Origin of the sequence: Filifactor villosus, from assembly GCF_042652965.1 — a bacterium.
GTDB classification, from domain to species: domain Bacteria; phylum Bacillota; class Clostridia; order Peptostreptococcales; family Filifactoraceae; genus Filifactor; species Filifactor villosus.
This window is the reverse complement of the sequence record NZ_JBHSHL010000033.1, coordinates 1-57,671: the sequence shown is the minus strand read 5'-3', so window position 1 is coordinate 57,671 and position 57,671 is coordinate 1. Positions and strand designations below refer to the sequence as shown.

Annotated in this window: 53 protein-coding genes; 25 read left to right on the top strand and 28 right to left on the bottom strand. The window is 45.2% G+C overall.

All coding sequences use genetic code 11. The features are described 5' to 3' along the window. Positions 1 to 135: 135 nt before the first annotated feature. Entirely contained in the window at positions 136 to 2,097 is a 1,962-nt protein-coding gene (locus ACFO4R_RS08365; RefSeq protein WP_379788633.1) for a phosphodiester glycosidase family protein, read from the bottom strand. 416 nt (positions 2,098 to 2,513) lie between these two features. On the opposite strand from ACFO4R_RS08365, the gene ACFO4R_RS08360 reads away from it, so the two are divergent. After that, positions 2,514 to 2,969: a COG2426 family protein gene (locus ACFO4R_RS08360; RefSeq protein WP_379788632.1), complete on the top strand. Its 456-nt coding sequence runs from the start codon at positions 2,514 to 2,516 to the stop codon at positions 2,967 to 2,969. 472 nt (positions 2,970 to 3,441) lie between these two features. Further along, complete coding sequence (locus ACFO4R_RS08355) at positions 3,442 to 4,257, top strand: EFR1 family ferrodoxin (RefSeq protein WP_379788631.1); 816 nt, start codon at positions 3,442 to 3,444, stop codon at positions 4,255 to 4,257. Positions 4,258 to 4,672: 415 nt separating this feature from the next. Here the strand turns inward: ACFO4R_RS08355 and ACFO4R_RS08350 are convergent, their stop codons facing one another. Beyond that, the gene (locus ACFO4R_RS08350) at positions 4,673 to 6,463 is read right to left on the bottom strand and encodes a CocE/NonD family hydrolase (RefSeq protein ID WP_379788630.1); all 1,791 of its coding nucleotides are present in this window, start codon (positions 6,461 to 6,463) and stop codon (positions 4,673 to 4,675) included. Continuing rightward, the gene (locus ACFO4R_RS08345; protein WP_379788629.1) at positions 6,454 to 7,311 is read right to left on the bottom strand and encodes a DegV family protein; all 858 of its coding nucleotides are present in this window, start codon (positions 7,309 to 7,311) and stop codon (positions 6,454 to 6,456) included. The genes ACFO4R_RS08350 and ACFO4R_RS08345 overlap by 10 nt, the downstream gene beginning before the upstream one ends. A gap of 471 nt (positions 7,312 to 7,782) precedes the next feature. Between ACFO4R_RS08345 and ACFO4R_RS08340 the strand changes: the two genes are divergently transcribed. The 5 genes from ACFO4R_RS08340 to ACFO4R_RS08320 all read left to right on the top strand — a co-directional run bounded on the left by ACFO4R_RS08340 (position 7,783) and on the right by ACFO4R_RS08320 (position 14,558). Then, positions 7,783 to 9,072 carry a DUF3798 domain-containing protein gene (locus ACFO4R_RS08340; protein ID WP_379788628.1) on the top strand — a complete coding sequence of 430 codons (1,290 nt, stop codon included), beginning with the start codon at positions 7,783 to 7,785 and terminating at the stop codon, positions 9,070 to 9,072. Between the two features lie 173 nt (positions 9,073 to 9,245). After that, the gene (locus ACFO4R_RS08335; RefSeq protein ID WP_379788627.1) at positions 9,246 to 10,853 is read left to right on the top strand and encodes a sugar ABC transporter ATP-binding protein; all 1,608 of its coding nucleotides are present in this window, start codon (positions 9,246 to 9,248) and stop codon (positions 10,851 to 10,853) included. Then, a complete protein-coding gene (locus ACFO4R_RS08330; protein WP_379788626.1) occupies positions 10,843 to 11,916 on the top strand; it encodes an ABC transporter permease subunit in 1,074 nt (357 codons plus the stop codon). Before ACFO4R_RS08335 ends, ACFO4R_RS08330 begins: the two co-directional genes overlap by 11 nt. Then, the gene (locus ACFO4R_RS08325; RefSeq protein ID WP_379788625.1) at positions 11,913 to 13,040 is read left to right on the top strand and encodes an ABC transporter permease subunit; all 1,128 of its coding nucleotides are present in this window, start codon (positions 11,913 to 11,915) and stop codon (positions 13,038 to 13,040) included. Before ACFO4R_RS08330 ends, ACFO4R_RS08325 begins: the two co-directional genes overlap by 4 nt. Positions 13,041 to 13,529: 489 nt before the next feature. Further along, a complete protein-coding gene (locus tag ACFO4R_RS08320; RefSeq protein ID WP_379788624.1) occupies positions 13,530 to 14,558 on the top strand; it encodes a PIN domain-containing protein in 1,029 nt (342 codons plus the stop codon). A gap of 36 nt (positions 14,559 to 14,594) precedes the next feature. Here ACFO4R_RS08320 and ACFO4R_RS08315 read toward each other — a convergent pair whose 3' ends face one another. The 24 genes from ACFO4R_RS08315 to ACFO4R_RS08200 all read right to left on the bottom strand — a co-directional run bounded on the left by ACFO4R_RS08315 (position 14,595) and on the right by ACFO4R_RS08200 (position 47,266). Beyond that, the gene (locus ACFO4R_RS08315) at positions 14,595 to 15,032 is read right to left on the bottom strand and encodes a Dps family protein (RefSeq protein ID WP_379788623.1); all 438 of its coding nucleotides are present in this window, start codon (positions 15,030 to 15,032) and stop codon (positions 14,595 to 14,597) included. 593 nt (positions 15,033 to 15,625) lie between these two features. After that, complete coding sequence (gene addA, locus ACFO4R_RS08310) at positions 15,626 to 19,294, bottom strand: helicase-exonuclease AddAB subunit AddA (protein WP_379788622.1); 3,669 nt, start codon at positions 19,292 to 19,294, stop codon at positions 15,626 to 15,628. Continuing rightward, positions 19,287 to 22,619, bottom strand: a complete 3,333-nt coding sequence (locus ACFO4R_RS08305) for a PD-(D/E)XK nuclease family protein (RefSeq protein ID WP_379788621.1) — start codon at positions 22,617 to 22,619, stop codon at positions 19,287 to 19,289. The genes addA and ACFO4R_RS08305 overlap by 8 nt, the downstream gene beginning before the upstream one ends. 496 nt (positions 22,620 to 23,115) lie before the next feature. Next, positions 23,116 to 23,541: a metal-dependent transcriptional regulator gene (locus ACFO4R_RS08300; RefSeq protein WP_379788620.1), complete on the bottom strand. Its 426-nt coding sequence runs from the start codon at positions 23,539 to 23,541 to the stop codon at positions 23,116 to 23,118. Between the two features lie 142 nt (positions 23,542 to 23,683). Next, complete coding sequence (locus tag ACFO4R_RS08295) at positions 23,684 to 24,229, bottom strand: rhomboid family intramembrane serine protease (RefSeq protein ID WP_379788619.1); 546 nt, start codon at positions 24,227 to 24,229, stop codon at positions 23,684 to 23,686. Between the two features lie 140 nt (positions 24,230 to 24,369). Beyond that, complete coding sequence (locus ACFO4R_RS08290; RefSeq protein WP_379788618.1) at positions 24,370 to 25,515, bottom strand: metal ABC transporter permease; 1,146 nt, start codon at positions 25,513 to 25,515, stop codon at positions 24,370 to 24,372. Beyond that, positions 25,512 to 26,393, bottom strand: coding sequence for a metal ABC transporter permease (locus ACFO4R_RS08285; protein ID WP_379788617.1), 882 nt, complete (start codon positions 26,391 to 26,393; stop codon positions 25,512 to 25,514). The genes ACFO4R_RS08290 and ACFO4R_RS08285 overlap by 4 nt, the downstream gene beginning before the upstream one ends. After that, positions 26,386 to 27,111 carry a metal ABC transporter ATP-binding protein gene (locus ACFO4R_RS08280; RefSeq protein WP_379788616.1) on the bottom strand — a complete coding sequence of 242 codons (726 nt, stop codon included), beginning with the start codon at positions 27,109 to 27,111 and terminating at the stop codon, positions 26,386 to 26,388. Before ACFO4R_RS08280 ends, ACFO4R_RS08285 begins: the two co-directional genes overlap by 8 nt. A gap of 57 nt (positions 27,112 to 27,168) precedes the next feature. Further along, complete coding sequence (locus ACFO4R_RS08275) at positions 27,169 to 28,122, bottom strand: metal ABC transporter substrate-binding protein (protein WP_379788615.1); 954 nt, start codon at positions 28,120 to 28,122, stop codon at positions 27,169 to 27,171. 359 nt (positions 28,123 to 28,481) lie between these two features. Continuing rightward, a complete protein-coding gene (locus tag ACFO4R_RS08270; RefSeq protein WP_379788614.1) occupies positions 28,482 to 28,886 on the bottom strand; it encodes a VOC family protein in 405 nt (134 codons plus the stop codon). 702 nt (positions 28,887 to 29,588) lie between these two features. Next, positions 29,589 to 30,287, bottom strand: coding sequence for a hypothetical protein (locus ACFO4R_RS08265; RefSeq protein ID WP_379788613.1), 699 nt, complete (start codon positions 30,285 to 30,287; stop codon positions 29,589 to 29,591). 456 nt (positions 30,288 to 30,743) lie between these two features. Then, positions 30,744 to 35,777, bottom strand: coding sequence for a DUF4132 domain-containing protein (locus tag ACFO4R_RS08260; RefSeq protein WP_379788612.1), 5,034 nt, complete (start codon positions 35,775 to 35,777; stop codon positions 30,744 to 30,746). A 114-nt stretch (positions 35,778 to 35,891) separates the two neighbouring features. Continuing rightward, positions 35,892 to 36,311 (bottom strand): hypothetical protein, encoded by a 420-nt coding sequence (locus ACFO4R_RS08255; protein WP_379788611.1) that lies wholly within the window; start codon positions 36,309 to 36,311, stop codon positions 35,892 to 35,894. A 39-nt stretch (positions 36,312 to 36,350) separates the two neighbouring features. After that, entirely contained in the window at positions 36,351 to 36,896 is a 546-nt protein-coding gene (locus ACFO4R_RS08250; protein WP_379788610.1) for a hypothetical protein, read from the bottom strand. A 12-nt stretch (positions 36,897 to 36,908) separates the two neighbouring features. Then, entirely contained in the window at positions 36,909 to 37,868 is a 960-nt protein-coding gene (locus ACFO4R_RS08245) for a hypothetical protein (protein ID WP_379788609.1), read from the bottom strand. Positions 37,869 to 38,171: 303 nt separating this feature from the next. After that, on the bottom strand, positions 38,172 to 38,798 hold the full coding sequence (locus ACFO4R_RS08240) for an SMI1/KNR4 family protein (protein WP_379788608.1): 627 nt from the start codon (positions 38,796 to 38,798) through the stop codon (positions 38,172 to 38,174). A 908-nt stretch (positions 38,799 to 39,706) separates the two neighbouring features. Continuing rightward, a complete protein-coding gene (locus ACFO4R_RS08235; protein WP_379788607.1) occupies positions 39,707 to 40,498 on the bottom strand; it encodes a GIDE domain-containing protein in 792 nt (263 codons plus the stop codon). A 3-nt stretch (positions 40,499 to 40,501) separates the two neighbouring features. Then, the gene (locus tag ACFO4R_RS08230) at positions 40,502 to 41,167 is read right to left on the bottom strand and encodes a PspA/IM30 family protein (RefSeq protein ID WP_379788606.1); all 666 of its coding nucleotides are present in this window, start codon (positions 41,165 to 41,167) and stop codon (positions 40,502 to 40,504) included. A gap of 12 nt (positions 41,168 to 41,179) precedes the next feature. Then, a complete protein-coding gene (locus ACFO4R_RS08225) occupies positions 41,180 to 41,560 on the bottom strand; it encodes a hypothetical protein (protein WP_379788605.1) in 381 nt (126 codons plus the stop codon). A 395-nt stretch (positions 41,561 to 41,955) separates the two neighbouring features. After that, complete coding sequence (gene nadE / locus ACFO4R_RS08220) at positions 41,956 to 42,708, bottom strand: NAD(+) synthase (protein WP_379788604.1); 753 nt, start codon at positions 42,706 to 42,708, stop codon at positions 41,956 to 41,958. Between the two features lie 14 nt (positions 42,709 to 42,722). Continuing rightward, positions 42,723 to 44,246: a nicotinate phosphoribosyltransferase gene (locus ACFO4R_RS08215; protein ID WP_379788603.1), complete on the bottom strand. Its 1,524-nt coding sequence runs from the start codon at positions 44,244 to 44,246 to the stop codon at positions 42,723 to 42,725. 234 nt (positions 44,247 to 44,480) lie between these two features. Further along, positions 44,481 to 45,287 (bottom strand): phosphoribosyltransferase family protein, encoded by an 807-nt coding sequence (locus tag ACFO4R_RS08210; RefSeq protein ID WP_379788602.1) that lies wholly within the window; start codon positions 45,285 to 45,287, stop codon positions 44,481 to 44,483. Positions 45,288 to 45,293: 6 nt separating this feature from the next. After that, complete coding sequence (locus ACFO4R_RS08205) at positions 45,294 to 45,845, bottom strand: cysteine hydrolase family protein (protein WP_379788601.1); 552 nt, start codon at positions 45,843 to 45,845, stop codon at positions 45,294 to 45,296. Between the two features lie 323 nt (positions 45,846 to 46,168). Beyond that, a complete protein-coding gene (locus ACFO4R_RS08200) occupies positions 46,169 to 47,266 on the bottom strand; it encodes an NUDIX hydrolase (RefSeq protein WP_379788600.1) in 1,098 nt (365 codons plus the stop codon). Positions 47,267 to 47,557: 291 nt separating this feature from the next. Here ACFO4R_RS08200 and ACFO4R_RS08195 point away from each other — a divergent pair, with 291 nt between their 5' ends. Then, positions 47,558 to 47,893, top strand: coding sequence for a hypothetical protein (locus tag ACFO4R_RS08195; protein ID WP_379788599.1), 336 nt, complete (start codon positions 47,558 to 47,560; stop codon positions 47,891 to 47,893). Between the two features lie 264 nt (positions 47,894 to 48,157). Further along, entirely contained in the window at positions 48,158 to 48,457 is a 300-nt protein-coding gene (locus ACFO4R_RS08190) for a DUF2089 family protein (protein WP_379788598.1), read from the top strand. A gap of 1,028 nt (positions 48,458 to 49,485) precedes the next feature. On the opposite strand, the gene ACFO4R_RS08185 is transcribed toward ACFO4R_RS08190, so the two are convergent. After that, positions 49,486 to 50,283 (bottom strand): helix-turn-helix domain-containing protein, encoded by a 798-nt coding sequence (locus tag ACFO4R_RS08185; protein ID WP_379788597.1) that lies wholly within the window; start codon positions 50,281 to 50,283, stop codon positions 49,486 to 49,488. A gap of 244 nt (positions 50,284 to 50,527) precedes the next feature. Here ACFO4R_RS08185 and ACFO4R_RS08180 point away from each other — a divergent pair, with 244 nt between their 5' ends. From ACFO4R_RS08180 to ACFO4R_RS08105, 16 genes are all read left to right on the top strand, one after another. After that, positions 50,528 to 50,692, top strand: a complete 165-nt coding sequence (locus tag ACFO4R_RS08180; protein ID WP_379788596.1) for a hypothetical protein — start codon at positions 50,528 to 50,530, stop codon at positions 50,690 to 50,692. Positions 50,693 to 50,714: 22 nt separating this feature from the next. Next, positions 50,715 to 50,879: a hypothetical protein gene (locus tag ACFO4R_RS08175; protein ID WP_379788595.1), complete on the top strand. Its 165-nt coding sequence runs from the start codon at positions 50,715 to 50,717 to the stop codon at positions 50,877 to 50,879. Beyond that, a complete protein-coding gene (locus ACFO4R_RS08170) occupies positions 50,880 to 51,113 on the top strand; it encodes a hypothetical protein (protein ID WP_379788594.1) in 234 nt (77 codons plus the stop codon). 43 nt (positions 51,114 to 51,156) lie between these two features. Further along, entirely contained in the window at positions 51,157 to 51,381 is a 225-nt protein-coding gene (locus ACFO4R_RS08165; RefSeq protein WP_379788593.1) for a hypothetical protein, read from the top strand. Positions 51,382 to 51,393: 12 nt separating this feature from the next. Further along, a complete protein-coding gene (locus ACFO4R_RS08160; RefSeq protein ID WP_379788592.1) occupies positions 51,394 to 53,310 on the top strand; it encodes a transposase domain-containing protein in 1,917 nt (638 codons plus the stop codon). Further along, positions 53,311 to 54,204: an AAA family ATPase gene (locus tag ACFO4R_RS08155; protein WP_379788591.1), complete on the top strand. Its 894-nt coding sequence runs from the start codon at positions 53,311 to 53,313 to the stop codon at positions 54,202 to 54,204. A 122-nt stretch (positions 54,205 to 54,326) separates the two neighbouring features. After that, a complete protein-coding gene (locus ACFO4R_RS08150) occupies positions 54,327 to 54,485 on the top strand; it encodes a hypothetical protein (protein ID WP_379788498.1) in 159 nt (52 codons plus the stop codon). Between the two features lie 3 nt (positions 54,486 to 54,488). After that, entirely contained in the window at positions 54,489 to 54,641 is a 153-nt protein-coding gene (locus ACFO4R_RS08145; protein WP_379788590.1) for a DUF6906 family protein, read from the top strand. After that, complete coding sequence (locus ACFO4R_RS08140; RefSeq protein ID WP_379788589.1) at positions 54,638 to 54,904, top strand: hypothetical protein; 267 nt, start codon at positions 54,638 to 54,640, stop codon at positions 54,902 to 54,904. The genes ACFO4R_RS08145 and ACFO4R_RS08140 overlap by 4 nt, the downstream gene beginning before the upstream one ends. 12 nt (positions 54,905 to 54,916) lie before the next feature. Continuing rightward, entirely contained in the window at positions 54,917 to 55,426 is a 510-nt protein-coding gene (locus ACFO4R_RS08135) for a hypothetical protein (RefSeq protein ID WP_379788588.1), read from the top strand. Between the two features lies 1 nt (position 55,427). Further along, entirely contained in the window at positions 55,428 to 56,006 is a 579-nt protein-coding gene (locus tag ACFO4R_RS08130; RefSeq protein ID WP_379788493.1) for a YddF family protein, read from the top strand. Next, complete coding sequence (locus ACFO4R_RS08125; protein WP_379788492.1) at positions 56,003 to 56,269, top strand: hypothetical protein; 267 nt, start codon at positions 56,003 to 56,005, stop codon at positions 56,267 to 56,269. The genes ACFO4R_RS08130 and ACFO4R_RS08125 overlap by 4 nt, the downstream gene beginning before the upstream one ends. After that, the gene (locus ACFO4R_RS08120) at positions 56,266 to 56,502 is read left to right on the top strand and encodes a hypothetical protein (protein ID WP_379788587.1); all 237 of its coding nucleotides are present in this window, start codon (positions 56,266 to 56,268) and stop codon (positions 56,500 to 56,502) included. Before ACFO4R_RS08125 ends, ACFO4R_RS08120 begins: the two co-directional genes overlap by 4 nt. Positions 56,503 to 56,626: 124 nt before the next feature. Beyond that, a complete protein-coding gene (locus ACFO4R_RS08115; RefSeq protein ID WP_379788586.1) occupies positions 56,627 to 56,944 on the top strand; it encodes a hypothetical protein in 318 nt (105 codons plus the stop codon). Continuing rightward, entirely contained in the window at positions 56,945 to 57,259 is a 315-nt protein-coding gene (locus tag ACFO4R_RS08110) for a hypothetical protein (protein WP_379788585.1), read from the top strand. Continuing rightward, the gene (locus ACFO4R_RS08105; protein ID WP_379788584.1) at positions 57,253 to 57,507 is read left to right on the top strand and encodes an AbrB/MazE/SpoVT family DNA-binding domain-containing protein; all 255 of its coding nucleotides are present in this window, start codon (positions 57,253 to 57,255) and stop codon (positions 57,505 to 57,507) included. The genes ACFO4R_RS08110 and ACFO4R_RS08105 overlap by 7 nt, the downstream gene beginning before the upstream one ends. The last annotated feature ends 164 nt before the right edge of the window (positions 57,508 to 57,671 follow it).

Here is a 57,671-nt window from a genome sequence, read left to right as displayed (position 1 = left end):
CAGAAGTTTTCCCTCTGTGCGGCGTTTGATTAACACTGTTATCTATTAAAAAGGACCGGTTGAACTCTTTGAGGCATACCGTCATAACTTGTTTCTCAGTAATGAGCTGTTCTGGATACCCGGAATTTCAAACCCCTAATTTGCCAAACTTTTGAAGCTGTAATACAAGACTCCGTTATCTTCCTGAAACGCCAAATACTTGATATCCGAAAGACTCCCGTCGGAGAGATTTTTGATGTCACGAACGGAGATCCTGCTTATAGAACCTTCCTGATAGGAACTGTTACTTCCTCTTTTTTCGACAATATAAATGTTCTTTGTCTTAGCAGCCTCATGTACAATCTTTTGGAATACCTCCAAAGACTTACCTGACAAATTGATTTTGGAGTTTGTCATAATAACGAGGTTGTTAAGGTTGGAAGATGCTGCATTTCGCAAGGCATCCCATTGATATTTCAAACTGTCTCCCGATGTGTCAAGCAGAAGAAAACCCGTACTTCCCACCGTTTTTAAATTTGCTTTGGACAGTGATACGGCATTTCCCGCTCCCACTTCTTTTCCCGAGTTGCCAAGTAGGATGACATTGGGAACCTGCTTGAGTTCCTTCTCCAGTTTCTCCGCCATTGCACGAATCATCACATCGTCGCTTCCCGCCGAAGTGTCGGTCGCAACGGCAAAGCTTGTGGAAGTTAATGTGCTTCGATGCTTCGGATCGGTGTCGTTTCTTCCTACCACTTCGACATCCAAACTCCCGCTTGCCCCACCGTAACTCGCTACGAGAGTCCCCTGACCTCCGTTTGCAAAGGTGTAGTTCTTGCCGTCAAAGCTGCCTCCGAGAGAACCCGCACTGACACTGACACCCTTGCCCGACAGGAGGTTGTCGTTTGAATCAAAGACCTTTACCGACAGAGGAATCTTCTGCCCTTGAACAAGGATGGAACGCAGAGGTGTAATCTCTATTCTGGAAGGACTTCCCTTCTGTGCGATATTCTTGGCCGCAACGGCATTGATGATCGGACGCTCCGAGTTTATCCTGTTTTCCACCTTGGAATCGACGATCATCTCGGTGGACCCCCCTCCGTCAAAAACAATGGCTTCTTTGACGTTTTGAGCCATCAGAAAACTCTGCACATCCTTTTCACTCATACCGATCGCACCGCCCATTCCTCTTCCGTCCACGGTCATAAAAATTACCTTGTTGTCATGGGTGGTCGCCAAGGCGGAACGCTGACTCTTTCCACTGACCGTCTTGGTAATGGAGGTCGGTTTTCCGTCCTTGATCAGGAGGCTTCCCCCGCCCACCGCCATTCGGGTGTTGGGAAAATTCTTGGTAATTTCGGTTTGAAGGCTGACGTTGTCACCCACACTGAATCTCTGTGCCAAATCTCTTCCCGATGCGGGATCGGAGATGATGGCATAACCATCGGACGGAATCACGGTTGCAGGCTGTGCGACCCGAACATCCGTAACCACTCCGTTTTGAACGATGACCTCAACCAAGTTGGGTCTGGTCGGTTTGACCCCGAAAGTCGTCGAACGATATTCCGCGGTGTAGATGATCACTCCCTTGGTCACTCCGTTGGGTTTGTTGATCGAGTTGGCGACGGTGGTCATTCCCTTATTGATATTGTAAATGGTCACTCCCGACTTGATATACTCAATGCTCGCCTTCTGTGCATCGTCCACGAGAACCGTTGCAAATTGATTGGGTTGATAGTGCGGCGTTGAGATCTGCTTTCCATCCTTGACCATTGTGCCGATTGAAAAACTCGGATTTGCCATCGAAAAAAAGTCCGCATTTACAGCAGCGACCACATTAGGCTCGCTCTTGAGCATATCGCTGAGCTTCGCCCTCTTCGAAATCTCATTCGGGTTGAAGATCAGATCCAGCTTCACATTGGGATTATTGAGGTCAACGGTCACAAGATTGATGTTTTGAACCCCCGACTCGTAGACCTGACTTATCTTTTTGAGTTGCATCCCCTGTCCCAGCGAGATCTCGTAGCTGTCCTGATGGATGATTGCATAAGAGCTCTTGAGAGCGGTCATCGAGAGAATCACCCCTGCCAGAAAGCCCACAAACGCTTTCCTCTTCATATTTATCTTCCTCCTTCGTATATTCTGATGCAAGACTATTGAGCGGTGCTCTGACATACCGCTTTCTCCGCCGTGAATAGACGACAGGTCTTTCTCTGTTGCATCGGCAAAGATTTTCTTTTGCCCATTGTATCCAGTCTATGTGATATTTCTCCAAAAATCAATTACAGCGACATTACAGTTTTTCCACTAAAACACTTTATTTAAATTTACCCTTCTTTGTGGTAAAATAGAGAAAATGAAACTTCGTTTTATCTCCATCGTTAAAATGTAAGAAGCATTTTTGCAATGTCGAGGACAGACACGCCCGTTAGGAAGTCTCTATCCGCTTCAGCGTTTCTCCCTTGCAACAAAATCTCTGAGAAAGGAAAATGTATCGGCAAATACATTGCGTAACAATTATGTTGGAGTTTCTCTTGAAAAACACATTTTTATCAAAGGAAATCCTGGTCCTTCTGCTATCAGCGGTCCCGCTGATCGAGCTCCGAGGGGCGATCCCCTTGGGTTATGCTCTCGGCCTTCCGCCTTGGCATGTATATGCTTTGGCCGTGATTGGCTCAAGCCTGCCCGCACCTTTTTTGATCGCCTTCTTCCAAAGGGTATTGAACCTCCTGAAAAATGGGGGGTATGTTCCGGGATTTACCTCTTTTTTGGAAAATCACATTCAAAAACGAAGTAAAAAACTTCGATCCGCGACCCTTCTCGGTCTCTACCTCTTCGTTGCGGTTCCATTGCCGACGACAGGGGCCTATACCGGATCAATCCTGGCTTCCATCTTCAACATAAGGCTCAAATACTCTCTTCCCGCCATCATCCTTGGAAATATGACGGCCGGGATTATTATTATGGCTTTATCACACACGCTGTTTTAAGAAAACGCGGTCTCATACAAGAAGGACGACAGGGGGCACACCTTCACAAAAGAGAGCGCATCTTCTTCATCAACAGCAGTCGTCTCCCGGATGTTCCATCAAGACGTCGTTATACAAGGAGCAATATAACCACGGTCTCACAATGTCGATAAAACTCTTAACTACGCTTCCTTCACAAACCTGCCTTATTTATATCCCGTAGTAACAAAGAAGGGCGTATCTCCATACAACCTCTTTGCCTGTCTGTGAGAAAGCAGTTGCCGGGAAACTACGGACAATGCCGCATACTCCAAACATCCGCATAAAAGCAAGTTTCTATGAAGGACGAGATTCTTAAACACATTTGCGTGACAAGCTTTTTTATTTTGTAAGCTCACGCAAGAACAGGAGTTCGACGCTGTACGATGTTTCGTATCGGCTTCTTCGCCCGAGGGGGGAAGTTTCATTAGTTCTATAAAAGGGGGATTTATTTATGATCAAACGAGTTTGTACTTTTTATTTCAGTGCGACAGGGACGACACAGAAGGTCATCAAACGTCTTTCTCACTGCGTTGCCTACCACCTACATATCCCGAAGGTAACGGAATTTAACTTTACACTTCCGTCAAGTCGCAAAGAAATGCCGATCTTCCAAGAAGGCGATCTGGTGATCGCAGGGGTGCCTGTGGTAGCAGGAAGGGTTCCGAACCTTCTCCTGAAGTTTTTGGACACCGTTCAAGGTGAGGGAGCCCTCGTTGTTCCCGTTGTCCTCTATGGCAACCGAAACTACGACGATGCTCTGATCGAGTTCGGGCAGATTTTCGAAAAGGCGGGAATGAAGATCGTAGGTGGAGGAGCCTTCATCGGAGAACATTCCTTCTCCAAGATCCTGGCTCACGGAAGACCCGATGAGGAAGATATGAAAATCGTCGATGAATTCGGTGAAAAACTGGCAAAGAAATGTCTTTCCGAGCCGATACATTCGATAAAACTTCCCGGAGAAGATCCGATCCGATTTTACTATCAGCCTCGCGATCGACATGGGAATGCCATCGATATTCGAAAAGTCAAGCCCAAGACCAACGAAAAGTGTATCAACTGCAAGCTCTGTGCAAAGGTTTGTCCGATGGGAGCCATCGATTTTGAAGATGTATCTCAGGTCACGGGAATCTGCATCAAGTGCTGTGCCTGCGAAAAACGCTGTCCCGTCGGTGCAAAATACTTTGATGATGAAAACTACCTATATCACAAAACCGAGCTTGAGGAGCAGTACGCCGGCACCAGACGACCCGCCGAATACTATTTGTAAGAATTCTCTATTAGAATTGATCTGTTGAATACTTTGATACTATTTGTCATTTAAATTATGGATATCACGGATTTGTACTCCGTGAAAGAGAAAACGAATGTTTGCGGTTTCAAAACGGATATAACCACACTTCTATCGAAAAATAGTATAAGTCGCATATCGCTTTCAGGTTCAAAAAAAGAGAAGTCCCTCGGAACTTCTCTTTTTTTGAATACAGACCCTTCCTTATCAGATCACCCGTTCGATCAAATCATATACTACATCTTCATTTACTTGCATCACACTGCCTTTTGTCTGGAATCCTCAATATGATCGAGTCCCCGTAATCGAAAAACAATGCGACCGAGATATGTTTCAAAGTGTTCGACCTGTTTTGCAATATCCAGTCATATGAACAGTATGAGCGATGATCCTCTTAATCCTCCCCTCTTGTTACAATGGGAAGCTCCACCCTTGTCGGATACTTCCCTCCAAAATAAAGGAGCTGGTTTGCGATCCTCCATCGTGTTTCTTCATGCCAAGGAGTCTTCGTATTCTTATGGTTGATATAGGCGGGAAAATTCGAAGAACTGATGTCAACTCGAAGTTTTGATCCCGCCTTCCACTTCCAACAAATATCCCAAAGCTCCAAGATAAGCTCCACAACTTCACCCGCTCGATACTCCAGAGCCCTGTCGCTTTCATTGCGATAACGGATGGACGTAATCCCGTCACAGACGTGATAGGCTGCTCCGTCCTCGGTGATTTCGACCACCTTGGCGGTAAATGCCGTATCTTCCGCATCGGTTGCTGCAAAAAGATGAACTCGAACACTTCCTGAAACCTCAAGGTCCCGATTCAGAGTCTGTGAACAGAAACTGATAACATCACTCCTCTCTTCATAGGAGGGCAGCTGTACCGGACCGTGTCTTGCACCTTCGAACCCCTTGAACATCCATGCCATCATACTGTTCCCGCCCAAAGTTTCGACCGGATCACAAGGGTCATAGACATAGCTGACCTTCGCTTCCTCCTCAGACAGATGCAGATCCAACCTTCCCCCTTTCAGGAAAGGCTTCTCCCTGCCGGGACAAAGATAGAAGACCTTCTTTGTGTCGGTACGAGGAAGATCGCGGCTGTGTTCCCACAAATGGCTTCCGCAACGATAGAGGTGGGTACCCAAATAATCTTCGGGGACTTTCCCTCCCTTGAGTTGGTAGTCAAACCATTCCAGCCCCGCCTTGATCGACATACTCCCCATGATCATGCCGTTCTCAAGAGGATAATCTCCCGGGACCATTCCCAAGTGATCCCAAGGGCCTATAACAAAGCGACTCTTTTTCTTGACATCTTCTCTCATTCCTTCATAAGAATGAAGCATTCCCTTGATCTGATGATCAAACCATCCCGCACACATCAGTACGGGTACGGAAAGTTTGCCCGCCATGCGTTGCAGACCGTTCCATATAGTGTCCTGCCAAAACTCCGAACTCTTATCGACATTGGAGATTACCGCCTGATAATGGCCTACCTTCCTGCCGAACAGTTCCTCATCCACCCGCTTGTGTGGAAGGATTTCCAAGGCCCTGCGATACATCCCGCTGCGATCGAGTCGCCTGTCCATATCCGTGACCGCTATCATCCATGCCGTGTAGAACTCCGGTCGAAACATTCCGTTCATATACATCTGTGCATAACGGTTGACTCCCAGCTTGTCCAAAAACATTGTTTTTACCTGTTCGGGCAGACAGTCCGCAAGGATGTACTGACAAAAGGAAAGATAAGAGAAGCCGAAGAGGACGATTTCTCCGTTTTGCCAGGGTTGCTCGGAAATATATTCGATCGTCTTAAGTCCGTCGTTTTTTTCGTAGATAAAAGGAACAAACCTTCCATCGGACTTTCCGCTTCCTCTACAACTTTGTAACACCACATTGTATCCGAAGTAGACAAAGTGACTTACCGATGCAAGCAACCTCGGAATGTCGTATTCGTAAGGATTGCGAATGAGGACGGTAGGCGAAGGAGAGCCTTCGGACGGGAAGAGAATAATCGTATGCAGGAACACTCCCTCCTCCACTTCTATCATCTCCTCACAGCTTCCTCCTATCTTGTTCCGCCTCGGCGGCAACTCCTTCGTAATCCTGTCATGGAGATAACGATAACTCTCGGGTACTTCAAAGGGTTGGATCCCCCGGCTTCTTTTTGTATCACATCGAACTACTCCCAAAAGATGACCGCCCCTATCGTTCCCGGACCTGTATGACAGGTAAGCAAAGCACTGAGCTCATGAACTTGCACCTCCACACCGGGGTATTGCTCTTCCAGAAGATCCTTGAGATAAGCGGCGTCCTCCGCCCTCTGCCCATGTACGACAAAAATATTCTCGACCTTTGCGGCCCGTGCATCCTGTGCAAACATCTCCGCAACCTTCTTGATAGAACGTTTTCTCCCCCTTACCTTAGCTACATTATGAAGAGTTCCATCATCGGTCACACCGATGATGGGCTTGATGTCGAGCATCTCTCCCAGAGTGCCCTCCACCTTGGGAATCCTCCCCCCTCGAATCAAATACTTCAGGCTCTCGACTGCAAAATATACGCTTGTCCGATCGAGCATATCCTGTCCCAGTTGAACGAGTTCTTCAAAAGGCATACCTTCCAGAGCCTTTTTCGAAAGAACCCTGACGGTATGCCCCATTACCATCGACACTCCTTTGGAGTTCAAGACCCTGGTCTCTATGCCCTTATCCGCAAAGAATTCCGCATAGGAGATGGCACTCTTATAGGTACCGCTGATCCCGCCGGACAGAAAGACCCCTATCACATGGGTATATCCCTCCTCCAAAAGCTTGTTATAAGTAAGGACAAAGTCTTCGCCCAAAGGGGAGGAGGTCTTGGGCCTGAACTCGTCCAAGTCCCTCGTAAGCTCTACGGCATCCTTATCCACTCCGTCACGAAACTGCCTTTCATCGTTGTAAGTGATCAACATCGGAACGACAAAGAGGTTGGGGCAAGCCCCCCGTTCGTTCGCATACAAATCATTGGTAGAGTCGGTTATAATTGCAATTTTGTTCATAGTTTTACTCCGTTTTCAAGTCGTTTTATCAAATGCTTAGAATACACTCCCTATCATACCATTTTTTTGCCTTCGTCACAACGAAATTAAACGCAATGAAAGAGCACTATCTTCCTCACTGTTTATCTATCGATAACAACCGGAAAAGAGAAGCGGATACAACAAGGTCACAGATTTTATACGATATTTTCTGCAAATTCGTTTTGACAAAAAATCCGAAACCATACTTCCCTCTGTTCAAACTCCCTCTGATAAAAGGATGTATGCCGCTAAAACATCTGTCGCATCACAAAATATAACTATATAAGACAAGGGTTCAAAAAAGGTTCTGTAAAAAAATTTTTTTACGATTGAAATACAATTGTAATTGTGTTACAATTATTTAAACATTTTGATAATTAAGGGCGTAGCGAACTTCTATCCTGCCTTTTGTGGAAATTATCAAAAAAAATATTATAGTGAGGTGGAGACATGAAACATTACAAAAAGCTATTATCTTTTATGCTTGTACTTGCCATGTTGATCGGATTGACAGCTTGTGGCGGCGGAAATGCTCCCGCGGAAAATCCTCCGGCTGAAGAGGGTGCTGCGGAAGGTGGAGAACAACCGGTCGAAGAAGCACAATACCACATCGGTATCGTTACCGGTACGGTAGCTCAAGGAGAAGACGAACTCAGAGGTGCGGAAGCTGCCATTGCAAAATACGGCGATGCGGCTAACGGCGGTATGATCGTCCACGATACTTATCCCGACAACTTCATGCAGGAACAGGAAACGACCATTTCCAAGATCGTTGCCATGGCGGATGACCCGCTTATGAAAGCGATTATCGTAAATCAATCCGTTCCCGGAACGAGTGCAGCCTTTGATCAGATCAGAGCAAAGAATCCCGACATTCTTCTGATCGCTTTGACCCCGCAGGAAGACACCGTGATGGTGGAAGAAGCTGCCGACTTGGCGGTGGATGCGGACAACGTATCCAGAGGATATCGTATCATCGCCGCTGCAAAAGAAATGGGAGCTACAAAATTCGTTCACGTTTCTTTCCCGAGACATATGAGTATCGAACTGCTGGCACTCAGACGTGCAATCATGGAAGAAGCTTGTAAGGACCTCGGACTTGAGTTTATTACAGAAACCGCTCCGGACCCAATGAGTGACGTGGGTATCCCGGGAGCACAACAGTTTATCGCCGAGAACATCCCCAACTGGATCGAAAAATACGGCAAGGATACCGCTTTCTTCTGTACGAATGACGCACACACCGAGCCTTTGCTCAGAGGAATCGCAGCGGGCGGAGCCTTCTTCGTGGAGCAAGATCTTCCCTCTCCCATCATGGGATATCCGGGAGCATTCTCCATCGACTTGAAAGATGTTGCGGGAGATTGGCCGGCAATCAACGCTAAGGTTGAAGAAGCAGTTGTTGCGGCAGGCGGAAAAGAAAGAATGGGAACTTGGGCATATTCTTTGGGATATTCCACCACTTTGGGTGCCGTTGACTTGGCAATGGGTGCTATCGAAGGTACAAAAGACCTTACGAGTATTGATGATCTGAAAGCATCCATCGAAACTTATACCGAAGGTGCAAACTGGATGGGTACCTACTACGTAGACCGTGCAAGCGGAGAAGAGAAGACAAACCACATCCTCGTTGCTCAGGATACCTATGTTTACGGTAAGGGTTACCTTGGAATCGATAAAGTTGAAGTGCCTGAAAAATATATGAATCTAAATGTAGATCTTGAGGCGCTGAAGGAATAGAAACTGTCATCAACCAACGGTCTTCTCAGACCGTTGGTTCTTTTTAATTCAAAACCCTTCCCCAACGCCTGATCCTTCCTTCATCGGAAATAAAAATCCGCAGAAGTTCGGGAAGGTCCTCTCAAAAGAACAGAAAAAACAAAACTACACTTAAGTAAAGGGGTGATTCTATTTTGGGAGAAGTACTACTGCAAGCCAAAAATGTCGGAAAGCACTTTGACGGAAATGTCGTGCTCAAAGATGTAAACTTTGATATAAAACCCGGAGAGATCCTCGGACTGGTCGGAGAAAACGGTGCCGGAAAATCAACTCTTATGAATATCATCTTCGGTATGAGTGTCATAGCCGATACGGGAGGCTTCGATGGAGAGATCCTCTTCGACAACAAGAAGATCAACTTCAAAAGCCCCATCGACGCTTTGAATGCGGGAATCGGGATGGTTCACCAGGAATTTAATCTAATTCCGGGCTTTACCGTTTCGGAAAATATTACACTTAATATGGAAAAAACCAACCCTTCGGTCATCTCCAAGGTCTTCGGTAAGAAGTATGAGAGTATCGATACCAAGGCCAACCTTGTGATCTCAGGAGAATCCTTGGACACCTTGGGTGTTGAGATTAACCCCAACTCGCTGACCAGCGAGATGCCGGTAGGTCATAAACAGTTTATCGAGATCGCAAGAGAAATGACCAGAAAGGATGTCAAGCTTCTTATCATGGACGAACCTACCGCCGTACTGACAGAAACCGAGGCGGATATACTTATTCATTCTCTAAAAAAAGTATCTTCTATGGGTATTTCCATCATCTTTATCTCCCACAGACTGCGTGAGATTCTCACCCTGTGCGATAAGGTCGTCATCCTTCGTGACGGTATCGTTGTCGAGAACAAACCTTCCTCTGAAATGACGGTGGAAGAGATTGCACAGAAAATGGTCGGGCGTGAAGAAGGAGAAAAGAAGAAGAAATCCTCTTCCGAGCGTGCGCAGATCTCGGATGAAGATCATATCATGGAAATCGAACATCTGTGGGTGGACATGCCCGGAGAGCAGGTCAGCGATGTCAACCTCAAGGTCAAACGCGGAGAGATCCTTGGAATCGCAGGTCTTGCCGGACAAGGAAAACTCGGTATCCCCAATGGAATCCTGGGTACCTATCCCGTCGGCGGGAAGGTGGTCTTCAACAACAGCGAACTGAAACTCGGAGATACCTTCGATATCTTGAAGCGAAAGATAGCCTTTGTATCGGAGGACAGACGAGGGGTAGGCCTTCTGCTTGAAGAGCCGATCTATTGGAATATCGCATTCAACGCCATGCAGATTCAAGATAAGTTTATCAAAAAAATCGTCGGTCTGAAATTCCGCGATGAAGTGGCAATGAAGAGTTTGGCAAAGGACTATATAGATAAACTCGCCATCAAAACAACGGGACCGGGACAAAAGGCACAGAACCTTTCAGGAGGAAACCAACAGAAGGTCTGTCTGGCGAAGGCCTTTGCCATGGAACCCGAACTTCTCTTCGTTTCGGAACCTACAAGGGGAATCGACATCGGAGCAAAAGAACTGGTCCTCGATGCGATCAAACAGACCAATGTTGAAGACAAGACTACTGTAGTCATGGTTTCTTCGGAGTTGGAAGAACTTCGTTCGATCTGCGACAGGATCGCGGTCATCTGTGAAGGAAAAATCGCAGGAATCCTCTCTCCGAATGACCCTGCCGAAAAGTTCGGTCTTCTTATGAGCGGTGAGTCTGTGCAAGGAGGTAGCGAGAATGCAAACTAAGTCTTTTATACAGCGAGTAGGTTGGCCGAGGATCATCATTGCCCTCTTTCTCTTCATCCTGTTTCTTGCCGCACCCGTGGCGGGTATCAGGCTCGACCAATCGTTTGAAAACGTGATCAGCCGTTTCGGTATGTTCTCCATCCTGGTGCTTTCCATGATACCGATGATCCAATCGGGTTGTGGACTGAACTTCGGTCTACCCATCGGTGTTATCGGAGGAATCTTGGGAGGGATCACCAGTATCGAATTCGGATTTACCGGACTCTTCGGTATTATTATGGCAGTGGTCTTCGGAGTGCTTGTTTCTTTGATACTCGGTGCCCTGTACGGATTTTTGCTCAATCGAATCAAAGGAGACGAGATGTTGATCGCAACCTATGTAGGCTATTCCTTTGCCGCGTTTATGAGCATCATGTGGGTCGTACTCCCCTACAAAAATCCCGTATCCGTTATGAGTTATGGAGGTTCGGGTCTTCGTCAACAGATCCCGGTGTCGGATTTTTGGATGACGAAGGAAGTCTTCGCCGACGGAACGAGCAGGACGGTAGGAGTGATCTCCAACTTTTTGAGTTTCAACATTACATCGGGACTCAGGGTGCCGACGGGTATGTTCCTCTTCTTCGCCATCGGGGCCTTTGTCATCTGGGCCTTCTTTAAGACGAAGCTCGGTACCTGTATTACAGCCGTAGGTTCCAACCCGGACTACGCAAGAGCTGCAGGAATCAATATCGACAGGATGAGACTGATCTCCGTCATGCTTTCGACGGCGATTGCAGCGATCGGTATCATCGTCTACCAACAGTCCTACGGATATATCCAGCTCTACACCGCACCGCTTACCTTTACCTTCCAGTCGGTTGCGGCGATATTGATCGGGGGAGCGAGCCTAAACAAGGCCAGCATCTTAAACGTCATTATTGGTACCCTCCTGTTCCAAGGTATCCTGACGATGACTCCCATCGTAATCAACGGAGCCTTGAACATCGACGTTTCCGAGGTCATCCGTATCATTGTAACCAACGGAATGATTATCTACGCATTGACAAGGAGGAACAAAGCATGATGAATAAGAACTTGAAACGAAGTCTTGGAAAATACATGGTTCCCATTCTCTTCCTTCTGATATGCGGAGCCGGGATCGCCATTGCAAAGCCGCCCATGTCCTACCTTTCGGGAGAACTCGCTCGAAGGATGGTTCGAAACACCTTCTTCGTACTCTCTCTTATCATCCCCATCCTTGCAGGTATGGGAATCAACTTCGGTATTCCCCTCGGATCCATGGCGGGTCAGATCGGTCTTATCTTTGCTACGGACTGGGGTGTCACGGGATTTCAGGGACTGTTGGTAGCTGCGCTGATCGGAACACCGATCGCCATTTTACTTGGAAACTTCTCGGGACGTGTCTTGAACCGTGCAAGAGGTCGGGAGATGATTACCTCAATGATGCTGTCCTTTTTCATCTTGGGAATCTATATGCTGTTGTTGCTCTATCTCTGTGGTTCTGTCATTCCCTTCCGAAACAAAAAAATCATTCTTTCGCAGGGATATGGAATTAAAAATGCCCTGAAACTCGATGCAGCGCGGGGGTTTGACTCCATTCTAAGCTTTACGGTGAACCTTCCCTTCGGAAAGGACTCCATTGCCTTTGAAGTGCCGGTCGTAACCATCCTCTTCATCGTCGCCCTCTGCTTCTTTACCATCTGGTTTAAGAAGACCAAACTCGGCCACGACATGAGGGCAGTCGGTCAGGATCAGAAGGTGGCATCCAACGCGGGATTGAATACGGATAAGATCCGTATCCAATCCATCGTAATCTCTACTGTACTTGCATGTTATGGTCAGATTATCTACCTGCAAAATATCGGTACCCTCAATGTATATGCCGGTCAGGATCAGGCAGCCCTCTATGCGGCGGCATCCCTTCTCGTCGGTGGAGCGAGCGTATCGAAGGCATCCATCCCCAACGCCCTTGTGGGAACGGCCCTCTTCCACTTGATGTTCATCGTTATGCCTCAGGCTGGAAAGGCTCTGACGGGAGATGCCATGATCGGAGAATACTTCCGTACCTTCCTCAGCTACGGTGTCGTAACCGTTGCATTGATTATGCACGCATATGAACGACAACGAGCAGCGGAAGAACTTAGACAGCAGGCGAGAACGGGAATTCCCCAGTCGCAGGCAAAATAAACAGCGTTCTTCTCCTTTTCAACACCCCGATGCTTGGAACCTCCTTCATCGGGGTGTTTTAGTATTATACTATTCTCCAATAGAAGTATGGGTATATCTGTTTTTTATACTATTCTTCAATAGAAGCGTGGTTATATTTATTTTTATGATCACAAAAATCCATTTTATTTCCTGTTGAATACAGGTTACTTATATCTATAACTCAAATGAATAATAGTATTATACTATTACCTGTTGCATTGTCCGGTTATCTGTATGAGTATTTTTCAACCACAAAAATTCATTTTCTCTTCTATGGAGTGCAAACCCTTGATATCCATCAATCGAAGGAAGACTCCCGTAAAACCGCTCGGTATTACCTTCTTCATCAAGGAGGTTTCGGATACTGCACGGATATATAAACATATTTTTCTCTCACTGAAACGCCAGACTTTACAGATTTTTGTCCATAGGTTAAAATAACTACATCAAGTAAAAAGGAGTACATCAATGAACTATTATCTCGTAGATTATGAGAATGTAAGAACTCAGGGTCTCAATGGAGTAAACAAACTCTCTGAAGAGGATATCGTCTGTATTTTCTACACCGAGCATGCAGACAGCCTCACCTTCGGACTTCACAGACGATTAAACGAATCGAAAGCAACAATACTGTTTCGAAGAGTCATCGCCGGATATAAGAATGCTTTAGACTTCCAATTGTCCTCCTACCTTGGATATATCATCTGTGAAAATGCGGAGAATCAGTATGATTATTGCATCGTCAGCCAAGATAAAGGATATGAAAGCCTCGTCGACTATTGGAAGAAAAGAAAGGTAAATGTAAGTCTTGTTACAAATGTAGTAAAGCAAAAAGAACAAGCCTCGGAAGATAAGGCTGAAACACAAGAAGATGCACTGAGTCCTTGTGAGAAAGTAGCAGAAGAATACTCACGCGACAATACTGCTTCAGAAGAACAAACAGCCGACCTTCCCAAGGATACACCCGTCGTTTCTGCAACCGCAAAACCAGAGATACAGAAGAACTCTCAAACACAGGCCGAGGAACTGCTCTTTTTTGATAAAATGATAAGGGATTACTTGCAAAGCGATATCGTTTCAAAACAACAAACAGCCGAGGATACCGTTATTTCCACAACGACAAAGCAAGAGGTACAGAACAACTCTCAAACACAGACCGAGGAACAGCTCTTTCTCAACAAAGTATTAAAGGAATATTTTCAAAGCGATATCGTTTTGGAGGAGAAGGAAACCGTGCCCGCCTCAGATACCTCTGTTGTTCCCGTCACGGTGCAACAAAAGAAACGGACGATGGATAATGATTTGGAAAAACAAGTAGCCAAGCTGCTTAAGGACAAGTCCGATGCTCCCGCCGTAACAAAAATACTCCAAAACTGCAAGACAAAAATGGAGCTTAACAACGCCTTGATGAAGAAGTTTCCGAGCAAAGACCATAAAAAATCAAGCGAAATCTATACTGCACTCAAACCTTTGATTGCAGACAAAAAGGGCAATTAAAAATCCGCGGATGAACCGCGGATTTCTTACTTCTTCTTACTTGGACAACATGGAGTTGATAAACCAAATTTGCTTGTTATAATCTGCAATATGCTCTTCAAACATAGCTACTGCGGCAAACCAATCTTCCTCATCGCAAGCATGTCTCAAAGCGATTGCTTCCTTACGCATTTGTTCCATATCAGCCAATACAAGCTCCAAGCCTTCTTTGCAGCTGAATGCTCTTGTCGGCTCTTCCTTGATCGTAGCAAGCTCCAAATGCTCCTTCAAGGTAGAGGCCGGAAAATGTCCGTGCATCTTCATATGCTCGGCAACCGCATCCATTCTCTCAAAAGCCTTGTCATACTCCGCTTCGGTAAACTCGTGAACTGCTACGAACTGCTCTCCTACCACATTCCAGTGAATATTGTGCAATTTTACGATCCATACGGACAAATTGGATAGATATTGATTAAATTCTTTTAACATTTTCATAACTTTATTTCCTCCCTTAATTTTTATACAATCGGACAGTGTTTTATCCTATGTCACTTATCATACCCGTATTCAAAATACTTAACCATTTTTGCAAAAATATTTGATGTTTTTGCAAATCAATATCGTATAAGTGAAAAACAAAGAACGATAACTCTGCTCTCGAGGGCAAGCAAAGCTTGCGATTGATTCAAAAAGCGAACAGCGGAGCATTGCCTAGAAGAGAAAGGTAAACGCAGTGAATGACGAAGTTTGCTAAGCCGTTCCAAACGGGTGAACCATCGATATAAATCAGCTGTTTGAGGCCTTGGCGAGTTCTGATGCTATGGTTCACGACTTGGTTTTCAGCTCCAGAAACGTCCTCGTTCCGATTGCACTTTCATTTACTATAAATTCTGTTTTATACTATTCTCCAATAGAAGTATGGATATATCTATTTTTTGACTACGAAAAATTGTTTTATCTTCTATTGTTCACAGATTGTTTATATCCACAACTCAAAAGAATAATAGTATTATCTCTATATCTCCCATACACCTGTCATTTTTTTATTGGATTTTAGTATAAATCCGAATCTCCTTGCATTTCTCCTCTTACAAGATCCTTGAACTCCTGCCGTAACGCAACCATACGATATGGATCTCGTCGACCCTTCTGTGATAACTCTTCTCCAGGGCCTTCGCATAAATCTCCATCTGTCTTCGGTGCTTCTCCGCATCCCTGTACCTGTCCGTCTTGAAGTCGATCAAAATCAGCTTTTCGCCCTCAAAGAAGTAGCAGTCGATGATCCCCTCCAGACGGTAGTTGTTATACGCCATCATAAAGGGCTGTTCCCGATATACCTTGTCTGCAAGCATCAATCGTTTGCCTATAGAACTTTCGAGGAAAGAGGTCAGCCATTCGATTTCGACCGCTTCCGCTTCCTCATCGGTCAACAGCTCTCTTTGTCTCATATCCTCGACCTTCGCCCTCAATTCGTCCGAGGTTTGAGGCTTGAGTTCCAAATTTTGTATCACGAAGTGAGCAAGACTGCCTTTCTCTGCCGAACTGAGCCCCGTCTTTTCCTGCATAAAATCCGGCAATCGATAAGTCTGCTCCAAGCCGTTGGAGGAAGGCGTATCGGACAAAACTTCTGTTTCCTCAAATGAGGAAGAACTCCCTTTTCTTTCTTCCGCGTTCTCTTGCACTCTTGTTTCAGAAAAAAGCCTTTTCGCCTCTTCCTTCTCACGGCCTTCCTCAAACAGCAGTCTGCTGACCCCCTTCTTGTAGGGAAGCAGTACCTCTTCCTGATAGGGGTAGGTAAGGGAGAGTCTTTCCTCAAGCAAAGTCCTCATTTTCTCCGCCTCGCTCGGTCCATCCTCACAGGCGAGGAAGTCCTCGACCTTGGTTCTCATATCCTCTCGCTCTTCCGCTTCCTTCTCCTCAAGGTCATCCATACTCAAAGAATGGAACGAGAACACGCTCCTTCCCTCAATCAGTCTTGCCTCCTCCGGGACCAGATCCGCAAAGGCACGAAGCCCTGTCGCGTTCCTCTGCCTGACAAGGATGGGCAACAACCAACCGAGGTAAGACCTTCCCTTGAAGAGTTTTTCCTTCAATGTTCCCCGATAAGCCTCGCTTATCGCCTTGTAAGGGTTGGAGGTCTCCCCGATCAGGATCAGCCTGTCGACTGCCCTTGTAAGTGCCACATAGAGAATCCTGACCTCTTCCGACAACAGCTCCTGTTTCTTCTTCCTCTGTATCATCTTCTTGAAGAAACTGTCCCGATAGCTTCCCTTCTCCAAGTCGACATACCTCGGTCCCAGCCCCAATTCGTTGTGCAGGATTACCGCTTCACGATTGTCGGCAAAGTAGAAGTTGCGATTCAAGTCCGTCAGGAATACAATGGGAAACTCCAATCCCTTGCTCTTATGCACGCTCATAATACGGACGACATCCGCACCCTCGGACAGACCCATCGCCTCGAGGGAGTCTCCCCTCTCCTTGAGGATGCGATCGACGTATTGAAGAAAACCGAAGAGTTTTGCATTTTCGGAAGCCTCGTATTCCTCGATCTTCTGCAGAAAACCCCTCAGGTTTTCCACCCGTTCCTCCCCTTTTTCGAGGAGGTTCTGATAGTTCAGATACCCGCTCTCCGTCAGAAGTTCAAAGACGAAGTCCGACAAACCGAGAAGTTTCTCCCTGCTCCTCCAACGCTCCACCTCCTTGAAGAAATCATCGATTTTACGAACCAAAACCTCGTCCCTGTCTTCGCCCCCCTCCATATAGGACATAACTGCATTGTAAAAACTTCCCTCCCTTTGCAGACTTCGGATCTCGACAAGGTCGTCCTCGTCCAATCCCCCGAAATAGGACAACATCGAAGCGATCAGAGCCTCGTCCTGCATTTCGTTGTCTATCAGACGCAGATACTCCAACAAGCTTCGAATCTCGATTACATCGAAGCCCACGGAAGAGTAGTCGAGGTAACACGGAATTCCGTAAGATTTGAGTACCTTCTCCAAGTCTTTGGCACTTCCCTTGGGAGAACGCATCAATACGACCATATCCCTAAAATGAATTTCTTCCTCCTCGCCACCCGGCTTCCTTCGTTTCTGTCCCTGTAACTCCAGTATCCTTCTCGCAATAATGTGGTGGGAGATACTACCTTCCTCGGACTTTTCTCCGAGATAGAACTCTACGCTGTCCTCCTGAGGAAGAAAACTCGCTCCCGGCACCAACGCCTGCCCTTCGGCGGTGTAATCGATTTCGCCTAAGGAAGGAGTCATCAGAGCATAGAATATATCGTTGCAGAAGTTCAGGATCTCCTCCCGACTTCTGAAGTTCTTGGACAGGTCGATCTTGACCGAAGAACCGCCCTCTCCCGTCGCATAGTTTCGGTATCTTCTTTGGAACAACTTGGGTTCGGCAAGTCGGAACCCATAGATGGACTGTTTGATATCCCCTACGAAGAAGAGATTGTTGTGCCTACATATCGCCTCAACAATCGTTTCCTGAACAAGGTTGCTGTCCTGATACTCATCAAAAAAGATGTATTCAAACCTCTCCCGAAGTTGTGAGCGAACCTCCTCCTTCTTGAGCAGTTCCAGGGCAAAATGCTCCAGATCCGAAAAATCGACCAGTTCCATCTCCTTTTTTTTGATCTGATAGGCCTCGTAGTAGTCTTTGACAAAGCGGTACAGGACCTTCATCATCGGATATAACTCAAGCGACTCCTCATAAAGTCTCATCAGGTCTTCCTGTACCAAGTCCGTTTGAAGCTTCTTAATCCTCCCCTTGATTTCGGAGTTTCGAACCTCCTTCATTTCATCGAGCAGTTCTTCATCGAAAAGCCCCGCTTCCTTCTGCTTCTTCGAGACCGATTTCAGACGACTGAACGAAAGGCTGTTTAAAGCTCGGACAAAGTCCTCGTACAGACCTGATCCGTCCTTGCAGTACCGACCTGTAGCTTCGATGTAAAGATCCAACTTCGCCTGCAGGAGTTCCACCGAACGAGCATCATCCGCAAAGTTCTCATAGTAGGGAAGATCGTTCTCCCTGCTGACCTTGCAGGCTTCCTCTATACTCTCCCGGACAAGGCGAAGTTCATCCCCGATCTGCTCGAGATAGAATTCCATCACGGGAGAACGCAGAAAGTCGTCAAAACCCATATCAAACGCCTGTGTCTTTTCTTCCAGCCATTGCCACGGTTCACTCTGCCCCTGAACGAAACGGAAAATCCTGTCGATGAGCTCGACAAAGTTGTCGTCGGACTTCTCCCCCCCATAAGCATCCATAAGACGGATAAAATCTTGACTTCCTTCCTCGTAGTACCTCTCAAGCACCTCTTGCATCGCATCCGAGCGAAGTACATCCGCATTTGCACCCGTCGCGACCTTGAACGAGGGCGAGAGATTCAGATGATGAAAGTTCTCCCGAAGCAGCTCGATACAAAACGAGTGGAGGGTGCTGATCGAAGCCTCCCCCATTGTGCTCATCTGCTCCTGTAGGAAACTGCTGTCATCGGGATCTTCGATGATTTTTTCGACCATGACCTTTTGGATTCTCTCCTTCATCTCTCCTGCCGCCGCATTGGTAAAGGTCACGATGAGCATCTTGGTAATCGGCACCTGCTCTTCCTGAAGAATACGCAAAATTCTCTGCACGAGGACCGCCGTCTTCCCCGATCCCGCCGCTGCGGACACCAAAATGTTCGTTCCCTGCTTTTTGATGACGGAAAGCTGTTCCTTTGTATAACTTACTTTTTTCTTCTCCTTACTCATGTCCTTCCGCCTCCTTTCGGGAATTTAACAACACCTTGATCTCCTCATCGCTCTGCGTTCGAATCGGCCTGTACTTCTCATCTTCCACCCTCTCGTCAAAGCGACAGATGGACTTGTAGTTGCAATAGGTACAAGCGGTGTCCTCCTGACCTCGGTAGACGGGCGAGACTTCAATCCTGCCGCTTAAAATCTCTTGAGCTATCTGTTTTGCAAGTTCCAACACACGTTCGATCAAACGATCGAATTCTTCCTCGGAGAGCAGGTTCTCCTTCTCGTCGTACTTCTTCCTGCCCGTTCCGTAAAAAACACTCGAATACTCGTCGATGGTCTTGTCGATGGCATGCAGGACAGCCTCATCCTTCAAAGCAATCCCTTTCATCAACGTCTTACTGTTGCGTGCCTTCTCCAGTTCCTCCTCGTCCTCCGCCTTGACCAAAGGATCGATTGCAGGAAAGTAGAAAACCCCTGCAGGCAATACCTTGTCTTCTCCGAAGGCTCGACTGTAAAGGCTCGCAAACAGATATACGATCAACTGAATATCCAGCCCGTTCCACGCATCGGAGAGGTCGAAGCTCTTTCTCGAGGTCTTGTAGTCTATGATCTTGATGTAGGTCTGCGACTCCCTGCTCATCACGTCGATTCTGTCGATTCTGCCCCTGAGATAGGCTCTATCCTCCAACAGGGTGACTGCGGGCAGTTCCTGCTTGTAACCGAAGTCCACCTCCTGACCCCAGATACGAAACTCTCCCTTCTTCATCTGCCTGAATATTCTGCCTCCGACCTCACAGGCCGTCTTCTTCAACTTCTCGAGCATATATCGATTTCGAGGCGTGTTTTCAAACGAAACTTCCAGCCTTTGTTTCGCCTTTTCTTCAAAGATAGCATCCATCTCCTCCCGACACTTCTCCTCCGAAAAGGAAGGGTCCCTCTTCAATCGGGCAGTGAACTCATCGATGCTCTCATGGAGCAGGATGCCGATGTCCGTCGCTTCCATATTATAGCTTGTTCTTTCCTTAGGCGAGAGGGCATAACGGACAAAGTGTTTGTAAGGACAGGAAGAAAACTGCTCCAGTCTCGATGTGCTGAAGTTGACTCTGTCTCCATACATTCTTCCGATATGCCTGCTCTGTATATAACGCGCCTCCTTCGTCTTTTGCAGGGCCTTCATCAAACGCTCAAGTTCTTCGTCTCTTCGCTTGGAAAGCAGACGTACCGCCTCCCTCCAAAACAGTTCTTCCTCACAGCCTCGTTCGATAACCTCCCTGAGGTTTCGGGCAAGAAGATGGAGCAGGGGTCTCCTTCCGTAGACGGCTTCGACCGGAGAACTCTTTTTTTCCACGGCCGATAGTGCAATCATCATCTCTCTGAGCCTCGTAACGTAGTAGGAAGGACGCAGGGGTTTGCCCGTGTGATCGCTCAGGGCGTAAGATAGAAACAGCTTCTTGCTTACCGTTGTTGTATTAAGGTAGAAGCTGAGCCTCTCCTCGGCACGTACCTTCTCCGGCACGGAAGGAAGCTCCACCTTACTTTTCTCCAACTCCGAGCGTTCTTCCCGAGTGAACAGGGAGACCTCCGCATGCTGCTTGGGAAAATATCCTTCGCACAATCCCAGCACAAAGAGATAGTCATCCGTTTTGTTTCTGCTTCTATCCAAGGTCGCAACCATGATCTGATCCTGTGCCGGAGGAATGATACCGATCTCATGCCCTTCCATCCCCGACATCAAAATTTCACCAAACTCCTCGATGTCCACTCTTCGATTACCGACAAGCTCTACAAGTTGGTTTACGATATCAATAAACACATCCCAGACCTGTCTGTTCTCATTGGCAAAATCAAGCAGTCCTTCCTCCTCAAGCTCTTCGATATAGCTCTCCAACTTTCGGGGAAAGTGATTCTCCAACAAGAAATCTATCAGGATACGAACAAATTCACTCACTGTCTTTTTCTTTCTTGTCTGCTTATAGAAGTCCGACAGAAACAGGGTAAGTTTCTTTTGGATTCCAAGCAGTTCCTGCCTCTCCTCTTCCTCCATAATCCCCCGTTCAAAATACTTCTGCTCAAAGTACATCATGCCTCTTATCTTGTGGGAAATACTGTAGTTCTCAAGCACCTCGATCTCTCGTCTCTCGAGATTGGCAAAACCCAGCTTCAAGAAAGTGAAGAGACCGGCGTAATCCATATGAAAGGCCATGCACTCGATCAGGTGTTTGATCGACGCGATCATCGGATTTGCGAAAAGTTCCCTCTTCTCATCGATGAACACGGGGATGTCATACATCGAAAAAACTCTCCTGATCCTCTTCACATACTCATTGCTGTCCGTGACACAAAGTCCTATATTGCGATAACGTGCCCCCCGATACATCACAAGTTCTTTGATCTTACGAGCAACCGCATGGACTTCTTCCTCCGTACTTTGATGATCCCTCAACTCTATGCTTTCAGGCTCATCTTGATAAAGGACCTTGGAAAAAGAGAACAGTTCCTTCCCGAAGAAGGCAAGTTCTTTATTCCCTTCCTGCGCTTTGCAGTACTCAAACTCTACCTTGATGCCCCTCTTCTCTGCAAGCTTTCGGAGTTTTGCCATAGTTTCCTCCGTCGCGGAAAACACATTATCCGAGACATATCCCCTTCTTTCTTCTCCCAAGGGAAGACTGATTTGAACCTCGTTTCCGTTTTCCAACAAAGCCCCGATCACTTCGTATTCCAAACCCGTAAATCCGTTAAAAAAAGTAAGATAGATATCGACACCCTTCAAATGCTGCGCGTTTTTGATCTCTTCACACAGAAGAAGCATACGATCCTCATTGTCGGAATAATTCCCTTCTAAAATCTCCTTCATCCTTCGCTGCATCAGGGCAATCTCCCTAAGCTTCCGACGAAGGATCTCACTGTCTGAAGAAGCTGCAACCTCCTCCAACTGCTGACACGAGATGCCCGATCGCTTCAACTCCGTCAGCAGACGAAGGGCGTGAGAAAGAAAGTCCTGATTGTGTGCCCCCTCCCGAAACACTTGAAATTCATCCTTGTAATCTTCAAATACCGTACGCAGGACCATAGACTTTCCGACCGCATCGATGAAGGGACGTCTCCTGCCTGCGGTAACCGACAGGACTTCCCTTGTCAACCGTTCAAAACTGACTGCCCGTACATCCATCAAAGCCTCTTCCTTCAGTTCTTCCATCAACCACATATCCGTGATCAAAGTCGCCTGTTCGGGAACAATAAAGTAGGTTCGGGAGTTCAAACTCCCTTGAATATATCGCTCCAACAAACGTTTCTGTCCTTCCTTTACGGACGTTGAGCCTATGATATGTAACATAACCCTTCCCCCTTCTCCAACAAAAATACCCGCCTTAATGCAAGCGGATAAGATAACTCTGCCTCTTCGACGGCAGAATTGAACGGATCGTTCTTTTTATCGAGAGAAAAAATCCCAATCCGTCGAAATTACCTGCCTATAGAAGCGCTCTACAAAGACATATGTTCTTCCTTCATCTTACGATACCACAGGAAATACCGCACAAAGGCAAAACCCTTATTTTCTATGGATTTATACTGTTCTTCGATAGAAGTATGGTTCTATCTATTCTTTGACTACGAAAACTCATTTTATCTCCTGTGTAGTGCTAATTTCTGATATCAACAGTTTAAATAAACAGTAGTATTACAAAATATAGAAGCTTGTCAAATCAAGTCTTTCAAGAAATTCACCCTTCATATAAAAACAAAGATTACGCCTTTTTTGAATGACTGGGCGTTTCCCTTGTTTTTCAAGCGTTCATCCGAACCAACTCAAGCAAGTGCTCCTCAAAATATCACTTCTGCTCCTCTTTCTCAATATTCTCATAGATCACATTGCCGTTGGGACTGCTCTCCGGATAACCGAGGTACTTATTCAGTGCATCTCTTAGAGCATCTCCCGTGACGTGTTCAAGCAGATCCGCCTGATCGTGGATCAGTTCCTCATCCATATCCAAATTGTTCTTGAGAAAATACTCCCACAATCGATGTTTCGACAACACCCCCTGTGCCCGCTCTCTTCCCTTGTCGGAAAGAGAGATTCTGTTTTTCTCGAGCACGAGCAAACCATCCGTTTCCAGTTTGCGAAGCATAACGGTAACGGACGGCTTGGATACCTTCAAATACTCAGATATACTTTTATTCGTCGTATATCCTTCCTGTCTCGACAGACGATAGATTGCCTGCAAGTAATCTTCCCTGTTTGAATTCATCTTTCCCATCCCTCAATAACTCCCCTTATATTATACTATCAGATTTTTGTATAATTCCCCTATAAACATTCCCGGAATTCTATTCCAAACCGAAAAGATGTTTTTGAACGCTCTACCCTCTCTACATAGGATATGTCGACCAAACACAGTATTAGAAAATGCCCAATCTCAGCCCGACAAAGGCGATAACGGCTCCCAAGATCAAACTGATCGAATGAATGATCAGAGTCGAGCTGTTCCCCGAAAATATCGGTATGTTCCCAAAAATTGCAAATCCGAGGATCCATCTTCCATACGCACTGTGAATATCGAGTTTCCGTGTGTCTTTTCCAAACAACGCATAGATCACAATCAAACCTATCATTGCAAATACAATGGGTGAGCCTCCCACGCTGATCGATTTCCTGTACAGAATGGAAAAGCAAACATTGGACAATGTCGCCGCCGTCAAAGAAAACACAATCATCTTAAACGAAGTTGTCCTTGTCTCCAAAAAAGCACATACCCAATAAAAGGCAATGCTATTTAACAGAAGATGGAGGAGATTGACGTGGAGGAACAGTCCTGTAAAAAAACGCCAATACTCTCCCTGAATAATTGAAATGCCCTTATTCGCACACACCTGTGCCAAGTCTTTTTTCTTTGCTAAGAAATACGCTCCCCACCAGATACACATAACCGCTCCATAAGCTCTCATTCTCGAATCCTCCTTCAAGACTTGCTCTGAAATCAGCCTGTATCTATAGTATATACCTAAAAAGTCTTCAAATAAAGACACCTGTCTCATATTCTTCCTTCAAAGCTGTACAAAACATTCCTCGTCGTCGCCTATCTTTTCTACAAACCATACGCATTCCTTATACTCTCATACCTGCGTCTGCCTTTTTCAGTCAAAGCATAGACCTTTTTTTCATCATCGATACAAAGGATTTCTCTGTCCATCAGAAGCTTTGCTCTCTTACGAACCTCTTCCTTCTTCCACATCAGATGGTTCTCGATGCTATCCAAACCCAGTTCCTCCTGTGCATTGGCTTCGTTCGTATGATTGCCTATATGAAGGATCATCAATTCGAGACGAAATTCCTTCTTCTTTTTGTACCTGAGCCATACCGAAGTGATAAGGCCCTCTCTGTGAAAGAGGAAGGTTAAGAAGAAGGTGACCCCTGCAACCGCAGCCGTGGTTCCGGACATCGAAAGGTTGAGCAACATCGCTATCATATAGCCGAGAATGGCATTGATTACGGCATAGAGCGAAGAGATAACAAGCATCACCTTGAGATCTTTCGTGATCAGGTAGGCCGCCGCTCCGGGTGTAATCAGGAAAGACACGACCAGGATCGCTCCGACCGCATCGAAGGCGACGACCGCCGTCAGAGAGGTCAGACTCATCAACATATAAAAAAGCACCGTTGAAGAGATACCGATGAGGCTCGCATACTCCTTATCGAAGGTCGTAAGCTTGAGTTCCTTAAAGAACAGAATAATAAAGCCCATGTTGATCACGAAGACAAGGGACATCTGTGCCAGAGCCTTGGGTACCGAATAGCCGAAGACTTCCACCCTATTCAATGGAGCCAGGATGACCTCTCCCATCAATACGATATCCGTATCCAAATGAGCGTTTCTTGCAAACTTGGTAATTAAAATGACGGCGACGGAAAAAAACAACGGAAAAATGATTCCGACGGCATCATCGTTTTTGACCAAACCCGTATCGGAGAGCACCTCGATACAAAACACCGTAATTACTCCGAACAATGCCGCACCGAAAATCAGAAGCGGTGATGTGACATCCCCTGTAATAAAGAAGGCGATCACGATTCCCAGTAGAACGGTATGCGAAATGGCATCCGACACCATAGAGAGTTTTCGAAGCACAAGAAAACTCCCTATCAGGGCACAGGTCACAGAAGTGACGATCAATACGAACAACGATTCGTAAGAAAGAAAGAACAATTCGTATAAATTCTGCAGCGTGTTCATCGATACTTCCTCCTCATCTTAATGTTTGCAAGTATTCCATGCGGTCCTACAAGCAGGGACAAAAAGGCAAAAACGCTCATGATCATAATAATCGTCGGTCCGGTACTCATCCCGTTGGAAACCGTCGAGATATAAGTGCCCAACAAGGCCGATACCCCTCCTACCGCAGCGGCGATCAGCAATACCCTGTGAAACTTATTGCTCCACTGTACAGCCGTAATGCAAGGCACGATGAGCAGGGAGGAAATCAAGATGGCCCCTACCAATTTAAGACCTACGGAAATCAAGCTCATCGTCATCAACAGGATGATAAGGTAGATGAAATTGGTATTCAAGCCGATGGTTTTGGAATAGACCTCATCGAAGATAAAAACCTTGAGCTCCTTATAGAAAAGAATAAGCAAAATCAGTACCGGCACAGCTACTGCCAATATGAGCATAATATCTTCCCTTACCATATAGGCCGCCTGTCCGAAAATATAGTTCTGTAGACCCGACTGACTCGCACCCGAAAATTTCGAATTTCCCTGAATATAGCTCTTGAGCATCATCCCCGCTCCGAAAAAACTCGACAATGCAATGGCAAGACTCGCATCCAAATCGAGTTTGGACTGCGTGTGTATAAGCTGGATGGCGACAAAACAGAGGGTCCCCGATACCATAGCCCCGAGAAGAAGGATGACGGGATCCCTGCTTACCGATACCATAAAGGCAAGGATGATGCCCGGAAATGCGGCATGACCGATAGCATCTCCAATCAAAGATTGACCCTTCATAACCGTAATACAGCCGACGGCTCCGGAGGCCATAGCCAGGATAAGAGTCCCTATTGCCACGATAATAAAAGAATAGCTTGTAATCAACTCGATATTAAACATTTTTATCACCTGTCATAGACGCTTTCTCCAAGTTTTCCGCTGTAAACACCTCTTCGACCTTCCCCTGTGCAATAACCTTTTTGTTTAGGATGATCACATGGTCAAAGTAATCGTTGATGGTACTGAGGTCATGGTGGACCACAACAGAGGTCTTCTGTTGTCTCTGCGCCTCCTTCAAAAATTCAATAATTACCTTTTCCGTCCTCTTATCCACCCCCGCCAAAGGCTCATCCATAAAATAAATATCCGCATTTTGAGCAATGGCTCTGGCGATAAACACCCTTTGTTTCTGACCTCCGGAGAGTTGTGATATCTGCCTGTCTCTAAATTCGGACATTCCTATTTTTTCCAAGGCCTGATTTGCAATCTCGCGGTCTTTTTTTCCCGGCCTTTTGATCCAACCGAGATGAACATAACGTCCCATGAGGACAACATCGAAGACGGTGGTGGGAAAATCCCAGTTTACGGCACTGGCCTGCGGGATATAAGCTATCTTGTTCTTTACCTGATCTATGGTCTGCCCCATAATGTGAACCTCTCCCGAGAGTTTTTTCTGCAACCCCAGTATCCCTTTAAGCAAGGTGGATTTGCCCGCCCCGTTGGGACCGATAATGGCGGTTCTGGAATGTTCCATAATATCTACATCGTTGTCCCATAACACGGGTTTATCGTGATAGGCAACCGTTAAGTCCTCCACCCTTATGATAACGTTTTTCATTCTCTTTCCTTTCCAAACACTTCGAGGGTAGAGATGAGCCTCTACCCTCTTTTTGTTTTACTTCAAGTTTTCCACGATCAATTTGACATTGTGACGATACATATCTACAAACGTGTGTCCTTCTTCTCCTTCCGGTGCAAGAGAGTCGGAGAACAATTCACTTCCTTCTCCGCTGACAACCTTGACCTCAAACCCTTTTGCATTTGCAGCTTCTTTGAGTTTTTCCATTCTTGCGGGATCCGTTGTCGACTCCGCAAAAATCGCCTTGATCCGCTTCTCTACAATAAAGTCCACCGTATCTTGGATGTCCTTGTTTGCAACTTCACTGTCCGTACTGACCCCTTGCGGTGCCATGACCGGAATCTCATATCTCTTCGAAAAGTAGTTGAAGGCATCGTGAGGAGTGATAAGGTATCTGGACTCTTGGGGAATAGAGGACAGCAGTTCTCTGTTCTCTTCATCAAGCTTTGTCAATTCTTCCAAGTACGCATTCAGTTTGGCTTCAATAGACTCTTTTTCTTCAGGGAGAAGCTCGATCAGCTTATTTGCCGCATTGGTCGTCGCTTCCTTATAGAGGTCGATGTCAAACCAGAAGTGAGGATCGATGATCTCATGTCCGTCTTCTTCCATTACACCGAGTTTTTCTTTCGTAAAGGTGTCTGCAACGGCATAACCCTTCGTTTCTAAAATCTCCTGCATTTTTCCCTCAAAATGAAGACCGTGATAGAGAAGCAAGTCCGCTTTTTCCACCTTTTGTAAATCTTGAGGTTTTGCCACGTAGAGGTGCGGATCTTCTCCGGCAGGGATCAAAAGTTCTCTGTCGACCATGTCCCCCGCTAACTGTCCTACCATATCATAGAGGAAGGATGTTGTAACCGTAACCGTCTTTTTGCCACTATCTTGAGCCGTATTTTCTTGAGGAGCAGTCGCACCTTCCTGAGAAGCACCACCGCCACAACCCGCAAGTGTCAATACCAACCCCAACATCAATGCCATCATTATCTTTTTCATAGTTATTTCCGTCCTTTCTGTATGTTGTCGAACGGGAAGAAGGAATTGATACTCCTATCGTTCTTCGACCTTCTTCCAAATCGGTTAGTTTTAGCTAACTATGGCATATTATAATCCCTGTTTTTTCTTTTGTCAATGATAATTTTTAATATTTGATAATTATTTTCATACACTTGTACTTCTATCGATCTTCCTCTTCAAGTACAATTTTCACGCAGTCCGATTTTTTCTATGCAAACACCTTACAAAGAAAAACTCCTGACTCCTCTTTGAACTTATGATATACAAAAATTTGTCATACCCATGTTTTGGAAAATCTCGTTCTTCATACAGCGTCAATTTTATACTGATTTTTTGAATTATACGGTATTTCCCTGTTTCTCTTGTGCAACGACCTCTAGTTTGATTCGGTCAGGGTCTTCAAAATACAGGGCGTAATGCCCTTCTCCACCCGCATAGGGATAGCGGTCCTCATATAAGATCGAGGTCCCTCGTCTGATCAACTCCGTTCGAATCTCCTCAATCTCTTCCACACAAGAAACAACGAAGGCGATGTGATTGAGACCGATGTTACACCTGTTATAACCACCTTTGAGATACTTCTCCCTCGTTTGGACAAAGACGAGGTAGGAGTCTTCGTCCTTGAACGAAAATCCCTCTTCCCAATCCTGAAACAAGCTGTAGCCCAGTTTCGGAAGGAGGTAGGCGTAAAACTCCCTGCTCCTGTCCAAATCGCTTACATATACTTCTATATGATGTAACATATTCTTCGCCTCACTTCTGTTTTCTTCATACCCGTTTCCCCTCTCTCAATAACATCACTCGGCAGGAATATATAGGAGTAGATATCGTAACAGGAAAGACTCAAAGGAGGATGAGCGGTTATGACGAAAACTCTTGTAATCCTATTCTTCGTTTGAAATTCCGAGTATACAGAATATATCATTACGAAAAAATAATTTGGATGATGATATGTTTCAAAGCACTCAAGCTGTCAATTCCAATAGATACTCGTATGGCCCTTTGAATACCTTCCCCGGGACGACAGTCCATTTATCACCGGAGGAGTTTTGGGAAGGTTTTTGGAAGAATGCCTTCGAGCATATTTGCTAAAAAAAACACCGCAAGCTAAGAAAATAAGGTGCGGTTCATCACTTCTCTCAATCAGATGTATTGTAAAACGAACTTTCGGTTTCGTCATCTGTTCGAAAGGAACTTCCTCTTATTTTCAGCTATGCGGTATTTTTATGATCCGGGTTGTTATTTGGATAAAGGGGTTGTCGTATCGTCCCTGAAACCACCGGATGTTGTATATCTCCTATGAAATTCAACTTGTTGGCATCAACAATTCAAACAAAGAGCAATACGGGTATCACATCCGAGCAACAACCGGTGTCTTCCTCTTCCCGACCTACTCCTTATTCTCCACTGTCAGGATATGATGTTGAGCACAGAGGAAGTTCAACCTATGTTCGAGTTCTCCCCACGGATCGATTGTTTGAAAAATCTCGGTCTTTTTCGAGGAAGTTCAACCTATGTTCGAGTTCTCCCTCTTTCTCGACATAGGTCACAAGATCGATCTCCCCCTGCATCCTCCGCCTTTTCAGACGTTTGAGTTCCATTCGCAGACGCGTGACCTCCTGTAGGATATCCTGTGCGACCTCCCTGTTGCTCTTCCTCAACTCCCCGTAGTCCACCGATTCGTAGAAGTCCAGATCGAACATCCGTGTGCTCTCAGAAATGCGAGAGAGGTAGTGGTCGACAAAGATTTCTCCGAACTCTTCCTCCAAAGATCTCCACTCCTGTGCTTTCAAAACCACAAATCCGAGGGTATCATCTCCCAAACTCTCCATAAACCACCTGATCTCATAGTCGTCCTCCAAAAACTTATTGAGGCTCCTTACAGTGACATCTCTGTCCATAACGTCTCCATAGGGAATCTGCATCTTCTCTCCCTTGCGTACCAGTACGATATCGTCCCCATACTCTTTGGAGTTATCGACGAATTCCACCTCCACGATGTCATCACCCAACCTCTGATTGACGTAGGAGATGATGTCCTCGTCGTATTCCCTCCAATCGATCCATAGGACTTCATCCCCCTCCCACATCTCGTCCGCCACAGTTTCAGGATCTCTCAAATACTCGCGTATCACTTCATACATAACCATCCCTCTTTCCTACAAACTTCTGTTTCGTTTTCTTGCACGATATATTCGTGCGTTTGTGCAAGGTTTATACTTTAAGTTGAAACGATATGACATACCGCACAAAGGTGACGCCTTGATATCCCTATGGATTCACAAAATATAGGACCTTATCGAACCAAATCGTTTCAAAAATTCCCCATCCATGCAGAGATCCTTTCATACTATTCTCCGTTTGAAATGCCGGGTATACAAAATATATTCTTCCCAAAGAACAATCTGAATGAGTGTATGTTTCAAAGCATTCGACCTGTTCATTCTGATGGATTATAGTGGTACACCATTTTTTGAACTGTACGGTATTGCCATATCTCCCTATTCTCCAATCAAGTATGTCGGTATCTATCGCCTCTTCATACCGGCATCTCGATCGGGGTTCGGTCTTGTCCCACCTTCAAAGACCGTCCGTCTTCCTTATCGAATCTGATCGAGGATGGTCGGATCCTTAATCTTGGTATCTTCGGCGAAAAGGAGGATCTTGGACATGATCTCCGCCGTCTTGGGATCTTCATCGACAAAGGGAAGGAAGAGTCTTCCTCTGTGTTGGCTGTGTACCGGCAGGACGTGGATCTCCGCCCCCGCCTTCTGATGAATAACTCCGCTTCCCAAATGAACGGTATAAGATGCTCTCTTGCCTTCGATCAAAGCGTGTTTTTCCGTGAAACTTACATTCTTGAGCTTAAAGAGTTCGAGATTGAACTGTGCGATCGCCCTTCGCATTTCGACCGTAGAATGGCTGGCTTCGGGATCGACTCCGCCGACATGGGCAATACTGACAGCCAAGTCAACGTCCCTCATAACTTCCGAGAAAATAAGGTCGGGCACCTCATCAATTTTTATGGTACGGAAGGTTCTGCGGTCGTAAAAATTTACCCATTCCAAGGTCGGTGCCTCAATATCCGCCGGAGAGAACCAGTCCGCAAGTGCATAGATCTTAGCTATGATATTCTGCTTGTAATATACTTTTTGAAGACCCTCCTCGTTATCGACCACCCATCTTCTCGTTTTGAGAGCGGCGACGGTCTTTGCAGGCTGGACTTGATGTCCCGCATATCGCAGGGAGGTTTCGCTTCCCTTTTCATCTTCGGTCTTGATGTAGAGTTCTCTAAATACCTGCTTAAAGCTCTGCTTTACCTGACGATGAAAGAGATCTTCCTGATAGTCGGCCCACATCCCGCTGCGATAGAGATCCAGGCAGTGTGCAATCCTCAACCCCATCTCGTCCTCGACCGAGACCTTCCTTCCCTTCGGATCCACAAGGCTTCCTTCCTGATAATAACCCGTATCTTCCCCTGAGATAAAGACGAGGTTTTGGAGGATGGGTGCAACAACAGGATGTTTCATCAGGTTCGAGATTTCACGGCCATAGAATTCAGTTGCATCCTCCATGGCTTCCTCCAACATCTTTCTCGATCGCCTGTACTGCTCCTTGAGGTTCTTGTGTGCCGCCTTCAACTTCTCTACATACTTGTCCTTCTTCAACTTGGCGGGAAGGCTCTTGAGCTGTTTGCCTTCTTTCTCGCACACAACCTTCGACTGACCGAGCTCGTCGATATCGATATAGAGCTTAAATTCACCTATTTCTTTTTTCTCGAAATATTCCTTGATCTCGGAGATCATCTCGCTCTCCATCGCCCAAGTCAGGCGAATGACATCGGAGTAGCCGGCATTTCTGGAGAGGTTCTCCAGCGCGATATCCACCGCCTTGGCTTCACTTGCCCTCCTTTGAGCACCGAACTGCTTGCTCTCCTTGAGAAAGTTCCGGAGAAATTTATAGCGTCTTACCATATCTTTAGTCCGGTTCTTACCCAAAGGGATGAGGGCATAACTTGCCACAAGGTCCTTGTTCCTCTTGTCCTCGATCTTCTCTTCGGTTTCCTTGACCTTGAGAAGCCCGTTGGTTGCATCTGCAAACATCCTCGCACGTGAGTGTTTGGCCCCGGAAGAGATGTATTTGGCACTCTCGTAGAGACGGTCGAAACGTTCCTTGCCGAGATCCCTGTACGCGGACTTGAACCAATCGACATCAAAGGCTCCCAGCTCCAAATCTTCCTTCTCAATCGGAGTGTACTTAGCGATGATACCCATTTCATCACGGGCAATGTCGCTCATATGTGCCCGGAAGTAATAGCAACCGCTCGAAAGTCCCTTCCAACCGAGGTAGGCCTCTATAAAGGAGATCCACTGAGGAGAATACATTGCGACCTCGACCAATCTCTGCTGAGTGATTTTGGCCGCGTCCATCTTCTTGCAGAAGTCCTCCGATGTTTCTCCCTGTGCCGGATAGCTTATTCTGAGTATCCTACTTAGAGTCTGTTTTTTGGATTTTCCTCCGCTGTAATAAGAGTCCATCCTCTCGAGCTTTTCCTTGCCGAGAGCCTTGAGCACCTTGATCAAGACATCGATGCCTTCCACACGTTCGATCGAGTGCACGCACTCGGAGTACGTCAGCGGGGTATCTCCTCGATCAAGTTCGGAGGAAAGGATGAAGTCGATGATCTTCTCTCCCTCATGGCGGAGTAGCTCTTCCGCCTTGAGAGTCAAAGCATCCTTTTCTTCTTCCTCCTCTCTTTTCGGATGTAAGAACGAGGTCAGAGTTCGAACCCTTCTGGTCGCTTCCTTCTCATCCAGGATATGGAGGTAGAGCTCGTCTTTTTCGACCAGTGAAGTCGCTACCGCCTTGGCAATAGAGAACTGATCAAAGGATCCGAAATTGTCCAAGGGTTTTGCATACTTATTCAGGCAGAAGGTATTGAGTTTGTCATATAGGCTCCAGATCAAAGCATAGGCCTGTTTGAACTCTTCTTCGTCGGAATAGGAGTTCATCATCTTGTAGCGTAAATTACGCAGAAATTCTGAAAATCCGAAGATTGTAACATACCTTTCTTCCTTCTCCCAACCATACTTCTCACGGGTTATAAGATCTTTTTCCTTTTCATGCAGGAAGAGGTGAGAAAACACCGCCTTGGAAACATCGAAGATGAACTTCTTGCCCTCTTTTGTATCCACAAACTCGTAGAAGAGGACGCTCAGGACCCTTCCCACGGAATCGAAGGATACCGCCACCTCCCTATCCTGCTCCTTTTCAAGCCTTCGAAGTTCGTCGGAAAGTTTGAAAAGGTCTTTTTTCGAGATGATCCTCTCAATCACAGGCCGAAAATCACAAGACCTGTTTCCATCGCGAAGCTCCTCACTTACACTTCTCATCATATGCAGTTGATAGAGGGTTTTGAAGTCCCTGATCTCTTCCTCATAAAAGGTTCTCCACACTTCCGCCAGAGGATAGTCTTCCAACTTCTCCTGTCCGTAAGATCGATAGACCGTGTTCGTAAAATTCTCTCCCAAAAGGTAGTCGTGGCCCCAGTGGTTTTTGTACTCATAGTTGCGGTGGCTTTGGTAGAGGGCGATGAGCTTCTTCATGATCTCAAGCAAGTCTCTCGTACTCTTATCAAAGATGTCTTTGAGGGCAATCGAGTTTTCGATGACGAGGGTCTTATCTGCGGTATTCTTCCTCTTCTTGCCTTTCTCGACGATCTCGAGCTCAAACTCCGGTCTGTACTGTGTATTGTATAATTTTTCAAGTTCTTCGGCGCGAAGTTCCCCTCCGAGAAGACGGCGAATCAGGATCTCCTCGCTGCTCGTCGGTTTCTCTATCTTCTGTGCAAGCGACTGAAGTTCTTCCCCGGAAAACCGTCCTTCTTCCTTAGATCGCAGGATCAGATCCAGACCGCCGAGCCTTTTGTTCTCATCCTTCTGAACCACGAGGTTTGCGATCGACCTCTTGAGCTCCTCGTCCTTCTGCGTATAGAGGAGGTCGATGACATTTTTGCGAGTCTCTCCGGTCTTTAGACGAAGAAGGGATTCGATCTTCTCCTTGTACTCGCCGACCATATTGTTTTCACGGATGATCTCGCAGGCCTTATCCGAGGCGGAACTCCTGTCGGAGAGAAGGTCAACGACCACATCCTTTTGAAGCTGATTTTTCGGCTTCTTTACAAGCATTTTCAGGATCCCTCCCCTCGCATAGGTATCCATCAGCTTGAGGTAGGGCAGTACCCTGTCGGTCATCTCTCCTTCGAGAAAGGCGTTGATCGAAAAGAGGACGGACGCCAAGTCCTGACGGTAGATCCCGACGGCATACCAAGGGAAGATGCAGGGCGAAAACTCCCTGTCTTTTTTTCCGAGCGTTTCAAGAGCGGAGATAAAAATCTCAAAAAACTTCCTTCCTTCTTTCTTCGAGCTGAAGATGTCTTTGACCTTATCATAGCTCAACTGTTCTTCGGTGTAATACCAAGCTGTCCTTCCTAAGGACGGATGGAGATGAACCCTGTAACAAGCCAAAATCTCAAGATCATCGGGATGACTCGAGATCATCTTTGCAGAAATTCGTTGGGCATGGTTCCTTTTTTGGATGATGGCAAGATAGTAGCTGACGAGGAGTTTGGTATGGCGTTCTCCCTTCTCGATGATCTCCTCCATCGCTTCGAGGGCATCGTCGACATCGATCGCACCCTTGTACCACAGAGCAAGCAGGACTTCGACATTGTCCTTGCTCTTGAGCAGTTCATCCGCATAGGAAGGCTCCTCCAAAATTTTGGCGATCAGAGCCATCTCCTTCTTGGTAATTCGATCGGAGTACTCTTCTCCAACCCCGGTCCAGGTTGCGACAGCGCGTCGAACCGCGGAAAAACGAAGGAGATCGTTCTCATAGACGATGTGGAAGAGGTATTCAAAATTCTCCATGGTGCCCTCGTCCATACTCTCACAGATCGACTGTCTGAGACCTTCCTGCAACTTTGCCGCAAGAAGAAGTTTGCCGACGAGCTCTACAAGCTCCCTGTCTTCTGAAAGCAAGATCCCCTGTATGACTTCCCTCGAAAGAACGAAGGTGTTGTTGTCTCCGGTGATCATCTCTTTGATAAGGTCTATAATCTCAACGTTTTCCCGATCAATCTCGACACTGACATAAGGCGCCGGATTGATATAGATGTACCTTCCGTTTATATCGTTGTTGTACTCCTTTCTCAGGACCTGTACCAAATCCAGATCGAGAGCTTTGATTGTTATAAAATCGGATAGAGCCGAACCCATCTTGTGGAGGTAGTCCCGATAGTTCCTGCTGCGAATCATCCTTCGATAGTAGCCTGCGGTGTAGCTGTACCTTGTAATCTTGGCACAGTAGTCTGTAAAAACACCCCGAAGTTCTTCGCCGATCAGGACATCAAGGACAGGATACAGTTCAACGGGAAGAGCCTCCTCCAAGGTCAGGTACACCTCCTTCTTTTGCTTCAAAACTTTTTCTTCCAAGAATTTTACAAAATCTCTCTCGTCCAATTTAAGAATCTCCTGAACAAGTTCCCTGTTAGCCTTGCTGAGCTTTTTGCTCCTCTGAACCACCGACTGTCGATAGGTCTCTCTCTTTTCGTTCGAAATAGAATAGCTTAACATCTTATCACTCCTCTTCTCTTATGCCGTTATGTTTTGTGCCGATATCGTTTGAATCCTGTAAACGCCTGAAATACCCGGGACTCCCTCTCCGTAATAATCCCATCTCCCGGCGGGCTACCACATACGTCCCGCAAGAAACGTCAATCGTACAAAACTCAAAACATCGCCTTCCTTAAGTTCAAGAGCCTCCTTTAGAGCTCCCGCCTCCTGCTCGTTCACAAAAATTCGATAGATTCCGTCCTCATAGCTGATACAGGCGTTTTCGATCGCCTGTTCAAGATCCTGTTTCTTCCCGCTGTAATCCGCTCCGAAAGAGATCTTGCCCTGTACGGAGATGTCTTCAATCTCCTTTGAGGTCAAATAAGGAATAACCCCCTCCCCCTCTTCCTTTCGGTTGAAACGTTCGACCTCCGAAGTCACGACAAACCGGATCAGGTCCTCTACCGTTTCGATTTTTCCACGGATGTCATAGGGCTGTTTCTCAATCGCATTCTTTCGCTTTCCTACCTGTTTTACCGTTACAAATACCCGCATAAGTCCTCCTTTGTTTCATCTCCTCTGTTTTCAAGAACTCTAGGCCAATTCCAGAGAAACGATCTCAATCCGGCTTCCTCCATTGTCTTCGCAGCTCAAGGAAAAATAGTCAAATCCGTTTCTCCCGACCTCATCCCAAGAAATCACTTCATTGTTGATCAACCTGACCCTATCGTTTTCGTCAACGTTGAAATCCTCTTTCTCTTGCTCATAGTCGATACTATAACCCAAGCGAAGATGGAGTTTCGATGGAGGGAGATCATATCTTACCACCTGTCTTTCCCGTGCCTTTTGTCCGCCACATTCCTCACAGAACATCCCGTTATATCCATGGCGGAAACCGTCATAAATCAAGATAAAGTCTCCCGTCGCCACATCTTTGGCGACAATCTTACAGGGAAGAGTCTCCTCTCCGACATAGAGATCCACAATATACGGATTAGGCAGGTACTCGTTTTGAAACAGGTCCCCGAAGTAATAGATCTCAAAGAGCTCTCCTCCCGTCTTGCCCCTAATCCGGATATCTGTATAGTCGCCTTCCTTTACCTGAACCGCATATCTCTCCAAATAAGTTGGAACCGGCATCTTACATCCTCCTCATCCATCCAATCGCTGTTTTACCTTAACGATAAGTTCTTGCCTAAATCTATCCGTGTCGATAAACATCCTCTTATGTCTTTCAAAAAGATGCATTTGTGGCGGAGTAATATCCAAGAGTACATTATATAACCCTAACGGCTCCGGAAAGATATAGGCTGATTTTCCCGGTTTAAATCCGTTTTGTTTCTGCCACTGTGCAAATTCCTTAGAGAAATTATCTTCATCGGGCATTGCAACCTCCCCTGCCAACTCACCTCCATAAACAAACTGTGAGAGATTGAACATGGCATGTGCCAAAATAAAAAACTTCTTTTTAAATTCGGAAAACTCGACTCCTTTTGCCTTTCTTACCACCTTACACATCAAAGAAAGTTTCTCTCCCGCCTTATCCGTATCTTTGTCGAGCAACGCACAGAGATAGTCGATATATGCACCGTCAAGCTGTTTCCGCTTCGTCCTTGCCCCTTCTTCTACAAGTTTTTTTGCCTCCTTTGCAAACTGTTCATCTTGGTACCACAAAGACATAAAAAGATTGATGATACCAGCCCCGGACATCTTTCCATAACAAAGACCGTTCTTTGCGGGTAACAGGAACTCAATCCTATCGGTTCTGCATGCACAGAGCAACTCCGGCATAATATTATAGGAATAGTAGGCATGATCCACTCCGGGATTAGCAATGTTGCAAATCTGTTTCATCCCGGATGCTTGATACATCGTATCATGGAGCAATTGCATGTCGCCGCCTTTAAAGGCATTATAGATTCCCGTATTCAAAAAACTGTCGCCATAAGCAAGTCGTAAAAGCTTTACAATTTGTTCTTCCAAAGGCTCATCTTCTATAAGTTCTTTATAGAGCTCTACAAGAGATTTCACATCTTCATCCCAAGTCGCAATATAGGAATTGTCTCCCTTTTTCATTTCCTTTTCAAAAACATCCAACAAAGCTTGATTCATATCATCCCTTCCCAAAATAATCTTCCGTGACAAACCAACCCTTCGCTTCTTCGCAAAAGAACAATGTGTTTTAATACCGATGTGATACGGTGCAACATTGAAATCGTGAGTTTTCTATATCCTTATAAAGGCTTGTTAATGCCCTTATACCGATACGTTGAAGTCTGCACCAATTTCAACTGTACAATTCCCCCGTATGTAATCCTCCACTACACCGAGGGTGTTCTCTTTTAGCAGAAACAAGAGCTTAAGCAGGGTCTCCTTTGATATATTCACGAACTCGAATGCCCCTGTCGATCTTACCTAGTCTTCCTCAAGCTCTCGAACCAACTCCATATAACTGAAATACTCTCCTTTTCCCTGATTGAGCTCCTGCTCGAGCCAATACTCGAACCAATCCAAAAACCTCATCGGCTCTTCCCCCTCCGGGAGAAACAGTGGCATAATCCCGAAGTCGTTGGACAAGTCGTAGAACCACACCGTTCCGCAAGCAGCCTCATCCTCCGCATTGACGACAAGGATACTCGTCATACCGCAGCCTTCTGTACACAACACAAGAAAGCCGTCATCGATATCCTCCCTCTCCATTTCTTCTTCATATTCATCCTCCGATAGACCAAATATGCAAAGAGGTTTGTCGATCTTATAAGGGAACTTCTTGGAAGGAGAGGAGTGTACTTCATACTCCGGCACTTCCTCATACAGTCCGTATAGCCCATAGAAAGGTCTGTTTCCGGCACTTGCGACAGTAGTGATAAACTCCCTGTAATCTTCAGGAAGACGAATATCGTGCTTCCTCTCAAACTCCTCAACCTCATGCAAGGTCAGGGGTGCTTCCCAAACAATCTCCTCCTCTTCAAGAGCTGTGTTCTTCTCCGATAAAAGAACCAGCTTTTGACGGATCTGTGCCAATCTTTCCTTAGTCTTCATAGTCCTCCTCCTTCTTTATCCTCTGTCTTTGTAAGACTGATTGCTATTATCCGATCAAAGCACGGAAATATTTGCTCCAGTTGTCACAAAAAAACCATTCGATCCGACATCCAAGTCATTGATCACAATAATTCAGAACGACAATACTGTTCTGTCAAAATGAGCAGGCGGAACGCTTGGATGCATATCCTCCTCCAAATTATTTTTTCGATAAGGAGATATGTTTCGTACCCTGTATTTCAAATAAAGAATAGTATATGCATTATAATTCCTCTTATTAAGATATCTCCATACAAAAATACTCTTTCATAGTTTCTTTTTCTCAGCAAATATCACTGTCAAAGCTGATCCTTTGCCTTCCAAATATTCATTTCTCTTTATTTTAACACTTTTTCAAAAAATTAAAAATAAAAACGCTCCATCCATATTCCGCGCACACGTTTTTTCCCTTTAACAAGCCTGAAACCTTCTAAGATCAATACCCTTTTCGTTTGTAAAATTTTTGAAGGACAAAGGAAACAAAATTGTAAGACAAGAAAGGTGAACAAAGCGTTTTTCCTATGCTGATACGATCATCTGTTAAAATGGACAGGTTGAACCATTTGGAGCATATCATCCTTCAAATTGTTTTTCCGTCAATGATAGCTTTCTTATATCCGTCATTTCAAACGAAGAATAGTGAATACAACTCACAAAAATCATTCAAAATCCACAACATACAAGATGTTTGATATCAATAAGGAAAACGGATAACCCTATCGGACTGTACAAACCGGTCAATACCACAGATCACACTAAAAAGAGATGGTTATATATCTTCCATCTCTCATTAAATAATCCCCCGAAATCTTTCACACAAAAAAACAACCGCCCCTTCTTGTATACAAGAGCGATTGTTTTTATCTTGATTATTTGACAAAAAACAGTAATATCCCCACCACGACGGCTCCTATTCCTCCAAAGAGAAGGATTTTGGAAGAAGATTGCGTTTCCTTTACCATATTCTCTTCGGATTTGGTCGTAACCAGAAAAGGTCTTTTCGGATCCTTGGGTTTTCCGATGTGGATGGTATCTCCCGACTTAAACGCCTCTCCAAGCACATAGAGTTGAGCATTCTTTTCGATTGTCCTCTCGGTCGTTCTGTAGCCCAAGAACCGTCCCAATCTTATATCGTTCGTCTTGGAACCATAGGATCGTCTTGTCGCATAGTCTGCAAAGCTGAAGTTCGGATCCAATCGATCCCATGTTTTCGCGATATCCAAAGTGCAGCCGGAGGAATTGATCTCCAGTACAACGACCTCATCCGCACTCTCATCTCTCAAACCTACGGTATGCGAAGATTCTTCACTTGAAATAAGATGTTCTTCCTTTACCATGGTGGTTCTTCTGTTTCCTTTATCGTCATACTCCACCTTCTCAACTTCAGATACTGTCGATACAGACGATTCGAAATAGGCAACCTCTCTGCCCGAAAAAGGAGTTCTGACGTCTTCCGTGACGATCCTTCCCTTTAATTCGACAAACTCGGTATAGCTGTCTTCCAAACCGCTCTCCCTCATAGTATCGAACATCTCCCTCAGCTCTCGGATCGGCTTGGTCCTCATAAACTGCATTTCCATGACCTGATTCTTCTTTTTGGGGTAGAGGTAGAAGATCGATACCAAACCGCCTATGATTAGAAGCAAGCTGATGATCGGCATAATCTACAACCCCATTTCTCTCTTAAGTTTTTCCAATTCACTGTCTACCGCGGCATTCTTCTCCACTCTCTCAAACTCGTCGAACTCACCGGACTCCATTCCTCCGATCTCACTGAACGCATCGGCCTGAGCTTCTTTTGCTGCGATCTTTTGCTCCATCTTCTCCATCTTTTTGAAGGCACTGCCGGTATCCACTCCGCTAAATGCCTTGGACATCTTGCTCTTTGCATCGGCCATTTGATCTCTTGCAATCAACATCGCCTGTTTGGACCTCGCCTCTTCCAATTTCTGTTTCAAGGTCATGATCTGATCTTTGATGGACTGTACCTGTTCGCCCATGGAGTTGACCATCTCCTGATACTGATTCTTCTGTGCCTCCGCCTTCACCTTGTTTTCCAGAGCCTTCTTTGCCAGTTCCTCTTCTCCTTGAGACAGGCACACCTTCGCTTTCTCCGTCCATTTTTTCTCGTCTTCCTGCGCCTGTTCAAGCTGCTTTTTGACCTGATTGTAGCTTCCCATCGCCACTCCCAGTCCCTGTGTAGCCTTGGCTACCTGTGCCTCCATATCGATGATAATCTGTTTGACCATCTTATCGGGCTGCTCCGCCCTATCGATCAAATCGTTCACATTCGCTTTAAGCAGGTCCGAAACCCTATCAAAAATACCCATACCGCATCCTCCTTATCTCTTCTTAAACAATGCCTTTACAAGCAAACCAAAACCCGAGGCTGAAAACAGGATCGTTATAATATAGAAAAACAACGACGCTCTCTCAAAATAAATACGAATGCTCATCACAATCCCCAAAATGATGAAGATTGCCCCGAGCCATATCAAAACCTTGGAAAAGAAAGACCTGTTGATAAAGTACCACACCACTCCGACAATGAAGGGGATTGTGGTCACTCCGCTCGAAATATTCCTTGAGCCCAGCCAAAAACTCCCGTAACTTCCGGTCACGGTCACATTTTGCATAAAGAGAAACAACCCTACTCCCAACAGTAAAATCCCGAGAAGAAACTCCTGCAGTTCTTTCCCGTTTGAATGATTATGCGAACTCATCAAAAAACTCTCCTTCCATATGCTTCCTTTGTCCTACTTACCTCTTGTCACCGAGCCGGAAACAACTCCTCTTAAGAAACTGTCTTTTTCCACAATCAGTTTACACAAATCCACACTTCACATCTTTTATTATACCAAAACTTCTGTCTTTTCAGTACCTCTTCTCGCAAAAAATTCTATTTTCTCCTTGCTTGAAACCGAACTTCGAGTGTAAGCAAAAGTATTTTATACCATTCTCCAATAGAAGTATGGGTATATCTGTTTTTCAACCCGCGAAAAATCGGTCTGTCTTCTATGGGTCACAGATTGTTTATATCCACAACTCAAAGGAAGGATGGTATAAATTATGCCGGATTGCTTTGGAAATCTCCGTGACGACATTCCGTATGCAAGACCTATCCAAGATACAAAAACTTCGGCATACTCTCCAATTTAAATCTGTTTTTTCGGTGGAGTTCATCGATCTTTTTCCTGTGCTCTTCGTCATCGATCCTTCCCTCCCTGATATAGGTATCGAGTTCCTCGTAGGTGAAACCGAGATTTTCTTCATCGCTCTTGCCTGAGAGCCCGTCGATCGGTGTCTTTTCGATAAACTCATCCGGAAGTCTAAGAACCCTTCCCACCTCCTTGACCTCGCGGACCGTCAGAGATGACAGGGGAGAAAAATCCCCCGCCATATCTCCGTAGCGGGTGGAGTATCCCACCCAGTCCTCACTGAGGTTGCAGGTATTGGCCACCCTGCCGTTCTCCGTCTGCGATACGGCATAGAGGGTCGACATCCTTATCCTCGCCGGAAGATTTATTACCGATTGCCTGCTAAGTTCCTTACCGAGAGAGGCCTCCAACTCCGCACTGAGAGCCTTCACAGTCTCACCTATGTTTACAACGACCTTTGATATCCCCAGATGGTCGCAGAGACGGCGGGATACGTCGATATCCCACTGCTCCCCCTGAGGCATCAGCACTCCGATCACCCGCTCCCTACCCAGAGCCGCTACACACAGGGCCGCTACCACGGAAGAGTCTTTTCCTCCTGAGATTCCGACAATCGCCCTGCTCTCTCTGCCGTTCTCTTCAAACCAGCTCCCGATCCATTCGATACAGTCTTTCGTTACCTGAGGTGCATCAAAGTTTTTTCCTTCTGTCATCTTTGCCTCCTTCTCTAAAACCCGTTTCCGTGCAGTTCTCTTCGAACATCCGCCAAATTCTGCTCTCGAAGGAACACCCCATCCCTAAAGACCTCTTGTAACAAGTTCTCTTCACAGCAGGCTTCCTCCCAAGTATATTCGTCACGATAAGAGAGTACCTCTCCTTCTCTTGTGACGATACAACAGCCCTTTTGACTTTTCTTAAATCCTCCGTCTTTAGGATCTTTGAAGATTGGATACGACCTGCCTTCGATTTCCATATAGGTCGCTTTGACGGCAAAGGAGAAAGTGTCCCGTGTAAAGGGCTTGAGCACACCGTCTTCCTCCAGACACTGCATGGAGAAACTGCCCGCTCCCAAGGCTACATTGGAGACGGCAAAACCGTTTTCTTCTAAGATACGATAGATTTCTTCGCATCTCTGAAGGGTAATGCTGTCGCCGTAGATCGCCTTGACATGGGGATCGAGTACCTTGTAGCCTTTGGAGTTGACCGTTCCCTTGAACTGTTCCCAGAGTTTGAACACCGTCTTTGTAACGACCTCAACACAATCCCCCGAATCTCCCCTCATCAGCATGCAACCCCTGTGCTCCATGATCTCCTTCTTGAGTTTGGGCAGGATGTTGTCGATGACATTCCAATAATCGTAGGAATCAAGGACGACGGAAAAACTCGTATCCGGATAAATCTCGGTAAGAAGCCTTCGAAGAAGGGTAATCTCATCTCCGTCCACCGCGTAGTTGCTGCACATAACGCTATGCTCCGTACTCGGACTTCCGAAGGCGACCTCCTCCTTTTCACAGTCGCAGTTATAATGTTGCTCCAAATAAGGAATGACGGGAACCGTCGCCGTATTCAGGAAGGAAAGACACCAGCCCGCACTGCTCTTGACTGCGGATTGCAGGGACTCCTGCCCCCGGAAGGAGAAATCCCCGAGAAGTCTCGCCCTAGATACCTTGTCATCACAGGTCTTTTGTGCATAAATATTGACGATGTCACGGTAGGAAGCTCCAACGGTCGCACTGATCATCGGATGCCACATTTCCGCTGAAACAAGGCTCTCCAATGCTTGAGGAAGCCAAGCAAAGTTCGGATGCGTATTGGTCATGGCAAACATCGGAACATGCATGGGAACCCTCGTCCCCTCTTTCAAAGCTCGAATCTCCACCGGAAGATATCCCAAATCGTGAAGCAGGCCTACCCTCTCCCCGTTATAGGTTCCCTTTCCCAGAGAAGCATCCATGACACGTGCGTACTCTCCCACAACCTCCTCCTTCGGACGGGAGAAAAACTCTTCTCGGAAGTAGTCGATGAGGTAGGTCTTGATAAACGCCTGTAAGCCGAACATCACGACTTCCTGCCACCTGTCTATCCTGCTCATCCTCGGGGTAAAATACGACACCGACTTGGTTATCTTCTTCGGCAACATATCCGAATGGACCGCCTTATAAAAATCGATCAACAATAAAGGATTTGTATTTTTCATCTTCTTCTCCGTTTCTATGGGAAGACCGCTCAAAAATACCAATGTCCTTCCCATTCTTTTATCCTGTTCTTTCATTCAAACTTCAATATGCTACGGTTGTGCCTTACCGAAAAACAGGTACTTTTTGGAAACTATCTCCTCTCTTATATTATTATTTATTGAATTTGATCCTTTGAACGCTTTCAAGTATATAGTCATACCAAATTGTTTTTCGGTAGTTCTATATTCTGTATCCCCGACATTTCAAAGGGAAGATAGTATTCCTATGAATTTCAGCATCTCATTACACTAAGCCTCGTTGGACACCTCTTCGATATACTCACTCTCGTTTCTATGCAGACTCCTTGTCGTAAAATGTCGCTCAACCTCTCCGCTTTTTAGCAATTGTAGATATTTACTCTTCTTCGAGAGTAGACTCGCCTCGGTATGGGTCGCAAAAGAGTAGATCTTATCCACACCCTCCTCCTTCAGAGCGGACACACTGTAATAGAAGGTCCCCCCATAGCTGCAAATATCGTCCACCATGAGTATCTTTGCCCCCTTGAGGTCAAGTCCTCCCTTTACGATCTCAAGTCCGAGAATCTTCCCGCTCTTCCAGTCGCGCCTCTTTCTGCCGTAACAGGAAGCAAACCCCGGCAACAGATCGACATATCGCTTAAAAGCTCCCTCATCAGGGAAGTACAAAACGAGTTCCTCCCTTCCAATCTTATTCAAGACCTGCTCGAGGGCCTTCTTCGGTGTAAAGGAAACAACATTGTTCAACAGTGCTTTTCCCACCTCGGAATGAACATCGATTACCTCGACTGCATCGAAGGAGAGAGAATTGATCCATTCGCAAAAATACTTCAGGGTAAAAACTTCCTCTCGACCTTTGACCCTGTCCATACGTGCATTGGGAAGGTAGGGGAGAAACAGCTCCATCCTTTTTGTTCCTCTTTCTCTCAGATGTCTCGCTACACAAAGAAGTTGAAACAATTCTTCATCCGACTCGTAAAACCATTCGATTCTCGCTTTCTCACAAGGCTCACAGCGAATGAGAACCGTTCCGTCGGGAAATTTCTTTCTGTCAATCTCACTCTTATTTACCAAGATCATCTTCCATCATCCTCTCTTAACGCTGATCTGACAACCTTCCATAGAAGAAAGGGCATTGTTATGACTCTGTACCGTTACCCCGGCACAGCAAGAGGCATCGACCGAAACCTCGATATCAGGATAATCCGAACGCAGGATCATCGCATTGGAGATCACGCAGATATCGGTACAAACTCCGATCAATTCAATCTCTTCCGGATCGTATTTCCGGATTGCGACAGAAAGCTTTGTACTTCCAAACGCATTCTTCTCAAGAGGGCTCTCCGTCAAAAAAACCTTGTTCCGATCTTCCCATCCGGCCTTCATCTCTTTGATCTCGTCGATAAGTTCCGCTCCCCGGCTCCCTCGAATACAATGCTCAACGGGAAGACGTCTTCCCTCCCCCGTCTGCAAATAATCCTCTTCATGCACATCTTGGGTGCAGATGATCTTCCAGCCTTCCCTACGCGCTCTCTCCATCCTCTCCACAACCTTGGGCACGACAGCCCTGCACTCCTCATTTCCCAACACCCCTGTAATAAAATCATTCTGCATATCGATAACAACCAGTAGTTTCATTTCTTCTCCGCCTTTCTTTTTATCCCGTTATACGACCCTCCAAATGTAGTGATATCTGTTTTGTGACCACAGACATTCGTTTTACCTTCCATGGAGTACACAAATTGTTGATATCCATAACTCTTACTAAAACCTGATATTTCAACGGACGGATTATACAGAACGGTATTTACTGAACCGATACATATTTTGCAGACCGCATCGTGTCTTCAAACGGCAGCTCTGCCGTGAAACGGTATCAAAGAAGCGCCTGTATTATATGCCAATGCGGATCAAGACCGCAACCGAAGAAACCGGTTTCTCTCTTTACACGATGCACACTGTCAATCCTTCTTCATCCTATAATAGGAACTCGGTCTCTTGGAAAACTCCGTCGACATCTCTCCCGTCTTTTCGACTGCTCCGACTGCCTCATAACGGTTTTTAAAATACCTTCTGAAGTTCGGAGTATCGTAGTCCCTGTCCTCTATGGCCTCGTAGACTTTTTGGAGTTCAAAAAGAGTAAATCTCTTCCTATCCTTCAAAAACTCCAAAGCGATATCCGTATAGTGAAGTTTGCCCCTCATCCTTTCGACAGCAAGGGCAATAATCCTCGCATGATCGAAGGCCAAATGGTCTTGATCAAAAACCTCACTCCCCAAAAATTCAAGTCCCTTCTCGGAGAACATTACCCGAAAAAAATCGCTGTCCTCTTCACCTTCCACCGACAAATCTCTGGGCAAAATCGCCAAGTACGCCACAGTCACGATCCTCATCCTCGGATCCCTGTCCTTATCTCCAAAGGTATAGAGCTGCTCAAGATGAAGATCGCAAAGCCCCGTCTTCTGCTTCATAACGCGAACGGCAGCCTCCTCCACGGATTCTTCAATTCCTACAAAGCCCCCCGGCAAAGATCTTCTTGCCTTATAGGGAAAATCCTCTCTCTTCTTGAGTAGAACCTGTAAGCGAAACTCTCTGTCAAGGGAGAAGATCAGGATGTCCACAGTAAGCGACATCCTTTCGTAGACCTCCTTGCGATAACGTTCAAGATAGTCCTCCTCCTCTCGATAAGCAGAGACCTCTTGTCCGCCCTTCTCTATCGCTTTTTCTACATCCTCTTCTTTTTCAACTCCGCTTAGAACAGGAAAAACACCTCTATGCTCTGATTTTTTATCATATTTTTGTTGTAATTCTTCCAAGTCTTTGCCCTTCGCTTCCTTTGCTTGCAGAGTCTCATCTCTCTTCTTGTACTCGACTTCCAAGGCATTTTCTCGATTGTCGTTACGGTCCTTCGACTTTTCTTTTGCCTTTTCGTTCGGCTTTGCGTCCCCGCTCTCCGATCCCTTTATCGGAACAGCCTTAACCTTCCTTGGTTCGACTCCGGTACTCGTTCCTTCCTCTCCACTGCTCTTCTTGTCCGACTTTTTTTGCTCTTGCTTCATCACTCCACCTCCTTTTAATAGTCGTTTTGACTATATATATTTTTATTATAGTCATAAAGACTATTTTTGTCAATCTTGTTTTTTATAAAAAGACAAAAAATTTTTTCTCCTTCTCGTACCCTTCCATTAAATTGATTTGTCACACAATCCAACTCTTATCCTTGCCAGAAACGTTTCGATCGGTATATATTCTGTGTACCTGACACTCCAAGCGAAAGACAGTACAACTAGTCGTTGTCTCTTGGATATAAACCGGCTTCGCAGCGACGTAGGATGGAGCGAATTTTCGTAATGGGAGAATCCTATTTCATTTCCCTGATGGGCGAAAAAACTTTTTCGTTGGAGTATAGTAACTACAAAGCTTTTGAATACTTGGAAGAAGTTTCCGTGAATAATCCAAGCGTAGAATTCAAACTTCACGATCGGATAATTTTAATGGACATTAGTAAGAACTATAAAAATACAAAAGCCATCAAAGACACCTACAAAACTTTTACCCAGTTAAAGAAAGGCAAACAGGAAAATTTTTACAACAAAAATACCTCAGAAATTATTTTATTTGAAATTTCCAAGAAATATCTGAAAGAGCATTTCGTAGAAAGCAAGACCGTAACTATATCTAAGTAAAAATTGGAAGTAGTAGCCTTGAAGAAAGAAAAAGATACCCTCTATTCTCAACTTATTAGACCTACGATAAAGAAGTAAAACAATCTGAAAGTGTTAGGAGTAACATAGAAAAATTATTGCAAAAAAATAGAACACTATCACAGGTAAAGAGAAACGAATAGGAACAACACACAAACCACAATAAATAAAAGATAAAAAATATTTAATATTGACTTTAATAATATTAAATATTATACTTAATATTATTAAAGGGAAGGTGATGATATGGCTATTGAAATTATCCCCGAATGGATGGTAAATCTTGATGAAGAAGATCTATCCTTCATAAAAAATTTTATATTATCTTCTGGATCACTAAAGGAAATTGCAAAGCAATATGAAGTCACATATCCAACAGTTAGACTGAGATTGGACAAACTAATACAAAAAATACAGATAAGTGAAGATAATGCAAATGAGCCTTATGTTTCTCTCATAAAAAGATTGGCTGTCAATGATAAACTTGATTTTGAAACAGCTAAGATATTAGTTTCGGAGTATAAGAAAATGAAGGGAGTCGATTAGAGTGAAAAATGTTCTGTTTATGTTTGTTTTATTCTTGTTTGTAGTTGCATTGGTAGTATGGTTGCAGATATGTTTATCAAAGATGAAGAATACGTGGTTTGGTCTGATTTTACCAATATTGAGCTTTATGTATTCACTATTTATGGTATCTAACATTGTAATATTTGTGTAATCTTTCAGGATAGATGGCAATATAAAAGGTGTGAGGAAAGGCGAGAAAAGGCGGGAAATGGTGTCTTTTCAATGTATTCGCGTTTTGTGTAAAAAAAGTTTTGCCATCTATATGAAAAATAAAAATCGTACTTTTTAGAGCTTTGGCTTGTGGATAAGTCAAGGCTCTTTTTTTATCTTTCAAACTTTCAAAATTGGATATTTATCTTTCAAAAATCTTTCAAAATGATATAGGGGATCTTTCGGGAGGGTTTCAATCGGGCGATATGAAGCGGGAAGGAGCGGAAAAGGTTTCGGAATCGTCATGAAGCGGGCGAGGATGTGAAAGGGTTGGTATGGTGGGATTACATAGGGGTTAATGAGGAGATGCAGCAGGTTACATATTAGGCGGTCGAAGGTGTGAAAGATCGGCGGAAAGTGTGAAAGATTTTTGAAAGATAGGGACGGGATTTTGAAAGATTTTGAAAGAGAGCATGAAAGATTGAACGGGAATAGGGTTGGGGATCTTTGTGACGAGGATGTGGATAAGTTTAGGTTTAAGGGGACAAAATAGATTTTAGCGGAATTTTTGTCCCCTTAAAATTTTGTTGAAATTCCAACGGCTATAAAAAAAGGGGATTTTTTAAGGGGACAAGTTTAAGGGGACAAAATGAGTAAAAACGGGGCAAAAATCAGGAGAATCTTTTAAAAAAGAGTGACAAAAAAAGGCGCACTAACAAAGAGGGTTTCGGGGCTTGTTTTGAAGGGGTAGAAACTCTCTTTTTTTGTGATTTTTTGGTTATGAAAGATTGTGAAAGATGTTATGAAAGATCCGAGGGCGATTTTGAAAGATGAAATTCTATGTAATTTCTTCTTTACTATCGGACGACTCTTCCTATAATTTTTACTTCGATATTGTCCTCTTCTTTGATCGTGATCGGGTCGTATTTCCGGTTGATCGAGTGGAGGGAGATGGTGCCGTTGTACTTCCGGAAGGTTTTGCAGGTTATATGGTTGTTTAGAGAAACAATGGCGATCTGCCCGTTCTCTACAGTTTCCTGTTTTTTGACCGCAACGGTGGAGCCGTTGGGGATGTCTGGTTCCATGGAATCGCCTCGGACAGTTAGGGCGAAGTCGGCTTTTATCCCTAAAGGGATGGCTACGAGGTCATCGAAACTATAGATGTCATCAGGGACCTCAATGGGATCTCCTGCAGCGGTATATCCAAGGACAGGAAGGAAGTTTTGTTCTTCCGGTTTCTCTTTTTCAGATCCAGTTTCTTCTTTTATATGCTCGGAAATTTGAATCGGTTCTTTGGAGTTGCCGGTGTGTTTTTTTGTTTCCTCTGAGACCAAAAGCAACTCTTGCTTTTCCTTCTCTTCTTTATAGCTAAGATATTCAGCGTAAGAAATTGCCTTCGATAGATTGTCTTCGTTTAGAGAATAGATTATATCTATTTTAGTTTTTCCTAATGATTGTTCCTCTACTCCTGTAACAAGATAAGCTATGGATACATTGAAAAAACTTGCTATTTTTTCAATGTATTTTGAAGAAGGGAAACTCCCGTTTTTCCATCCGTTGATACTACTAGACTTAACGCCGATGTACTCTCCTAGTTGAGAAGCAGTTTTTTCTTGTTGCTCTAATAAATAGAAAATTCTTTCTGATATATTCATTTTAACCTCCTTAAAAATATTAGGAAAAACTAAAAATAATACTTGATTTTTAGGAATTCCTAAATTATAATATTACTAAGATAAGTTACTAAGAATTATATCAGAAAAGCCATTTAAAGAAAGGGGGATTTTGCATTTTAGTTGGCAGAGAGAAAAAAGGAGGTGGCTATTTGGTAGATAAAGGAGTCAGGGTATTGGAAATGCTAAATTAGAGAAAAGGATCTGCAAACAGGAGGCGAAAAGAATGAAATCAACAGAAATGAGAGATTACGAAAAGCTGGCAGAGTTATGTAAGCCAATTTTGGAAGAATTAAAAGAACACTTCCACCCTCATGTATCCGTTGTGATATCTGTGGATGGAATAAGAGTGGAAGAGTCCGTTTTTGGGATTCCGTCAATTAAACTGTAGATTTGGAGAAAGAAGGGAGAAAATGACAATCATTGAAGCAATGAAGAGGTTCGATGTAGAAAAGTTTGCTTACTACGGAAAAGCTCTATTTGCAAGCGAGTTGAGCGAAGAAGAGATTGTAAAAAAACTAAAAACGCCACTTCCTGAATTAGTGGAAAAGGCAGTTTTGATGGAGGTGGAAGAGTAGGTGGATACGAAAAAACTCATTAAGTTCGAAGGTGCAAAGGATCGGATGAGAGCGTTGCTTAAATTTCAAGATGAATTTCAAACAATGTTCCCTGAACTTTGTGCTGACATCGAAGATGTGGATGGATTAATAGGGAAGTATGTCATACTAAGAGATGATTTGAATGATATTATTCGATTGGAAGCGAAAATAATTTGCGGTTATTCGAAGACGGGAGAAAAGAAAAGGATCTAAATGTTCGAATTTCGGAAATTGGAAATTGAAGGCGGTGAGAAAGGTGGAAGAGAAGAGAAAAAGAAGCTGGTCAAGGAGGAAAATAACAAAACAAGGGAAGAGGATCCGTGAAGAATGTAATCGCAGAGAAATCACGATTACAAAGCTTGCACAGAGTATGGGAATGAAAAACTCCTGCTATCTTTCTCAAATTATGTATGGCGCAGTAGGCGCCGGAAAGTATCAGGAGAAAATAGACAGGTTCCTTAGAGGAGAAAAAATCAGTTAGGTGGTGAGTTAGGTGGAATATTTATCTTTGGTTGATGTAGCTAAATTGGAAAATAAATCTTATTCCGGTATAAAAAAGGACGTTTCAAGAGGGAAACTAAAGGCGGAAAAGGTTGCGACAGACAAGAAGTGTGGTTTTGAATATCGGGTTAAAATTGAAGATTTAAGTGAGTCGGCAAAGGTAAGGTATTTCGCTCAACGCACTAAAAAGGCAGAACTTCCCGAATCGAAAAAAGCAGATCTCGAGATCAAACTTGATGATTTGAGTTTGGCGCAGAGAGAAGAGGCTTTCCGATGGGAAGAGATTGTTAAAAAATGGCGATCCTATATAGGAGAGCACGATGAAAAGGAGGCAACGAAGGATTTTCTAAAAGAGATAAACAAGGGAGGAGATAGGAAGATAACGGAAAGAACTCTATATCGCAAATGGGAGCGATATAAGGAGTTCGGAGTGGTAGGTTTGGCCGATCTTCGGGGAAATCGCAAGAAAACAGGCGCGAAGATAGACAGCTGGGTATGGAAAACATTCAGCAGTTGGTGGCTGGATGAGAATCAACCGAGTGTGTCGTTCCTTTACAAGTTAATGGAAGGCTGGCTTGAGGAACATAAACCGGAGTTGCTTCCGCTTCCAAGTGAGGCGACATTCAGACGAGCAACGCAGGAAATACCGCTCCCGGTCGTGAAATATTTCCGGTTCGGTTCCAAGGTGTTTACGGATGAGTGTGAGACATTCGTACACAGGAACTATGGAAAGCTGCTCAGTAACGAGGTGTGGAGTTCGGATTACCATACCATGGACATCATGGTCCGCGATGATAAGACGGGGGAAGTGTTCCGACCATACTTTGTAAGTTGGTTCGATATCAAAAGTCGAAAGCTACTGGGATTTCGGTTGACAAAGTCGGCAACGACGGATGGGGTAATTCTTTGTTTCAGGGATTGTGCAATGAAGTGGGGGCTTCCCGTTTCGGTGTATCTTGACAACGGAAGAGAGTTTCTGTCGAGTTCGTTCGGCGGGCGTGGAAGACGCAAGACAGACGAGCGAGCGGATTATGGAACGACGATCTTGGAGCGTTGTGGTGTCAGCATGACGAATGCAAAGGTCGGAAATGCGAAGGCGAAGATTGTTGAGCGTTTCCACAAAACGATGACAAATCAGTTTTCGAAGTGCTTTCTGACGTATGTCGGAAAGGGTCCGAGTTTCAGACCCAATCGTCACAATAAGGTTCTTAAACAAGAGGAGAACATTCCGCTTCTATCTGAAATCAAGAGGGATCTGGAGAACTTCCTGGAAGGATTCTACAACAACTCGGCAAGCGAAGCCGAAGGGATGAAGGGGATGACACCGAACGGCTGTTATTCGGAGAATTTGGTAGAAAAACGCACAGCAACAGCGGAGCAGTTGAGGCTTTTGCTAACACGAAGCGTAAGGCTTCAGCAGTTCAAAAGGGACGGCGTATTTATCAAGGTGGGAGACGAAAAGGTCTACTATTACGAAAGTGAATACGTGCAGGCGTTGCTCGGACAGCAGGTATATGTAAGGTATGACTCTGACGATTTGACTAAGGTGTATCTCTATGATGAAGAAGAACGATACATCGGAGAGTGCAGAAGGTCGCTTAAGGGTGGATATGAAGGGACTGATGATGTGGAAGCAATGAAGGCGGTCGCTGCACACAACAGGAAGCTGAGGAAAGATGTTCAGACATACTTGAACATCAAGGACCTTCAGGATGCACCGGAGGTCGTCGAGGCAATGCGGTCGGTGTCGGAAAGCATGAGGAAAAAGAATGTCATCGACTACGATGCGAAGGTGATTCGTCCGGTTATGACCGAGCGAGTAGCAAAGGCATCGGGAGACGATGAGGAAGTCGGGATTTATTTCGAGCGGATGATCGAGAATGCTCGAAGAAAGAGAGAGGAGAAGTAGATGGAATATCAAAAGACGATCAATAAGGTTAAGTCATATATGGAGGATCGCAATGTAACTCAATCGGCGATGGCGAAACGTGCCGGAATTGCAGAGAGTAGCTTCAGCAAGTTCCTTGCCGGAACTTATACGAAGATGGAGAAGATTGCGACACAGCTTGAGGAGTTTCTTGAAAAGGAAGAGGCTAGGGACAACACGGTGTCGGCGGAGGACTTGGGGTTCGCAAGAACGACAATCTCGAACAAGGTGTTGAATGTTCTTGAGTACTGCAATATTCAACGAAGTCTCGGAGTCATTTACGGAGATGCCGGGATCGGGAAAACATTCACGGCGAAAAACTGGGCGAAGGATCGGATGGACGTGTTCTTTGTAACGGCTAATCCGGCGTTCTCCAAGGTGAAGCCGTTCCTTCGGATCTTGGCAAGAGCGTTGAAGGTGGAGACAAGCGGGACAGTAGATGTTCAGATGATGGACATCATGGACAGGCTGTTCGAGAACGATAAGATGATTATTGTCGATGAGGCTCAGTGTCTCGATAAACGAACTCTGGAGATCATTCGATCCATCAATGATGCGACCGGTACGGCGATCGTGCTGATCGGGAATGAAGTGGTCTATAGCAAAATGCTCGGAAAACGTCAAGCGGAATTCGCTCAATTGTTCAGTAGGATTTCGATGCGGAATCACCTTCTGACGGACGACTTCGATATCGAGGATATGCATTTGGTCTTTGGGGGTGTGGAGCAGGATGTAGCGGAGTATCTCTTGAAGGTGTCACATTCCAAGTATGGATTAAGGGGAGCGACGGCGTTGTATGCGAATGCCACGAACAACGGAAATGCGTCGGTGGCAGGATTGCGCTCAATGTCGAGGCAGATGGGAATTGAAGCATAAAAAAAAGAAGTCCTTGCATGCGGGAACATGCTTGGACTTCGGATCCGCTCCGATTGGGCGGACAAAAATGAATTCAAGTAGATTATAACACGCTGTGGGCGTGATTGTCAAAGGAGGGGGAAATGCAGACAAAGGCAGAGATGATGAAGACGTTGAAACAAGTTCGGTTTTCGATCCATGCGAGGCTGGTGCTCGCGAATCAGGAGGATAGAGAAGAGTTTACAAGGGTTTTGAAAAAGATGGATGAAGTGATCAAGGAGATAGAGGAGTTAAAGGAGTAGAGGATGAAACACGGGAAAAAGTTAACAAGGAAGGAAAAGGAGTATTTCAGCAGTTGCGGATTAAATCCCGTGAACTGGTTGAGGATAAAGGAGACAGTTGATTATGTTGAGTATATAAACAGAATTTCAGGAAAGACAAGGAGGTTGGCGAAATGACGGAAAAGAAGGAGTTTGCGAAACAAGCGTATAAAGAATTTTGCGATACAGAAATGACAAAGGAAGTTCTATACGGGGCGATCCTTATGTGTGCAAGGGATAGCGAGTATGTTGATAAGAGTTTGACAGAAAGCGAACTTGCAATTGCGAAGTTGATGAAGGTAGCGGTCGAACTTGCGACGAAGGCAAGGGAAGAGGGACGGAGTATCTTCTCGATGAAGAACTACGAGATGCAGGAGAAGATTTGGAATTTGGATATATAGGAGGATGGCGAAATGAAGAGAGGGCTCAGGGTTTATGCGAATGCACTGAGAAGAAAGAGCCGGGTGCTCTATGAGGCGATATTTGAGCACCCGAAGAAGCGTCGTTATTCTATGAACGGAAGTAAGTATATTTTGTTTCCTTTCGAGATCTGGCAACAGGATCGAAACGGAGCATGGTACTTCTTTTTGAGCGACTTCTTCGAGAAGGGGTTGTGGGGGGGTTGTATCGGGACAAACCGGCACAATCATGAAGACATGGGGCTGGCGTTTTTTCTTCACAACGATGTGATTGCCTTCGACGTTGTGAAGAAAACGGCACAGGCACATGGATTAGATACCATAGCACCCGGCTATCGGTATCGTGGAAGCCGAGGCGAGGAAAAGGAAACGCTGGAAAAGGTAATTATGGAGATAACAGGAGAGAGCGCATATCGACTCCTTCGTATTGAAGGAGGAATGGCAGAGGAAGTGGGATACAAGGAATATGTGTATCCTTCGCCTAAAAAACAAGGAGGACACTGAGATGAAAATGGCAGTATTAAACACGACAATCATCACGGCAGATGGAGATTTTTCGATCCGAACAGTGACAACAGAAGAAGCAAGAGAATTGATTCAATCAACTCCGTTCGTCTCTTATGTAGGTCATAAGGCGACGGCTGAGGTCATGAGTCAACTGTTTGGGATGGAGGTGAAGCACAACAGAGAGTTGTTTCATCAGCAACCCGGGCAGGTTGCACTTTGTCTGAAACTGAACGGGAGAATCCCGGAGGGAACAATTCTAACGATTGAGGAGATGGAAAAAATCGGATATGTGTTTAAGACAATCGAAATGAAAGATCCGGATGAGGTTCCTGCGGGAATCTACAACTACATTAATGAGCTGAATTGTCAGTACGGTACGCTCCATCCGATCGCTGTGATTGATGCGATCCTGGACTGTGTCGGAATCATGTTATCTTTAAAGGCAATGGAAATGCTCATAGACAGTTTAAGTAATAAGGAAAATCGTGATCTTGCTCTCGAGTACTACGCTCGCTATATTGAGACGGGAAAACGGTTGAAGTGGGAAGAGTACAAAGAAAAGAGGTTAGAACAATGAACAGAATAGACAGGTGGTTGTTGAGAATCTGTTGGATGTTGCAGGTGGTCGTGTGGGTCACGAATCAAATGGCTTACGGCACTCAAAACGGGAGTGCCTTGGTGATGCCTTTTCTGTGGATTCTCTACCGCTTCGGCGGAGAAATCGTTGAGGACTTCCGTGATCTTGCGGGATCAAGGAAGTCGGAGAGGAAACATAAGGATTTTAAGATTTGGAGTGCCTACGATGTTAAGTATCGTATCAAAAAAAGGAGGGCAGCGTGAGACTGATCTATGGTAAGCGATACCGAATTTGCAGGAGGGACACGGACGAGATCAACAAGCAGAAACAGGTGGAGGTCATGACGTTTGTCGGGAATGTGGATGACAGGTTATTGCTTTTTCGTCATCCGATCGGATACAAGGAGGCGTTTTTGAAACGATTGGCGGGAGTAGATTACTTTATTGAAGAGGTTTCGGACAGCTTTCAAGATGATTTCCGGGAGGGGATGAAATGAGGTTTTCAATTCAAGAGTTCTTCTGGGATCTAATAAGAACTATGATTACAATCTATCTATGGGAGTTGTCTAAAAAATTAGAAAGACGCTATTACGAGAAAAAAAGAAACGGGAGGAAATGAAGATGAAACACTTGAGAATGGGGTGTGTCGCAGGCCGACATGAGATTAAGCAGGCGGTGGACGGATATCTATTTGAGAGGGTGGAAGACGTCCATGATTATGAATATATGAGAGATGTAATCGAACGGAAGCTTGCTCTCGCAGGAAGTCTGGATTTATATGTAACGGGTTTGACTGCGGTCACGGCGGAAGCCGTGGCGACTTGTTGCAAGTATGGGATCGAACTCACTTTATTTCATTATGATCGTGAAACCGGCGAGTATAAAGCACAGGTGATTGTGAGCGATAGTGAGGCGGAGCTGTTGAAGGAAGGAAAGTAGATGAAACTGAAGAATGGAACGCTATTCACGAAGAAGGAGCTCGTTGGAATCATAAATGCACTTCTTTCGATAGAACGTAGTTTTGCAAAAACGAATTACATTATGAAGTTCATTGAAAAGAAGCAAGAGGAGCTCTTTGACGAGGTTGATAAGAAATTGGTGATTCTTACGCACTTGGATGTGGAAGATCTTGATTTTTTCAAAACTCAGCGAAAGTTAACAGAAGAGATAAATTCTCTTCATAACGAGGTTCGCAAATGGGGAGAAGTGGTTGTTGTAGAAGGCAGGAAGCAAAAGGAGGAAACATCATGTTAAATGAAAAAAAAGTTAGCAAGTCAGGAGGGATTACCATCCCGTCGCATATCCGCCGAGAGATGGGAATTGCACCCGGAGAAAAGGTTGAGGTGAAAGCAGATGATAGCGGGAACTTAGTTCTTGAGAGAGTGGAAGGTTCGTGTATCTTATGCGGAACCCATGAAGATTTGATGAAGGTGGATAAGGTATTTATCTGTTACGATTGCGGGAAACAAGTTCACGAGGCATTGAAGGAGAGGGGCGAGTAGGATGATACGGGATCTGGACAAAAAAATGGAGCGGGTGCATCAGATTGAGAAGTCGATTTCGTCTTTGAAGAAGGAGAAGGACGAGATCACGGCGGAATTTCAGGCCTACGGTCTTCAGGAACTCGAAAACAAGAATATCAAGTATTTGGAGCTGTCGGGCAGTG

Coding starts and splice junctions, on each gene's coding strand:
- ACFO4R_RS08365 (WP_379788633.1), bottom strand. CDS start 2,097: ATGAAGAGGAAAGCGTTTGTGGGCTTTCTGGCAGGGGTGATTCTCTCG.
- ACFO4R_RS08355 (WP_379788631.1), top strand. CDS start 3,442: ATGATCAAACGAGTTTGTACTTTTTATTTCAGTGCGACAGGGACGACA.
- ACFO4R_RS08345 (WP_379788629.1), bottom strand. CDS start 7,311: ATGAACAAAATTGCAATTATAACCGACTCTACCAATGATTTGTATGCG.
- ACFO4R_RS08340 (WP_379788628.1), top strand. CDS start 7,783: ATGAAACATTACAAAAAGCTATTATCTTTTATGCTTGTACTTGCCATG.
- ACFO4R_RS08330 (WP_379788626.1), top strand. CDS start 10,843: ATGCAAACTAAGTCTTTTATACAGCGAGTAGGTTGGCCGAGGATCATC.
- ACFO4R_RS08325 (WP_379788625.1), top strand. CDS start 11,913: ATGATGAATAAGAACTTGAAACGAAGTCTTGGAAAATACATGGTTCCC.
- ACFO4R_RS08320 (WP_379788624.1), top strand. CDS start 13,530: ATGAACTATTATCTCGTAGATTATGAGAATGTAAGAACTCAGGGTCTC.
- ACFO4R_RS08315 (WP_379788623.1), bottom strand. CDS start 15,032: ATGAAAATGTTAAAAGAATTTAATCAATATCTATCCAATTTGTCCGTA.
- addA (WP_379788622.1), bottom strand. CDS start 19,294: ATGAGTAAGGAGAAGAAAAAAGTAAGTTATACAAAGGAACAGCTTTCC.
- ACFO4R_RS08305 (WP_379788621.1), bottom strand. CDS start 22,619: ATGTTACATATCATAGGCTCAACGTCCGTAAAGGAAGGACAGAAACGT.
- ACFO4R_RS08300 (WP_379788620.1), bottom strand. CDS start 23,541: ATGGGAAAGATGAATTCAAACAGGGAAGATTACTTGCAGGCAATCTAT.
- ACFO4R_RS08295 (WP_379788619.1), bottom strand. CDS start 24,229: ATGAGAGCTTATGGAGCGGTTATGTGTATCTGGTGGGGAGCGTATTTC.
- ACFO4R_RS08290 (WP_379788618.1), bottom strand. CDS start 25,515: ATGAACACGCTGCAGAATTTATACGAATTGTTCTTTCTTTCTTACGAA.
- ACFO4R_RS08285 (WP_379788617.1), bottom strand. CDS start 26,393: ATGTTTAATATCGAGTTGATTACAAGCTATTCTTTTATTATCGTGGCA.
- ACFO4R_RS08280 (WP_379788616.1), bottom strand. CDS start 27,111: ATGAAAAACGTTATCATAAGGGTGGAGGACTTAACGGTTGCCTATCAC.
- ACFO4R_RS08275 (WP_379788615.1), bottom strand. CDS start 28,122: ATGAAAAAGATAATGATGGCATTGATGTTGGGGTTGGTATTGACACTT.
- ACFO4R_RS08270 (WP_379788614.1), bottom strand. CDS start 28,886: ATGTTACATCATATAGAAGTATATGTAAGCGATTTGGACAGGAGCAGG.
- ACFO4R_RS08265 (WP_379788613.1), bottom strand. CDS start 30,287: ATGTATGAAGTGATACGCGAGTATTTGAGAGATCCTGAAACTGTGGCG.
- ACFO4R_RS08260 (WP_379788612.1), bottom strand. CDS start 35,777: ATGTTAAGCTATTCTATTTCGAACGAAAAGAGAGAGACCTATCGACAG.
- ACFO4R_RS08255 (WP_379788611.1), bottom strand. CDS start 36,311: ATGCGGGTATTTGTAACGGTAAAACAGGTAGGAAAGCGAAAGAATGCG.
- ACFO4R_RS08250 (WP_379788610.1), bottom strand. CDS start 36,896: ATGCCGGTTCCAACTTATTTGGAGAGATATGCGGTTCAGGTAAAGGAA.
- ACFO4R_RS08245 (WP_379788609.1), bottom strand. CDS start 37,868: ATGAATCAAGCTTTGTTGGATGTTTTTGAAAAGGAAATGAAAAAGGGA.
- ACFO4R_RS08240 (WP_379788608.1), bottom strand. CDS start 38,798: ATGAAGACTAAGGAAAGATTGGCACAGATCCGTCAAAAGCTGGTTCTT.
- ACFO4R_RS08235 (WP_379788607.1), bottom strand. CDS start 40,498: ATGCCGATCATCAGCTTGCTTCTAATCATAGGCGGTTTGGTATCGATC.
- ACFO4R_RS08230 (WP_379788606.1), bottom strand. CDS start 41,167: ATGGGTATTTTTGATAGGGTTTCGGACCTGCTTAAAGCGAATGTGAAC.
- ACFO4R_RS08225 (WP_379788605.1), bottom strand. CDS start 41,560: ATGAGTTCGCATAATCATTCAAACGGGAAAGAACTGCAGGAGTTTCTT.
- nadE (WP_379788604.1), bottom strand. CDS start 42,708: ATGACAGAAGGAAAAAACTTTGATGCACCTCAGGTAACGAAAGACTGT.
- ACFO4R_RS08215 (WP_379788603.1), bottom strand. CDS start 44,246: ATGGGAAGGACATTGGTATTTTTGAGCGGTCTTCCCATAGAAACGGAG.
- ACFO4R_RS08210 (WP_379788602.1), bottom strand. CDS start 45,287: ATGATCTTGGTAAATAAGAGTGAGATTGACAGAAAGAAATTTCCCGAC.
- ACFO4R_RS08205 (WP_379788601.1), bottom strand. CDS start 45,845: ATGAAACTACTGGTTGTTATCGATATGCAGAATGATTTTATTACAGGG.
- ACFO4R_RS08200 (WP_379788600.1), bottom strand. CDS start 47,266: ATGAAGCAAGAGCAAAAAAAGTCGGACAAGAAGAGCAGTGGAGAGGAA.
- ACFO4R_RS08195 (WP_379788599.1), top strand. CDS start 47,558: ATGGGAGAATCCTATTTCATTTCCCTGATGGGCGAAAAAACTTTTTCG.
- ACFO4R_RS08190 (WP_379788598.1), top strand. CDS start 48,158: ATGGCTATTGAAATTATCCCCGAATGGATGGTAAATCTTGATGAAGAA.
- ACFO4R_RS08185 (WP_379788597.1), bottom strand. CDS start 50,283: ATGAATATATCAGAAAGAATTTTCTATTTATTAGAGCAACAAGAAAAA.
- ACFO4R_RS08180 (WP_379788596.1), top strand. CDS start 50,528: ATGAAATCAACAGAAATGAGAGATTACGAAAAGCTGGCAGAGTTATGT.
- ACFO4R_RS08175 (WP_379788595.1), top strand. CDS start 50,715: ATGACAATCATTGAAGCAATGAAGAGGTTCGATGTAGAAAAGTTTGCT.
- ACFO4R_RS08155 (WP_379788591.1), top strand. CDS start 53,311: ATGGAATATCAAAAGACGATCAATAAGGTTAAGTCATATATGGAGGAT.
- ACFO4R_RS08150 (WP_379788498.1), top strand. CDS start 54,327: ATGCAGACAAAGGCAGAGATGATGAAGACGTTGAAACAAGTTCGGTTT.
- ACFO4R_RS08145 (WP_379788590.1), top strand. CDS start 54,489: ATGAAACACGGGAAAAAGTTAACAAGGAAGGAAAAGGAGTATTTCAGC.
- ACFO4R_RS08140 (WP_379788589.1), top strand. CDS start 54,638: ATGACGGAAAAGAAGGAGTTTGCGAAACAAGCGTATAAAGAATTTTGC.
- ACFO4R_RS08135 (WP_379788588.1), top strand. CDS start 54,917: ATGAAGAGAGGGCTCAGGGTTTATGCGAATGCACTGAGAAGAAAGAGC.
- ACFO4R_RS08130 (WP_379788493.1), top strand. CDS start 55,428: ATGAAAATGGCAGTATTAAACACGACAATCATCACGGCAGATGGAGAT.
- ACFO4R_RS08125 (WP_379788492.1), top strand. CDS start 56,003: ATGAACAGAATAGACAGGTGGTTGTTGAGAATCTGTTGGATGTTGCAG.
- ACFO4R_RS08115 (WP_379788586.1), top strand. CDS start 56,627: ATGAAACACTTGAGAATGGGGTGTGTCGCAGGCCGACATGAGATTAAG.
- ACFO4R_RS08110 (WP_379788585.1), top strand. CDS start 56,945: ATGAAACTGAAGAATGGAACGCTATTCACGAAGAAGGAGCTCGTTGGA.
- ACFO4R_RS08105 (WP_379788584.1), top strand. CDS start 57,253: ATGTTAAATGAAAAAAAAGTTAGCAAGTCAGGAGGGATTACCATCCCG.